Origin of the sequence: Sphingobacterium sp. UBA5670 (assembly GCF_002420705.1) — a bacterium.
GTDB lineage: Bacteria > Bacteroidota > Bacteroidia > Sphingobacteriales > Sphingobacteriaceae > Sphingobacterium.
The window spans coordinates 404,581-462,251 of record NZ_DIIM01000021.1; the positions used below are offsets into that span (position 1 = coordinate 404,581).

General features: G+C 40.1%; 44 protein-coding genes (1 of these 44 running past the window's edge). 5 read left to right on the plus strand and 39 right to left on the minus strand.

Annotation, left to right across the window (positions count from 1 at the left end; genetic code table 11):
- Window positions 1-230 precede the first annotated feature (230 nt).
- Window positions 231-2,510, minus strand: coding sequence for a catalase/peroxidase HPI (katG, locus tag B3C94_RS19815; protein WP_293906923.1), 2,280 nt, complete (start codon window positions 2,508-2,510; stop codon window positions 231-233).
- Between the two features lie 266 nt (window positions 2,511-2,776).
- On the opposite strand from katG, the gene B3C94_RS19820 reads away from it, so the two are divergent.
- The gene (locus tag B3C94_RS19820) at window positions 2,777-3,358 is read left to right on the plus strand and encodes a DUF4126 domain-containing protein (protein WP_293906925.1); all 582 of its coding nucleotides are present in this window, start codon (window positions 2,777-2,779) and stop codon (window positions 3,356-3,358) included.
- A gap of 172 nt (window positions 3,359-3,530) precedes the next feature.
- Here B3C94_RS19820 and B3C94_RS19825 read toward each other — a convergent pair whose 3' ends face one another.
- The 8 genes from B3C94_RS19825 to B3C94_RS19860 all read right to left on the minus strand — a co-directional run bounded on the left by B3C94_RS19825 (window position 3,531) and on the right by B3C94_RS19860 (window position 10,998).
- The gene (locus B3C94_RS19825) at window positions 3,531-3,980 is read right to left on the minus strand and encodes an Hsp20/alpha crystallin family protein (protein ID WP_293906927.1); all 450 of its coding nucleotides are present in this window, start codon (window positions 3,978-3,980) and stop codon (window positions 3,531-3,533) included.
- Window positions 3,981-4,059: 79 nt separating this feature from the next.
- On the minus strand, window positions 4,060-4,353 hold the full coding sequence (locus B3C94_RS19830) for a hypothetical protein (RefSeq protein WP_293906929.1): 294 nt from the start codon (window positions 4,351-4,353) through the stop codon (window positions 4,060-4,062).
- A gap of 214 nt (window positions 4,354-4,567) precedes the next feature.
- On the minus strand, window positions 4,568-4,906 hold the full coding sequence (locus tag B3C94_RS19835; protein WP_293906931.1) for a hypothetical protein: 339 nt from the start codon (window positions 4,904-4,906) through the stop codon (window positions 4,568-4,570).
- Window positions 4,907-4,917: 11 nt separating this feature from the next.
- On the minus strand, window positions 4,918-5,475 hold the full coding sequence (locus B3C94_RS19840) for an RNA polymerase sigma factor (protein WP_293906933.1): 558 nt from the start codon (window positions 5,473-5,475) through the stop codon (window positions 4,918-4,920).
- A gap of 231 nt (window positions 5,476-5,706) precedes the next feature.
- Window positions 5,707-6,690: an FAD:protein FMN transferase gene (locus B3C94_RS19845; protein WP_293906935.1), complete on the minus strand. Its 984-nt coding sequence runs from the start codon at window positions 6,688-6,690 to the stop codon at window positions 5,707-5,709.
- 85 nt (window positions 6,691-6,775) lie between these two features.
- Window positions 6,776-8,974, minus strand: a complete 2,199-nt coding sequence (locus B3C94_RS19850) for a PepSY domain-containing protein (protein ID WP_293906937.1) — start codon at window positions 8,972-8,974, stop codon at window positions 6,776-6,778.
- Between the two features lie 14 nt (window positions 8,975-8,988).
- Entirely contained in the window at window positions 8,989-9,474 is a 486-nt protein-coding gene (locus B3C94_RS19855; protein ID WP_293906939.1) for a DUF2271 domain-containing protein, read from the minus strand.
- 18 nt (window positions 9,475-9,492) lie between these two features.
- Window positions 9,493-10,998: an ankyrin repeat domain-containing protein gene (locus B3C94_RS19860; protein ID WP_293906941.1), complete on the minus strand. Its 1,506-nt coding sequence runs from the start codon at window positions 10,996-10,998 to the stop codon at window positions 9,493-9,495.
- 427 nt (window positions 10,999-11,425) lie between these two features.
- Between B3C94_RS19860 and B3C94_RS19865 the strand changes: the two genes are divergently transcribed.
- Window positions 11,426-12,370 (plus strand): alpha/beta fold hydrolase, encoded by a 945-nt coding sequence (locus B3C94_RS19865; protein ID WP_293906943.1) that lies wholly within the window; start codon window positions 11,426-11,428, stop codon window positions 12,368-12,370.
- Here B3C94_RS19865 and B3C94_RS19870 read toward each other — a convergent pair.
- The 10 genes from B3C94_RS19870 to B3C94_RS19915 form a co-directional block, all read right to left on the minus strand.
- A complete protein-coding gene (locus B3C94_RS19870) occupies window positions 12,362-13,282 on the minus strand; it encodes an acyltransferase family protein (RefSeq protein ID WP_293906945.1) in 921 nt (306 codons plus the stop codon). The two genes, B3C94_RS19865 and B3C94_RS19870, sit on opposite strands and share 9 nt — an antisense overlap.
- Window positions 13,218-13,424, minus strand: coding sequence for an acyltransferase family protein (locus B3C94_RS19875; protein ID WP_293907367.1), 207 nt, complete (start codon window positions 13,422-13,424; stop codon window positions 13,218-13,220). The genes B3C94_RS19870 and B3C94_RS19875 overlap by 65 nt, the downstream gene beginning before the upstream one ends.
- Window positions 13,425-13,491: 67 nt before the next feature.
- Window positions 13,492-14,580 (minus strand): family 43 glycosylhydrolase, encoded by a 1,089-nt coding sequence (locus B3C94_RS19880; RefSeq protein WP_293906947.1) that lies wholly within the window; start codon window positions 14,578-14,580, stop codon window positions 13,492-13,494.
- A gap of 54 nt (window positions 14,581-14,634) precedes the next feature.
- Window positions 14,635-17,109, minus strand: coding sequence for a glutaminase family protein (locus tag B3C94_RS19885; RefSeq protein WP_293906949.1), 2,475 nt, complete (start codon window positions 17,107-17,109; stop codon window positions 14,635-14,637).
- Between the two features lie 90 nt (window positions 17,110-17,199).
- Window positions 17,200-19,044 (minus strand): glycoside hydrolase family 2 protein, encoded by a 1,845-nt coding sequence (locus B3C94_RS19890; protein ID WP_293906951.1) that lies wholly within the window; start codon window positions 19,042-19,044, stop codon window positions 17,200-17,202.
- Between the two features lie 40 nt (window positions 19,045-19,084).
- Window positions 19,085-21,130 carry a beta-L-arabinofuranosidase domain-containing protein gene (locus B3C94_RS19895; RefSeq protein ID WP_293906953.1) on the minus strand — a complete coding sequence of 682 codons (2,046 nt, stop codon included), beginning with the start codon at window positions 21,128-21,130 and terminating at the stop codon, window positions 19,085-19,087.
- Between the two features lie 2 nt (window positions 21,131-21,132).
- Window positions 21,133-21,807 carry a DUF3823 domain-containing protein gene (locus tag B3C94_RS19900; RefSeq protein ID WP_293906955.1) on the minus strand — a complete coding sequence of 225 codons (675 nt, stop codon included), beginning with the start codon at window positions 21,805-21,807 and terminating at the stop codon, window positions 21,133-21,135.
- Between the two features lie 10 nt (window positions 21,808-21,817).
- Window positions 21,818-23,641, minus strand: a complete 1,824-nt coding sequence (locus B3C94_RS19905) for a RagB/SusD family nutrient uptake outer membrane protein (RefSeq protein ID WP_293906957.1) — start codon at window positions 23,639-23,641, stop codon at window positions 21,818-21,820.
- A gap of 5 nt (window positions 23,642-23,646) precedes the next feature.
- The gene (locus tag B3C94_RS19910) at window positions 23,647-26,838 is read right to left on the minus strand and encodes a SusC/RagA family TonB-linked outer membrane protein (RefSeq protein WP_293906959.1); all 3,192 of its coding nucleotides are present in this window, start codon (window positions 26,836-26,838) and stop codon (window positions 23,647-23,649) included.
- 201 nt (window positions 26,839-27,039) lie between these two features.
- Window positions 27,040-28,200 carry an aldose epimerase family protein gene (locus B3C94_RS19915; protein WP_293906961.1) on the minus strand — a complete coding sequence of 387 codons (1,161 nt, stop codon included), beginning with the start codon at window positions 28,198-28,200 and terminating at the stop codon, window positions 27,040-27,042.
- Window positions 28,201-28,373: 173 nt separating this feature from the next.
- Here B3C94_RS19915 and B3C94_RS19920 point away from each other — a divergent pair, with 173 nt between their 5' ends.
- Both B3C94_RS19920 and B3C94_RS19925 read left to right on the plus strand, forming a co-directional pair.
- Complete coding sequence (locus tag B3C94_RS19920) at window positions 28,374-31,529, plus strand: sensor histidine kinase (RefSeq protein WP_293906963.1); 3,156 nt, start codon at window positions 28,374-28,376, stop codon at window positions 31,527-31,529.
- A 2-nt stretch (window positions 31,530-31,531) separates the two neighbouring features.
- Window positions 31,532-32,311, plus strand: a complete 780-nt coding sequence (locus B3C94_RS19925) for a response regulator transcription factor (RefSeq protein ID WP_046675391.1) — start codon at window positions 31,532-31,534, stop codon at window positions 32,309-32,311.
- 52 nt (window positions 32,312-32,363) lie between these two features.
- On the opposite strand, the gene B3C94_RS19930 is transcribed toward B3C94_RS19925, so the two are convergent.
- From B3C94_RS19930 to B3C94_RS20005, 16 genes are all read right to left on the minus strand, one after another.
- Window positions 32,364-33,827, minus strand: a complete 1,464-nt coding sequence (locus B3C94_RS19930) for a glycoside hydrolase family 76 protein (protein ID WP_293906966.1) — start codon at window positions 33,825-33,827, stop codon at window positions 32,364-32,366.
- Between the two features lie 162 nt (window positions 33,828-33,989).
- On the minus strand, window positions 33,990-34,739 hold the full coding sequence (locus tag B3C94_RS19935; RefSeq protein ID WP_046675390.1) for a YoaK family protein: 750 nt from the start codon (window positions 34,737-34,739) through the stop codon (window positions 33,990-33,992).
- On the minus strand, window positions 34,723-35,223 hold the full coding sequence (locus B3C94_RS19940) for a hypothetical protein (protein ID WP_046675389.1): 501 nt from the start codon (window positions 35,221-35,223) through the stop codon (window positions 34,723-34,725). The genes B3C94_RS19935 and B3C94_RS19940 overlap by 17 nt, the downstream gene beginning before the upstream one ends.
- A complete protein-coding gene (locus tag B3C94_RS19945; protein ID WP_112376064.1) occupies window positions 35,210-35,728 on the minus strand; it encodes a hypothetical protein in 519 nt (172 codons plus the stop codon). Before B3C94_RS19945 ends, B3C94_RS19940 begins: the two co-directional genes overlap by 14 nt.
- 129 nt (window positions 35,729-35,857) lie before the next feature.
- Complete coding sequence (locus tag B3C94_RS19950) at window positions 35,858-37,288, minus strand: TolC family protein (RefSeq protein WP_293906973.1); 1,431 nt, start codon at window positions 37,286-37,288, stop codon at window positions 35,858-35,860.
- A 7-nt stretch (window positions 37,289-37,295) separates the two neighbouring features.
- A complete protein-coding gene (locus B3C94_RS19955) occupies window positions 37,296-38,657 on the minus strand; it encodes an HlyD family secretion protein (protein WP_293906975.1) in 1,362 nt (453 codons plus the stop codon).
- Window positions 38,647-39,648 carry an ABC transporter transmembrane domain-containing protein gene (locus B3C94_RS19960; protein ID WP_293906977.1) on the minus strand — a complete coding sequence of 334 codons (1,002 nt, stop codon included), beginning with the start codon at window positions 39,646-39,648 and terminating at the stop codon, window positions 38,647-38,649. Before B3C94_RS19960 ends, B3C94_RS19955 begins: the two co-directional genes overlap by 11 nt.
- Window positions 39,649-39,716: 68 nt before the next feature.
- Window positions 39,717-40,199 carry a hypothetical protein gene (locus B3C94_RS19965; protein WP_286709889.1) on the minus strand — a complete coding sequence of 161 codons (483 nt, stop codon included), beginning with the start codon at window positions 40,197-40,199 and terminating at the stop codon, window positions 39,717-39,719.
- A 124-nt stretch (window positions 40,200-40,323) separates the two neighbouring features.
- On the minus strand, window positions 40,324-41,682 hold the full coding sequence (locus B3C94_RS19970) for a HAMP domain-containing sensor histidine kinase (RefSeq protein ID WP_293906982.1): 1,359 nt from the start codon (window positions 41,680-41,682) through the stop codon (window positions 40,324-40,326).
- A gap of 10 nt (window positions 41,683-41,692) precedes the next feature.
- Window positions 41,693-42,457 carry a response regulator transcription factor gene (locus tag B3C94_RS19975; RefSeq protein ID WP_293906984.1) on the minus strand — a complete coding sequence of 255 codons (765 nt, stop codon included), beginning with the start codon at window positions 42,455-42,457 and terminating at the stop codon, window positions 41,693-41,695.
- 146 nt (window positions 42,458-42,603) lie between these two features.
- The gene (locus B3C94_RS19980; protein WP_293907000.1) at window positions 42,604-45,066 is read right to left on the minus strand and encodes a phosphocholine-specific phospholipase C; all 2,463 of its coding nucleotides are present in this window, start codon (window positions 45,064-45,066) and stop codon (window positions 42,604-42,606) included.
- Window positions 45,066-46,559, minus strand: a complete 1,494-nt coding sequence (locus B3C94_RS19985; protein ID WP_293907002.1) for a SusD/RagB family nutrient-binding outer membrane lipoprotein — start codon at window positions 46,557-46,559, stop codon at window positions 45,066-45,068. The genes B3C94_RS19980 and B3C94_RS19985 overlap by 1 nt, the downstream gene beginning before the upstream one ends.
- Before the next feature lie 12 nt (window positions 46,560-46,571).
- A complete protein-coding gene (locus tag B3C94_RS19990) occupies window positions 46,572-49,793 on the minus strand; it encodes a SusC/RagA family TonB-linked outer membrane protein (protein WP_293907004.1) in 3,222 nt (1,073 codons plus the stop codon).
- Window positions 49,794-49,907: 114 nt separating this feature from the next.
- Window positions 49,908-51,257, minus strand: coding sequence for an MATE family efflux transporter (locus tag B3C94_RS19995; RefSeq protein WP_293907006.1), 1,350 nt, complete (start codon window positions 51,255-51,257; stop codon window positions 49,908-49,910).
- A 15-nt stretch (window positions 51,258-51,272) separates the two neighbouring features.
- Window positions 51,273-52,097: a siderophore-interacting protein gene (locus B3C94_RS20000; protein WP_293907008.1), complete on the minus strand. Its 825-nt coding sequence runs from the start codon at window positions 52,095-52,097 to the stop codon at window positions 51,273-51,275.
- A 158-nt stretch (window positions 52,098-52,255) separates the two neighbouring features.
- On the minus strand, window positions 52,256-53,242 hold the full coding sequence (locus B3C94_RS20005; RefSeq protein ID WP_293907010.1) for a helix-turn-helix transcriptional regulator: 987 nt from the start codon (window positions 53,240-53,242) through the stop codon (window positions 52,256-52,258).
- A gap of 192 nt (window positions 53,243-53,434) precedes the next feature.
- On the opposite strand from B3C94_RS20005, the gene B3C94_RS20010 reads away from it, so the two are divergent.
- Window positions 53,435-53,779, plus strand: a complete 345-nt coding sequence (locus B3C94_RS20010; RefSeq protein WP_293907012.1) for a hypothetical protein — start codon at window positions 53,435-53,437, stop codon at window positions 53,777-53,779.
- A 72-nt stretch (window positions 53,780-53,851) separates the two neighbouring features.
- Here the strand turns inward: B3C94_RS20010 and B3C94_RS20015 are convergent, their stop codons facing one another.
- The 4 genes from B3C94_RS20015 to B3C94_RS20030 all read right to left on the minus strand — a co-directional run.
- Window positions 53,852-54,691, minus strand: coding sequence for a glycine betaine ABC transporter substrate-binding protein (locus B3C94_RS20015; RefSeq protein WP_293907014.1), 840 nt, complete (start codon window positions 54,689-54,691; stop codon window positions 53,852-53,854).
- Between the two features lies 1 nt (window position 54,692).
- Window positions 54,693-55,520, minus strand: coding sequence for an ABC transporter permease (locus tag B3C94_RS20020; RefSeq protein WP_293907016.1), 828 nt, complete (start codon window positions 55,518-55,520; stop codon window positions 54,693-54,695).
- A gap of 2 nt (window positions 55,521-55,522) precedes the next feature.
- Window positions 55,523-56,764: a quaternary amine ABC transporter ATP-binding protein gene (locus tag B3C94_RS20025; RefSeq protein WP_293907018.1), complete on the minus strand. Its 1,242-nt coding sequence runs from the start codon at window positions 56,762-56,764 to the stop codon at window positions 55,523-55,525.
- 465 nt (window positions 56,765-57,229) lie between these two features.
- Window positions 57,230-57,671, minus strand: partial view of a RagB/SusD family nutrient uptake outer membrane protein gene (locus B3C94_RS20030; protein ID WP_293907020.1) — the 3' portion only. It continues 1,301 nt past the right edge of the window; only the last 442 of its 1,743 coding nucleotides appear in the window; the start codon falls outside the window, past its right edge; it ends in the stop codon at window positions 57,230-57,232.

Here is a 57,671-nt window from a genome sequence, read left to right on the forward strand (position 1 = left end):
AGCACAAATCTTGAATTTTATTTCACAAAATAGGAAACACCCAAAGAAAATTCCATAATTCTATATATATTAAATTAAAATTTGGTTAAGGTGAGATTAAAATGATATTAGAGACAAAAATTGGGTATTTTCTGTCGCAGCTAAATACAAGATATTTTCTCATATAGCAAAATCGTAAGAAGCCAGCCTCGATATGAGACTGGCTTCTTGAAAGGCTTAATTTTTATTCATTAGCGATGCAAATCGAAGCGATCTAACTCCATCACTTTAGTCCATGCCTTCACAAAATCTTGTACGAATTTATCTTTTGCATCGGCACTGCCATATACTTCGGCAACAGCTCTCAGTTCAGCGTTCGAGCCAAAAACAAGATCGGCCCGTCCGGCTTCCCATTTTTTAACACCAGATTTACGATCTGATCCTTCAAAAACTTCCCGATCCTGAGAAATAGCTTTCCAAGCTTTTCCCATATCCAATAGATTGACAAAAAAATCATTCGTCAGTTGCCCAGGACGATCTGTCATCACCCCTAATTGGGATCCATCAAAATTTGCTTGAAGAGCACGAAGTCCGCCGATTAATACCGTTAATTCTGGAACAGATAGCGTAAGCGATTGTGCTTTATCAATCAATAATGATTCCGTAGACACGGTATAAGCACCTTTGCGATAGTTTCTAAATCCATCAGCAATTGGCTCAAGATAGCCCATGGATTCCACATCCGTTTGCTCCTGTGTAGCATCCATACGCCCAGGATGGAACGGTACTTTGATATCATGACCTGCTGCACCAGCTGCCTGCTCTATCGCGGCAACACCGCCCAAGACAATTAAGTCTGCCAATGAGATCTTCTTTCCGCCCTGTTGTTTTCCATTAAAATCCTGCTGAATTTGCTCCAACGCGGTAAGCACTTTCTGCAATTGCGTTGGATTATTGACTTGCCAATAGCGTTGTGGAGCCAAGCGTATCCTGGCGCCATTTGCTCCGCCTCTCATATCTGATCCACGGAAAGTAGAAGCCGAAGCCCAAGCGGTCGTTACGAGCTCTGCAGTGCTGAGCCCCGCGTTCAATAGGGCAGATTTCAATGTAATAATGTCATCAGCATCGACCAAAACATGATCGACAGCAGGAATAGGATCTTGCCACAATAATTCTTCGGCAGGAACCTCGCCCCCCAAATAACGCTCTCTTGGTCCCAAATCACGGTGTGTTAATTTAAACCAGGCACGAGAAAATGCATCAGCAAAGGCATCTTGATCTTCGTAAAATTTACGCGAGATCTTTTCATAGATTGGATCAAAACGCAACGATAAATCGGTCGTCAGCATCGTTGGTCGGCGCTTTTTATTGGGATCAAAAGGATCTGGAACATTCGAATCGGCCCCCTTGGCTACCCATTGATGCGCTCCCGCAGGACTCTTTGTTAACTCCCATTCATGTTCGAAGAGATTTTTAAAAAAGAGATTTGTCCATTCTGTCGGTTTCTGTGTCCAAATAACCTCCAAACCACTAGTGATCGCATCTGCTCCTACTCCGCTGCCATATGTACTTTTCCAACCAAGCCCTTGTTGTTCTATGCCTGCTGCTTCAGGTTCTTTTCCGACATTGTCGGCAGGGCCTGCTCCGTGAGTTTTTCCAAAAGTATGCCCACCTGCAATCAAAGCGACAGTTTCCTCATCATCCATAGCCATCCGACCAAAAGTATCCCGTATATCTTTTGCTGCAGCGATAGGATCAGGATTTCCATCTGGTCCTTCAGGATTAACATAAATCAATCCCATCTGTACCGCTGCCAACGGTTTTTCAAGATTACGGGAGTGTTGCTTACCATCTGCATTATCATCGGCAGATAATACACCGTGTGACTCCACTACGCCTTCTGAACCATGTGCATAACGAATATCACCGCCTAACCATGTTGTTTCAGAGCCCCAATATACGTCCAATTCTGGTTCAAAAGCATCCACCCGACCACCGGAATAACCAAAAGTCTTGAAGCCCATAGACTCCAAAGCGACATTACCGGTTAAGATCAATAAATCTGCCCAGGAGATATTTTTACCATATTTTTGTTTGATAGGCCACAACAGGCGACGAGCTTTATCTAAACTCACATTATCAGGCCAGCTATTCAAGGGTGCAAAACGTTGTTGCCCAGACCCAGCTCCGCCTCGACCATCACTTACCCGATAGGTACCGGCACTATGCCAAGCCATCCGGATGAATAATGGTCCATAATGACCAAAATCTGCCGGCCACCAATCCTGTGAATCGGTCATCAATGCATGCAAATCTTTTTTTACAGCTTCTAAATCCAACTGCTTAAATGCTTCTGCATAATCAAAGCCTTCGTCCATCGGATTTGACTTGCTCGCATGTTGTCTCAACAGATCTACACGAAGTCTATTTGGCCACCAATCCTGATTCTGAGTTCCCCCTCCCGCAACGGCGTTGCGCATAGTACCATTGTGAAATGGGCATTTGCTAATGTCTTTTTCGTTGTTGTCCATATGAAAAGAAAGTTTAGTTATATAATACCTTAAGTGATCAAATTGTTTGACTCCCACTTTCATAAAATTACACAAATGCGATCCCACTTTTACATCGAATGATTCGATACACTATAACCAAAATCTATATCCATAAAAGACAATTATACAAAATACTGAAAATCATCTTTTAATGAGACTCCAGAAAATAACGATTTTTGGTGTTGCTAAAACAAAAGCCATTCTTTTATTATTCTACAATTAGGTTGTATCAAAAAATATTGGCCATGAGTGAACTTTCTACATTTTTGGTGAGTGCATTTATAGGCGTGAGTCTGGCGGCAGCCACCGGCTTCCGGATTTTCATGCCCTTATTTTTATTGAGCCTTGGCTGTCGGCTGGAACTGTTCCAAGTTGGCAACGAATTGGCTTGGGCGGGCTCAACGCTTGTTTTAGCAGCAACAAGCGTAGCCATGATTTTAGAAATAGCGGGATACTACATTCCTTTTATTGACAATATATTGGACAGCCTATCCATCCCCTTAGCAACCATAGCAGGTACCTTACTTTTTGCCATACAGTTTACAGATATTTCACCGTTTGTCCGTTGGGCCATAGCAATTATAGCCGGTGGCGGTACTGCAGCAACCATCAGCACGGCCCTGGCAGGCACCCGAGCGGCCTCTTCTATCGGAACGGCAGGTTTTGGAAATTTTATGATCTCGACTATGGAAACCATCGGTTCTACTATTTTGACCATACTTGCCATATTTGTACCCTTTATGGCCATTATAGTTGTTATAGGCTTGTTCTACTTCTTTTGGCGGTTTGGCAAAGAACAACTGAATAAAAAACTTAAAAGGTCCTGATCAAGAAAATCTACTGCACTGCATGGAGATTGGCGATAAATAATACGTAAAACAAAAAAGGACAGCAAAATTCGATGCTGTCCTTTTTCAAAATTAGCTCTTGCACTGATTAAGTTTGCGCACATAAGCAACCTTTACTTTGATGTGCGCCCAGATTATAGACTGGTCTTTACTAATCAATAACAACTTCCTGGGGACGTTTTACCTTCTCAAGATCCTTCGGAAGAATAACGGTCAATACACCATCCTCGAAACTCGCATGCACATTGTCAGTAAGTACTTGTTCATTCAACTGAAATTCACGTTCAAATGGCAGTCCTTCATGCTCTTTATAAATGTAGTCGATGCCATTGTCCTGTGTGTTTTCTGTACAAAAAATCTTTAAAATCCCATCATTTATACTGACTTGGAATTGTTCTTTCTTGCGGCCAGCAGCAAAAAGCTGAACTTCATAAAATTCCGAGTTTTCTGCTATATTGGCAGGGACAAACTGTTGCCCTTCTGAACTGTGTTCACCTTCAAAAAAATGCTGTTGAAATTTTTCAAAGCGGTCCTTGAAATGCTGTCCGCAAAATTTATTATGATTTGAATACCCTCTGCTGTAATTATCTCTTTTAAACATGTCTTTAATTTTTAATGTTGAATACTAAGTGTGAATTAATGATCGCCGGATTACATCCACAGTTGCGATTTTGTAAATATTAATAAACGGGAACTATTGTTGCTCTCTTCGAACGTTGTTGTCCCTTTAAAGGCACAATCGCTACAACTGTGTTATAGTGACGCTGAACATTCGGGTACACTGGAGCCTTATCCATTTTGAATGTATGCCTATCTCTCCTGCGCATTCTTGCTGCGGCAAAGCTTCCTATTCCAAACAGAACTGTTCCAAACAATAAGAGTTTAAAGATCGTCCCAATAATTAAGGTTGCTAATCCTGCTATTGCCGTAAGCACTATCAGGCGTGGCAATATAAATCGAAGTTTATTTTTCATTTGAATACATCTTTTTTAAGGTTTCCGTTAGCACACAGTTTCATCTGCTTAACATTGACCTTCATATTTTTTAATTAACTATTACTTTAGCCGACATCCATTCTGACAGATCATCGCGTTCTGTTATTTCTTTCGGGATATTGACACAAAAAAGGCGCCTTTATAGAAGAAGACGCCCAACAACAGTTTTTACTTTAAAATTTTTATTCTTTTTTTAGAATCCGCATCGTCCGCCAAAACGACGCTTCCATTCCTCACGCAAACGCTCCCTTTCTTCTTCGGAAAGATCCTCTCCTTTTTCCATCTGACGTGGAAAATCCTTTCGAAATCTTCCACCTCCCGGTTTACCAAATCCCCTGCCAAACAGGATTCTTGACAAAACAAAGAGTCCTAGCGCCTGCCAATAGGTAATTGTTTTCAAATTGAAAATGTCAACCATTAACGTATTCCATAAATATTGTAACAACGCTACCAATAAAAAAACACCAACGATAATAGCGACAAACATAAAAGCGAATTTACCCTTCCGCTGCCTTTTTATTCTTCCATTCATAGCTTAATTCTTTAAAATTTTAATTCTTCATACAAACTGCGCAACCGTACTCTCAGATGCTTCACTGCATACCCTTTTCGACTGATGATCGTCTTTAAATTCTCATTTTCCATGACTGCAATTTCTTGAAGTGTTTTGTCTTCCAGTTCATTGAGCATAAAAACCCGACGTTGCTTTTCAGGTAATTCGTCCAATGCTTTCATCAGTTCGTCCCAAAAAATATCCTTAAATAATTTTAGCTCCGGATTATTGGAGTCATCAGCCAAAAGTAACTGACGAATAGGAAAAGTACTTTCACTATCATCATTACCTGCTATCATATCATCAAGTGATTCATTTTTCTTTTTCCGATAACTATCGGTAATCTTATTCCGTGTGACAGCATAGAGCCATGCTCCCGCATTCTCCAATTCGTCCATATTGGTCAAACGGCTAAATTGATACCACACCTCCTGTAAGATATCTTCTGCATCCTCCGTTTTCTTTACTTTTCCCTTAACAAAACGTAGCAGTTGACTTCCATAAGTCTTAACGATATCCGTAAATGATCTGGAATTTTTTTCTGCCATATGATTTTGGTATGCAATGTCCATAGCAGCATAGACGAACTAGTCGAACTTTTACTTTAAATTATTTTCATGGATCTACTTTCTTGCTGACTTCCACCGCATGAACAACATGACACATTCCTTTTTCGTCGTCTTTCGTATACGCTTTATTCGCATAAATATACTAGATAATCAGCTAATAGGCTATGCTTTCTATACACTTTATGCAATATAAAAAAGTAGTACTATGGTTTAAGACTTTCGGCGCTGCTGAATAACCTTACCTGTATCGGTAATAAAAATATAATGATATGCGGGGAAACGCTGAATCAATTTTTTCCCTTCTTTCTCGCCCAGTACCATGATTGAGGTACTGAGTGCATTTGCGATTTCCGCTGAGGGTCCATAAATCGTCACTGAAGTTAATCCCGTAGCTGGATAACCTGTCACCGGATTTATAATATGTGAATAACGTTTTCCATTAATCTCCGCATATTTCTCATAGCTGCCCGAAGTTGCTACGGCCATTTCATTCAAACGAAGAACTTTGACCATTCGATGGGGTTTGAACGGATTGTTTACGCCCACTTTCCAGGCATCGCTATTGGGTGGGCTTCCCCAAGCCGACAGATCACCAGAAGCATTAACTATACCTGCTTCAATCCCTTTTGCTTTCATTATTTCCCTGCCCCTATCTGCCGCATAGCCTTTCCCAATAGAGCCGAAACCGATCTTCATACCCGGTAACTCCAGAAAAATTGTCGAAGCCGCACTATCGAGGCGAATGTGTTGATAGCCAACTTTCTCGACAGAACTCTTAATCACTTCTTCTGCGGGCATCGAGGTCATGCTGCCATCAAATAGCCAAACTTTATCTAAGGCAACAATACTGATATCAAAAGCACCACCTGAATTTTGAGCATATTGGATTGCACGTTGTGTTAGATCAAACACTTCTCTATCCACCTTAACTGGCTTAATCCCTGCATTGCGGTTCACCGCTGCTATTTGGGTTTGCGGACGCCATTCTGAAATCAGATTTTCTATTCGATCTATTTCGGAGATGACTTCATCGATATGCTGATTTGTAATCGAGCTATCCCGATCTACCAAGCTAATTTCGAAAACAGAGCCCATAAGGGTGACTTGCCGTTTAACCAATACCTGCGAAAAACCCGAAGTAATGGATAGAAAGCAAAACATTAAAAATAGGCCACATTGTTTATTGTTCTTCATGCGATTGATCTAAAAAGGAATTATAAAGTCGATCTATACCAAAAGTAGTGCTAGTGATGGGATTTGCTATAGTACCACCAATTTACTAATAACAATCTGTTAAGATCTGTCCATTTTCTTTGTAGACCGCAATAGTTTTGCCGATATGTGCTAGGAGAAGTTCATTTAAAGTATGTTCAACGTCATGCTGCATCCGCAATGCTCCACAAAGCAATATATAACCTCCTTTATCAAGCAATTCGACAAAATACGGCGCATCCCGACGAATCAAATCCATGACATATTGTGGATTTTCCTCACGCGAGAAAGCCAGTTCAAGCTGCTGCAGATGCCCTAATTTCAGCTGTTCTTCAGCAAAATCCACATAGTGCGCAGTCATTTCATTTCGATGGCGAAAACCAGCATATAAACGTAAAGGAGTCATACTTTCATTTTCTGAAATCATGCCTATAAAAGGTGCTATCCCAGTACCATTCGCAATCAAAGCGACTGCATTAGCGGCTTTCGGAAAATGAAAACTTGGATTAACCATGACTCGTGCTTGCAGGGTTTGATTCGGTTCCAATCGATAAAGGAAGCTAGAACCAAATCCATCAGGAAACAATTTCACCACAAGCTGAACCATCCCATCTTTGTAGCCGATCGAATAAAAACGTTCACGTTGATCTTGGGCGGGATAGATTGCCAACAAATCTCCGGATTGCATTTTAACCTTACTCAAAGGTTTCAATAATAACGTAAAAGTTGTATTGGTTGATGAAACAGTAGACTTCGCTATCACTTTGAATTTTGTCAATCCGACGACTTTAGCACTATAAATAGCAGGAGCAGAAGCTAACGCGATATCAGTCTTTTCTGACCAGTGATGTATCCATGAAATAAGTTCATCAACATGCTTATCATTAACGGTATGTAACTCGGTTAGACGAGAAGCCCAGACTTGTTTTTCTAATAAATGATCAATTTCGCGCGCATAGGCACAAAAGTCGGGATAGGCTTTCGAACCAAAGCCGAGAACCGAAAATTGTACATCTTGCTTTTGTGGATGGCTGTTGAGCTTTTGTTCAAATTGAAGTGCATTGGAGGGTGCTGTTCCTAGCCCGTATGTTGAGGTAAACACAAGCAAGTGTTTTGCCGTTGGAAAGCATTGATATTGATTCATTCCGAGCAACAACGATTTTTGCCCATCCGCTAAGAGCTGTTTATGGATCTGATTGGCGAAAAACAGCGTGCTTCCATTTTCCGTTCCAAAAAGAATAACAATCTCCGCTTCTTCAGGTTTATATTTATTCTTGATTTTAGTACGCGTGCGCTTGAATGTGATTGCAAAGCCCGTGTAAATAAAGAACACAATATTCAAAGATGCGAGTCCCAATATAATGGCCCATATGATATTGGTCTTGCCCGTATGGAGGTCCAAAGAAAACTGTTCGGCCAATGCTGTAAAGGGATACTTTACTTCTTTATGCAAGCTTCCATTCAACTGATTTATGGTCAATTCCCGATCGCGAAGCTTCAGTACAAAAAACTCATCAGGATCGTCTTCCATAAACGGAAACTCCAACGTCTTCAAATCGACAAGTTTTGTATTTTGGAATATCGAAAATTTCGCTACCTCCAATTGGACATCTTCCTTCATCTTATTGGGATATTCAATTGTTTGGTTCGGCTTTTTTAAGATTTCAATACGCACCAGGAATAAATAGGTACCTGTTAGGGCCAATATCAAAATTGGTATCAAAAATAAACGTCCTGAAACAACATGAAAATACTGTGCGAAAAAGTCCCGGTTGATTTTGGCAAAGAAATGTCGAACGCCCTGTTGACGCTTGACAATCAGAACAATTCCAGAAATGGTAATAAGAAACAACAGAAATGAAACCACACCAATAATCACCCGGCCCGTCACTTTAAGAAAGAGTGAACGGTGTAACGCTGTAACCCATTGAACAAATTGGGACTTATTCAATTGAGGGCCAAGCAGACGCCCTGTATTCGGATCGATATAACCTTTCACGGTGTTGCCATCTGCGTCTATGGCGTCAATACTCACAAATTGATTGTGATCTACCGAGATCGCTATGATTTCAGGATAAACCTTGCGCAAAGTTGTTACTGACTGCGCAAGGTTTAATGTTTCAATATGTTCAACCCGATAAGGCGGAATTTTTTCGTTGACGGCGTCAATGGCCAATATTACGCCAGTTATCGATAATAAAAGTAAAAAGATAGAAGAAACAATAGCTAAGGCTAAATGTGCATACCTCCAAATAGATACCAGCATTTTTACCCCTTTTCTTATTGTACTTTATTTAACTTAACAAGTTTGATATATCCCTTGCCATTAGCTTTTTCAGTGATAGCTTCCTTTGTCAAAGCAATTTCAACATCAGCAGTATGGTATTTTTGTTCCTCTACAGCAGATTCAAAACGGAGTTTATACCCTTTGTTAAACTTCGTTTCATCAATATCCAATGTCCGCATGGCACGGTCACCGCCACCAACTGACGCACCCGTCACCGCATTTAGCTTTTCTTTGGTTTTATTTTGGAACTTGTACCATTCCTTGATTGTATTATACCATTGTTTATCAGATCCCAATACGGCGAGTGTTTTTTCGTAAGCTCCACTAGGATTAATCAGTGAAATCACCACGTAGGCTTTCTCACCTTCATAGGCATTCATTTGGATCATACACTTATATTTAGCTGCCTGTGCGAAAGAGCTTAAGGCCGCCATCGAAAATAAAAGAGTGGCTATCGTTGTTTTAACTATGTTATTCATCTTCAATTGTATCTAATTTTATTTCAAAAAGTCAAGCTGCACATTGGATTTAGACAAGAAATCGTTCTCTTTCGCCAAATCATAAGCTGTTTCATCGAATTCTGTTTTCAATTCCTTTTTTGCACCAAGCGAAACCAATGTTTTTAGTAGGGAATCGTCTTTCGCTAGGAGAGCTGCCTTATGTAGTGCAGTCGTCCCCTCTTTATCCTGTGCATTAATATCTACGCCAAGTTCGCTGGCTTTCTGGATAAGCTTCACATTCTCTTTGGCTACCGCCAGATGATACAATGTACTACCATTTTTTTGTGGAGCAACAACATCCAATCCGTTCGTCTTAAGTATAGTTAATTTTTCTTTAAACTCATCTCCTTGTGACACATTTCCCTGGCCACCTGGTCTGCCCCCCTGTGGCAATTCTTTGTAAGAATTAAACCAATAGAAAGCTAAGTTATTACCCTCCTTATCCAATACCTTGGTATCGGCTCCATTTTTAATCAATGCTGCAGCTACTTCCGGAGTTCCATTCGCTATTGCTTTAGTCAATGCAGATTCGCCTTTTTCATTTACTGCATTTACGTTCTTCGCTTTAGTAAGCAGCAGCTCGACCAATTTAGCATCCTTACCACTAGCAGCCACCATAAGCGCTGTATTTCCTTCGTTGTCCGCTTTTGCGACGTCTACACCTTTATCCAAAAAATAATTGATCACGGCCATATCTGGTCTGCGAACTAAAGCATGCAGCACTGTCGCTCCTTCTTTATTTACAGCCTTGGGATCCAATTTGAACTTTTCAACCAAATAGGTATAAACCGACAAACCATTCGATGCTTGTCTGGAACCCTGAGTCGCAAAAAATAACGCATTATTGGTTGGTTTTACGCCACGGGCGATGAATTTCTCCATTAGCTCGGTATTTCCAAGTTTAGCCGCATAATCCGTCACTGTACGGCCCGACTCGTCTTTATCTTGAATAGATAATCCTTTTTTTATGAAATAATCCGTCAATGCAAGGTCCTTGTCTGCAGACGCTGCAAGCATCATTAATGTAGCACCACCTTCATATTTTTGTTTGGGATTCACACCCGCTTTAAACAAAGCATCATAGACGGCAGTATTTGTATTTCCTGTCGAAGCTGCATAAGCAATAATTGGGTAACCATGGCTATCTTGGTAATTGACATCCGATCCTTTTGCAATTAAAAACTCGACAAGCTCCGCATTTCCACTTGACGCTGCCCAGTGTAAATAACTACGGCTGTGATGCGTCTTCTTCGTTACACTATTCCCTTCTTGTTCGATCATAAATTTGACAACATCCGTCGGAGCGCCATTTAATATCGCCATTGTGACTGGATCAAAGGATGCTGCATTAGGCTGAGAAGGGCTATTTCCTTTGCTGATTTCTTCTTTAACAATTGTCAATGTAGGTTTACCTTTCCAAAACTCGCCGTTCATTAACGAATTTGTTTGCGCTTGTGCATAAGTTGCAGCGAATAATAAAGCTGCTAAAAGTGTCTTTTTCATCCTTTTATTTGTCTTTTGAAGTTGATGAAGTAACATGGCCTATTCATTCCCTACTCAATTATTCAGCAAATTGAGCTTCAGTCATACGATAACTTGGGTCGAAATACATCGTGCAGGTTTCATCAGAATATAAGTGTAAATGCGTATATTTTAAGAACATGGAAGCTTTCCGAATTCGATTTTTTACAACAATTTCTGCATACAGACAAGCCCATTTTTAAAATAGAATAACTACTTTATTTAAATTAATTCTAAATTAATGCAAATCTAAAAAATATTCCCAAACCACAAAAATTAATCGTGCTAATTTTCATTGATCAACTGCCCTTAAAGCCTTTCGGTCTCATCCGAACAAAATCGGAAAGAAGATTGTTAAACTTGCAAATGCACTAAAATTATCTTAGTTTACTTAAAATAAAGCGGTATAATGAGCAAGGTAGCATCCAATTTTTATACAATCAGCGCGACGACTGAAAATGAACATAAAATTTTCTATCGTTTGTATGTACCCGACGACAATCAGATAGTGGCAACAATACTTCTGGTACATGGCATGCAGGAGCATAGTGGTCGGTATCAGGAATTAGCCAATTATCTAACGACACAGAATTTTGCGGTTTTAACCTACGATCAATTGGGTCATGGAAAGACAGCTCTAGATGCCGGTCAATTGGGGTATTTTAAACAGCATGGGGCTAAAGAACAACTCATTGATGACGCCATTACAATGAGTAACTTCTTACGTGAAACCTATCCGCAACTGCCTCAATTTATTTTAGGGCACTCCATGGGATCCTTTGTTACGCGTTGTGTTTTACAAAAAATTGGCAGGCAATTTAAGGGGGCCATTATCGTAGGGACAGGCCAACGTCAAAAAGGATCCACGGCCTTTCGCCTTTTACTTACTCTTCTCAATAATATTGCCCCCAAAAGAAGAAGTAAATTGATCAATCGTATTTTTGACAAACGCAATAATGCTCGATTTAAGAACGAGCCCAACCAAAATAACAGCAATTGGTTAAGCATAAATCAGGCAAACCGTATTTCATTTTTGGAAGACCTACTTTGTGGGGGATTGTTTACCAACAATGGGTTTCATACCGTTTTAGACCTTTCCTTGCAAGCGACAGATATCGAGGCTACCAAGAATATCCCAAAAAATCTACCAATTGTATTTATCAGCGGACAGGATGATCCAATTGGAGATTTTGGAATAGGCGTTGAAAAAAGTGCTGCACAGTTAAGTGCACAGGGGCAAACCGATATAACCATTAAATTATATGCAGGCATGCGGCATGAAATTCTTAATGAAGACTGTAAAATGGAGGTATTCCAGTTCATCAGTAACTGGCTTCATCGCTATTTAGTTTAGTTTCCGGCTGTAATATTTCCGAATAGGCTCATCTAAATATTTAAAGACCAATAAAGCTAAAAAAATCAACGACAGCATTCCAATTATAATAATCACAGCCATCTGCTTATTCGATGGGTGATGGAGTTCCACATAGCTCATAAAAATCCAGATAAATGGATAATGAATGATATAGAGCGGATAGGAAATATCACCCAAGAACTTGCATAACTTCTTAACACCTCCAAAAACAGGCTGCCCTCCTATCCCCAGCATGAGTAATAAAGGAAAATATAAGATAACGACAATAGGATCAATATATTTACCATAAGCTTCAGAAAATGGAATAAAAAATACGGCGGCAAGTAGACCTAGAATACTGAAAAAAGGAAGCTTGTTCGAAATAGTCCAGTTGGACCTAAAAATAAGTAGTCCCATTGAAAATGAAAACCATAAACGGATTCCCCCAGCCCAAAAATTATCTGCCCCAAAACCGACAGCTAAATAGCCGGAACGAAATGATTCGGCACATAGCGCTGCTGCACCGAGGAGCACTATTCCCCAAAGAAACTTTTTTGGAATCCGTACCAGGACCAAAGCATAGGCTATATTGGCGATATACTCCCAAAATAGTGACCATGTAGGTGGGTTTAAATGAAAAAGATTAAAATATCGTTCTGGTACAGCCGGATATGGTATCAACGTTATCCCACTGATGAACATCCCTATCTTCTGCAAGACGGAAAATGAGCCAGCCAAATTACTGAATGGGTCGTAAATAAATGCCAGTAAACCAATTAATGTACCGATTATAACCAGTGGGTGCAATCTTAGCAAACGCAAGAGAAAGAATCGTTTTAGACCAATTTTAACCAGCTTCTGATCGTAGGCATAGGCAATTACAAACCCCGATAAAACAAAAGAAGAAATCAACGGCTAAATAGCTATGTGGAATAAAACTATTGCGGTAATCTGGTTGTGCGATTTCCATAAAGTGAAACAGTACGACTGCGATTGCGGCCACCCCACGCATGGCGTCAAGAAGTTCAAAATGTTTCTTCGTTTGATGTATCATATTTTTTATCGACAGCGAAAATCAAGACCAACAAAAATCGGCGATCCACTGCTAACTATTGAAAATTCTATTTAATATTAAACGTTGGTGCTGGTTGCCCCTCAACACTGCTGGTTGCCCCTTCAATTTTGGGCCAGTCCTTATCCCAGACAATCTGATCCAAAAATAGCATCCGGCGATTTCCCCCCGTAGCCACACGAGGCTGTTTTGGATCTATACCATGATAGAGTATCCAATCTTTTCCCTTGTCATCTGTAATAATGCGCGAAGTATGGCCCGTCCCCACAAATTTATCATTTCCTTTTAACAACAGTGTTCCACTCCCCCGCTGTGTAAGATTGCGACCTTCCTGATCCACATAGGGTCCTTTCAGATTGCGAGAGCGGCCCACAAGAATATGGTAACTGCTTTTTTCTCCTTCACAACAGGAGCCTTTGGATCCGATAAAGTAATAATATCCTTTTCGTTTATAGATCACCACAGCTTCAAAATCTCCTGCAGCAACTTTAAATTTTTTATTTAAATCAGGTACCGCGGTCCCATTTTCATCGAGTTCAACACCATATGTTCCCTGCGTATTCGCATCACTAAAACTACCCCAGAACAGATAATTCTGCCCATTTTCTGTAAAAAAATAAGGGTCTATTGAATTCGGCACATCGATCTCCTTGCTATCAAAAAGTTTACCTTGATCGATAAAGGGGCCTTCCGGTCTATCTGCTAGGGCTACACCGATACCGGGGTTGGGGTCCCCCCATGTTGAATAGGCATAATATAAGATATACTTACCATTTAACCTCACCACATCTGGTGCCCAGATTCCTCCCTCGGCTTTCCAGCTCGGTTTTGAGCTGAAGGCCGTGCCAATCCAAGTCCAATGAGCAAGATCAGCCGATTGTAGAATAGACACCAAACGTTGCCCCTTTCCGTCGCCCCAATTGTCGGCTGTCCCGTACGCATAGAACATTTTGCTCTGAGGATCTCTAACGACTGTAGGATCAGCAAGTATAGGCTCAAAAACCGGATTGCTGTAGGTCTTATGCTGAGCCCTAGCATTTGTTATTTGACCCGACTGCTTCACTGAACCTGTAGCGCTTCCACAGGAGCTCAACAGGTTCAGTACGGCAACTCCCCCAATCCAATATCTTAACAACATTGCATTCAACATCTTATTATTCTATTTATATTATTTTCTATATCATAGGAAAAGCTATTTTGCTTTTCCCAATTTCTCTTCCAACATTTTGATAAAATAGCCACCAACAACGGATCTTGCTTTAAATCCAGCTCTTTTAGGACGGTCTGTATACGTCCAATCCGACATGGGAACACGGTCTGTTGTTTCGTTCATAAAACGGTAGACTGGCTTCAAAAATGCCTCAAAAGTAGGCTTATCATCTGCCATGGTCGCCGTCCAAATAATCCAATCGGTTTTGGTATAAGGCTGACGATTGTCCAGGGGAAGTCCGTATTTATTTTGTTTGCCGAGATAGTATTTAATTTCAGTTTCACGGATAGAGGGGTCAAAAATATCCATCTTAAGCAATTTATCCCAGACCATATTATACTTTTGGCTCCAGGTTCCACTTTTATCAAAAGTTAACTTATAGTGATCCCCATCTTCGGCCATCTCTTTCCATTTCATCGCCATTGCTTTTGCTTCGGTCAGATACTTTTTCGCCGTAGTCTCTTCACCAAGCATTTGGGCCAGATAACCGTAAGATGCGATACCTAAAATAGCTTTAATTGATAAGTTGGCATTATGCGCAAAATGGCCTGCAAAATCATCTGTACACAACTGATTTTCGGGGTCAAGACCTTTATCTACTAGGTAATCTACCCAGGTAGATAGCACTTTCCAATGTTTTTTGGCATAAGCTGCATTGCCTTCGACCTTGGCTAAAGCATAAGTTAATATCAGCATATTGCCTGATTCTTCCACGGGCATATCCCCACCGTAGGTTTGACCATTCGCCAAAGGATAGGTTCCAACATCATGCGCCGCAAAAGGCTTTGTCCACTTATTGCTTTCACTATAATAAAAAATGGCGTTCATTAGTGCTTTTGCCAGTTCCGGATTATAGTATAAGAAAATCGGTGCTGAAGGATAGGTTACATCAACCGTTCCTATTGACCCATTGCTGTCATTTTCTTTGGACAGTAAAAGCAGATCGCCATTGGGTGCCTTGACAAGTTTATGGGCGGCGATTGCCTGTCTATAGGCCAAGGCACATAATGCGGCATAGTCCTCACCTCCGTTGCGCAAAGCTGTACCCCATAATTCGGCATCAAATTTATCAGCAGCCTTTTTGAGAGCTGTATACTCCTTGTCAGCCAGTTCAAATTGTTTCTCAATGGAACTATTTCCACTAGTATTCCAATAAGGCCGTAAATTTTGTCCAAAATATTGGATGGAGTACAGATCATCATACCCCAACAAGATCTTATCCTGATAGCTCGATGAAACATCAAAAGTTTGCATCAGTGCCAATTGTTGACCTCCATTTTCTGAAGAGCTATTTTCACTCTTCAGAAAATTAGACCGTAATTGATGACTATTTCCGACCGCGGACTTTGTCTTTGATTTTGCACCAGCCATATAAAAATACCCCCAATCTATCCGTAGGTCGTCACCTTTCCTTCCTAGAACCTGCTGGCTTTTGCTTCCTGTCTTTACAAACTCGAGATTTCCTGAGACAAAGGAGCTGCTTGCTGCATCTTGAAGTGGAGAATTCAGTGCCCAATTTGGTGCTGCCTCCAAATAAAGTTGTACTTGGTGTTTCTTGCCATCCTTCGCATGGACCATATAGGAAAGATAATTTACGGGTCTAGCCACTAAGTCCAATTTATCCAGAAACATCGGCGCAGTAAATGTAATATTTAAATCGACGGGCCCGCAATTAAACGTGTAATGTGTCTGTGTTGCCTGCACATCGGAAGCGATCTGCTTCGCCTCATTGTCAAATTGAATGCTACCTTCTTTTTCTGTAAAGAGTCCAAAATCAAAATATCCGTTGGCTACCCTATTATAGCAATAACCCGCCAGTATATTTTTCCCTTTCTTCAATGTTTTTACGACATGTTCGGGCAGTTTGACCCGACTATTTTTACCTGTCGAATTACCTGTATTAACAACTTCAATACCGTTGACGTACAAAATAGCGTCATCGTCATGTGTAAATTCTATATATACAGATTTTCCTGTCAGATCCTCAGTCAGTTCAACTTCCCTTCTAATCCAAATTTTAGGTTCCTGCCAATCAGTCTCCACATTGGGTTCTTTGTCCTTGGTACCGAATGGTGCTGCCCCAGTCTTCCATTGCCGCACATCAAAAGAAGGTTTCATCCAGTCAGAAGCGGGTTCGCTGACAACGTAACTTCCCGTCCATGCCGCATGTTCGCCCATCCGTGCCAAAGGCAAGAGTTCCGCTTCTTCTTTACCTAAGAAGCGATAGGATTTCCCATCCACTTTAAGGACACCCAATAAGGGGAAGGATTTTCCGGTCCAATGTCGTACAACATCCGCATTTAATTCGTTGCTATAGGACCAGGCACTTGTATTGGGGTCAATTGTTACTAAAGGATAGGCAGGCGCGCGAAGCTCATTCTTAAGGACTTGTTTTTGTGCAAACGACGATACCGATTGACATACAATAGCCGTTGCAATTAGTAATTTTAATTTCATTGATTTCGTATAAAATAGGTTTAGGTTGACAGGTATACTTTCAGCGATAAATTTAGGCCGCAACTCGGGTTGCGGCCATATCGCTATCAATTATTTGGTAGGTGCATTATAAAGCGCCTGATGTGCAGCTTTCAATTCCGCTTCAGGCATTTTGACAACTTTACGATCATAGGTCATCAAACCATTTGTTTCTACTTCCACATCTGTTGTCTGTGTATAAACAGCGGCAGACAATCCCATAGGAATTAAACGTGTTAAATCATGGATCAGGCGTTTATAGCGCTCCAATAATTCCGTTTTATTTTTAAAACTTTGGTATCCCCAGTTGTCTTTCTGTTGCCAGGAATGTCCGTCTATTGGTAATCCCAGACCACCAAATTCACCCAATGCTAGCACTTGCTTAGCGCCAAATAAATTTGGATCAGGCATGGCTGCATCCGGATAATTATGGATATCCAAGATATGTCCAGTTTCCATAAAGTTACCACCACTGGCACTATTTACGAGTCTAGAAGGATCATTAGCCATTGTCCATTCCGTTATTTCTTTTGTTTTGAATTGCCCCCAAGCCTCATTAAAAGGTACCCAGATGACAATACTTGGGTAGTTGTGCAATACCTCCATAATGGTTTTCCACTCTTTTCTGTAGTAACCCTCAGATTCCTGCGAACGTACTTTATCCCTATTTCCTCCTGAAATCTTTCCTGGTTGCATATCCCAATGGTTTCCGCCAAGATCGCCGCTAGGCATGTCTTGCCAGACAAGCATACCTATACTATCACAGTATCGATACCAACGCGCCGGTTCTACTTTGATATGTTTACGGATCATATTGAATCCCATTTCCTTTGTTTTAACAACATCAAACTTCAGCGCTTCATCCGTGGGTGCTGTATGTAGACCATCTGGCCACCAGCCTTGATCCAAGGGACCGTATTGGAAGGTAAACTTATTGTTTAACATTAAACGTTGAACACCATTTTCGTCTTTCTGCATGGCTATTTTCCGCATGGCAAAATAGCTTTTCGCCTGGTCTACGATTTTTCCTTTTCGAATTAGCTGAATTTCCAAATCATAGAGCTTAGGGTTACTCGGCGACCAGGGCTCCAAATTGGGTACCGAAAGATCAAAAGATGTATTGGGTTGTCCTATTTGTTCTTTAATAAGCTTTCCGCCATCCAATGCACGCACCTTTATCTCGTCACCGGCTTGACTTCCTTCTACGGAAGCTTGAAAGGCCAAGACAGCATCATCCAATCGCGGAGTCTGTTTGGTGCTCACTATATAAGTTTGTGGAACACTTTCTAACCAAACGGTCTGCCAAATTCCCGTAACTGGTGTGTACCATATACCATTCGGCTTATTTACCTGTTTACCGCGTGGTTGAGGTCCATCATCAGTCGGATCCCATACCCGAATGGCTATTTCCTGTTTCGCTCCTTTCTTTAGGAAGCTTGTCACATCCATCGAAAATGGATCAAAACCACCTTCATGTCTTCCGACCAATTGATTATTTACATACACGTCACACTGCCAATCTACGGCACCGAAATGCAACAGGACCTTATTTTTATGGACAGACTTGTCCAATGTTATGGTATTGTTATACCATAAGGCTTTATCTTTTCCAACCTCTTTACCAACACCGGACAATGCCGATTCAATAGCAAAAGGAACAAGGATGTTGCCGTCCCATTGACGAGGAATCTCTTTAGTACCTACTGGAGTGACAGCATATTTCCATAGTCCATTTAAATTCTGCCAGTTATTGGTTCTGGTTAATTGTGGTCTAGGATATTCAGGATGTGGCTTTTGTGCCGTTACTTTCTCGCCCCAAGGGGTTAATATATGTGACCCTGCGGGTTTCCAATCCTGAGCAAAGTTCAATTGTGCTGCCATCATCAAACTGGCAAAAAATAGGGTTTTCTTCATCATAAAAAATCGTTAAGTCATTTATTTATATATCGTATTTACATTATTTCAAAGTTGGAAAAGCAGCAATGCGCAAACGTGCTGCCCCCATGGGGATCAGTTCAACTTCCTGCACCTCACCCTTTGTTTCCACAGGACTCAGGGGCAATACGCCCGTTAGTCCATTTTCATCAATTTTCCATCCATCAATACGTTTCGCTTTCACAAGAATCGAAATAGGTACTGCTTCTGCGTCGAAAGGAAATGCATCTTTAGGCCATGGCCTCTTGACTACTTTTAGTTGGTTAACAGCTTGCAATTGATTTTGTACAAGTCCGTAATTCCAATCACTTGCAGGAAGGATTTCATAGGATGGCCACTTGGATGGATCTGCAGTCTCCTGCCATTTGGAATCTCCTATTGCCGAAGCCTTACTATCTTTTTTCACATAATTCTCTTTGATTTTAAGGGCATAGGTCAATGGTCCACGCTGGATACTCACTGAATTTTTATTGGCTGTCCATGTTTTCAGATCTATGGTCATTGGTAAGGAAAGTTCGACCTTGTCGCCGTCTTTCCACTGCCGTTGAATCCGAATATATTTTGCACCAGCTTCCACAGCTTGGCTTTTACCATTAACCGTTACTTTCGCTTGTTTCGCCCAGGCTGGAATACGGAGATAGAAGGGAAAATCAACCGTTTTACCCTGTGTTCCTATTTCAAATCGTAGCGATTCTTCAAAAGGATAATTGGACTCTTGCCGGATCTGAATAGCCTGCTTGTTTCCGACGTTGATTTCAGCCTTTGATGCGGCATATAGTACTGCCGCAACACCATTATCATTCGTTGCCATATACAAATGCTCAGCATAATATGGCCAGCCCTGACTGTGATTATGCTGACAACAGCGTGAACTGAAGGGATTCATCATTAAAAATGGCCCGTTATTATCAATTCCAGGAGCATGATTATGGCTGTCGCTGATGGTCATATTTGGACTTGTAATATACCTTAAGGCCTTGAAATCTGCTGTTACGGCTGCTGGATAGGTATTGAAAGCGACTTCCTCCGCATGATCTGCCCAAAATGGGTCGCCTGTTATCCCAAGAAGGATTTCATTGGACGCCATCTGTTCGACCATACCACAGGTTTCCACCCCTTGACGGGGATCGGTATATCCTGGACGTGCATTTTCATCGGCACCGAACATACCGCCTGGAACCTGACCAAATACCTGCCTGACAAAATGAAAATTAGCGTAGGTCGCATTCAGGTCTTCACTCGATTGGCTTTTCAGATAATAGGTTGCCGGCTCTCTGAAACACTGCGCTACATTAACATTATGCCAATTCGGCAAATCATCTTTCTGGCGCCAATTGGCGGTATTCCGATGGATTTTATCCGCTAAATCCATCAGCCATTCATTCCCCTGTGTTCTATTATAGAGCCAATAAACCGAGAGCAGATTGTCACCACCCCGACTATTTTCCCAATAGTCTTTAAGAAAAAAACTATCCGGCAAATTGGCCTGCCATTTAAAATAATTGGTCATCAAGGTTAAGACACGTTGGTCACCGCTATATTCATAATAAGATTGCAGGCACCACAACATCAACATATTCCCCCAAAGATCTGGTTTGTTGTTACGCAGCATCAATGGCCCAAAGTATCCATCAGGACGCTGGCTTTTTAGTGCGGCTTCCAACCATATCTTTGACTCCGCTAGGATTGTAGGATCTTTTAAGATGTAGCCCAGATTAGCATAACCTTTTAGCCAATAAGGAACTTCTTCCCAGCCATAATCTCCTTTCCCATCCGTACTTAACCAAGCATTATTTTTTTTGGATAGCCAAGCGCTAATTTCGCCCAAATGACCTGTGAGACCATCTTTTTGCAACGCTAGGTACTTCCCTAACCAGCCTTCAGGCACTATACTGCCTACCGGCAATTTCAGCAAGGCATTTTGTCTCAGTGGAGCCCTATTGTTCACGTATTGTGTATTCTTACCTGTCAACGGCAATTGGTTTACGGAAGTTGCTATTCTTGATTGAGCCGACGTAGCTAAGCCAAACCCCAACAATAAGCTTAAAAAGCCAATTCTTTTAATCATTTTTATTTTAGTTTCTTTGGTTCACTATCGTACAGCGCCTCGGTAATCCCATTTACCCGTAACCCTACGCGCGCATACACCGCTGCACTCTTGGTCAAAATATCTTTGATATCCAGTTCCAATTCGACATGGCCGGCATTTAATCCAGTTTTTTCCATCTTATATGTATATTGGCCCAAATCCACAAATTTTGTATCATTGACCAATAAGGTGACTAAATCAATCGTTCTTGAAGCATCTATCGTTTCGATATCAAAAGATGCTTTAAGGATATTTCCTTGTGTGTTATAGGTTATATTACTCATCATGTAGTAGGGTTTCACCTGATAATCCACTGTGGTATTGCTCTTCACATCAACCAGCAACGTATCGGCGCTGCTCACCCATGGTCCATTTCCACTGGTTGTCACCAATTTGTACTTTCCATCGAAAAGTTTCGTAGAAAACGAACCATCTTGAGTTAAATAAACATTAATAGGAGACCGAAATTGATAACCATCCTGCCAGAGTTGAAGATAGACCGATTGATTGGATCCTCTCAGCCCCAAAGGTTTGGAATTATAGGTTACATGTCCGCTTAATGTGCTTTGTGGTGCATCATAATTATCTTTGCCACAAGCAAAAACACCCAAGAGTAAACACAAACCGACTATTAATTTACAAAAAAAAGTTTTCATAAGAATAATGCTATTGATAAGGATTTCGGACTAGCTTCGGATTGTTGTTAATCCAATTTTGGTCAATGAAATTATAATAGTTCTGATATTTAAAATTTCGCGGATAGAGCGTATGGCTAGATTTCTGTTTCTCGAAAACCCACTTGCCATTGTTAGGATCCCCAGGAGCATATATTTTATACGGAAATAGGGCATAGTGCACCGCATTGTAATTATCAGCACTTCCGTTCCAGATTTCATGGGCGATGCGCAAACGTTTCAAATCCCAATAACGATGATCTTCGAAAGCAAATTCAACGCGACGTTCCTGAATGATATCATTTAAAGAAATAGTCGTCAATGCTTGTATTCCCGCGCGCTCCCTGATCTTATTGATATATCCAGTCAACTCAGCTTGCGGTTTACCAAGTTCAAGCCCCGACTCTGCAGCGATCAACAGAAATTCAGCATAACGAAAACGGACAAACCAAATATCCGAACCGCGCCCGCGTGTAGAGGCATCTTTATTTTCGTCAATAAACTTCCGGATATTAAATCCAGTTTTATTGACATACATATCGTTGGAAGTCGTAGGGCCATCTTTGCTGGTAATAATTCCTCCAAATTTGGAATCAGAAGCACCGGGTATTGCGGTCATCGTCTTCCATACTCCGCCCTCTTTGTATCTAACACCCGCTTGGTAAGTGATTTTGGTACCAGCAAAATCAGCACCAGAATAAATTACAGTACCATATAGGCGTGCGTCTTTATTGGCGAATAACTCTTCTGGGTTATTGTAATAAATGTAATCTCCCGTAGCAGTCTTCGTTTTCAACGTACCATTCCGATCATTTGTATATTCAAATGCTTCCACCAAATTTAAAACAGGCGTAACAAAATTGGCATCAATATCTCCACGGACGGACGAGGCAATGTTATTGTTTGTGAAAAAATGTGTTTCACCCGGATACGCATAATCCTTCGCCCAAATAACTTCATTACTACTTGATTTTGAACTTACGGCAAGATAGAAGTTCTTTCCTTTGTCGGCATTTCCATTATAGAGCGCATAAGGGCTATTGCTGATAATATCCAATGCGGATTCATAAGCTATCTGGTAATATTTATTGGCTTCGGCTGCCGGAATCCCCACCTCATTCCCTGCTGTTTTGACATCCGGTGTTTTATAGTTATACTTCGCTATAGAAGCAGCGTACAGACTTGCTCGCGCCTTGAGTGCCAAAGCTGTCCATTTATTCGCTCTAGCTGAATTTATGGTTTTCTCTATACCGAGCATTTTAGCCGCCTCGGTACATTCGCTAATCACATAATTATAACTCTCAGCTTCTGTTGATCGAGGTGTCTGCAACTCTGCCGGATCCATACCACCCGTATAGTCATAGATCTTATCCCCCACCAAAGGCACACCTCCCAAACGCTTAATCATATTGAAGTAGGTCCAAGCACGAATAAATCTCGCCTCGCCTTCGATACTCTTTTTATTATTTTCGTCCAATGATGATTGACGAACACCTACGATAAATTGATTCAGATTGCGAATCAGTTCATAGTCATACATACGCCAAAAGTCATTCGGAAATTCCTGCATTGTATTGGGGCCACCACTTGAAAATCCGGCCTCGTCTAACATCGCAAAAGATCCATTGTCGCCAAATTGCTGTCCCCAGCTAATCCGTCCATAATAATTCGCTAGCACAGATTTTATCATATTCTGATCGGAAAAGATCTGATCGTCCGTAAAAATAGCCTGTGATTCCCGTTCCAAAAATTTATTGCAGCTTGAAAATGTACATACCAAACATACACCCAATAAAACAACTTTCTTATTTATCATCTTCATTAAAAAGTTAAGGTAACACCAACATTTATAACCCGGTTTGTTGGGTACTGAACGCCCGAATCACTTGTGATTTCCGGATCGATCTTCATATCACCCAAATTATCTATGCTAAACAGATTCTGCATCATGGTATATATCCTCAATTTCTGAATTCCTCGAGATTTCATCCATTTATCCGGCAAAGTATATCCGATCTGCAGATTTCTTAATTTCAGATAGTTGACATTAGTAAGCCAAAAGTCACTATGCCAATAATTGCTATGATCCCTATTTCCTTTAATTAACGTAGGATATTTTCCAGGGATCAAGGCACTATTTGGATCCGTAATATCACTCAACATCCACTGGTTTTCCATATAGTACTGCGGATTGTTGCCACCATCATGAAAAGGGAATACGGCCTCATAACTCGGATTAAAGGAAGCAAAAGCTGCTCCGGTGAAATCCATTGCCAAATCAAATCCCTTAAATTGGCCACCAAGATTAATTCCGTAATTGAAATAAGGAAGGCCGCCTTGTCGATATCCGATTGGCCGCTCATCCAGCTCATTGATCACTTTATCGCCATTAATATCTTCGTACTTGATATCACCCGGCCGTAATGATGAGTTACCTTTACGGTCATTGTCTACATCATAATTTGCAATTTCTTCCCAGGACTGGAATTGTCCAATGGAATGTAATCCCCAATTGAGAAAGGCATAACGGTCATAGATCGATTTCCGATATTGATCCAAAGAATTTCCAAAACGTGGTTTATATTGCTCGCCGTCAGTTTGCCGTGCAAAAGTGAAATTACCGCCTACGAAATAGTTAAATCCATTGACGCTACTCCGCCACATTAATGATCCATCTATACCTTGGTGAATATCTGAATTCAGATTTTCATAAGGTAAACTAAAGCCTACTTCATTCGGTATCAATACATCTTCTCGCTTCGCGGGCAGTCCTGTTCTTTTTCGACGGAAGAAATCTACCGAACCTGTTAATTTACCTTTTAGCGTACTAAAGTCCAAACCAACATTTAGCATATGGGCCTGAATCCAAGAAAGTGTTTTAACAGGAAGACCTCTCGCCTGAGAACCAATCACGTAATTCCCATCAATTGTTGAACCGACTATATTCTGATAGCCGTCACGGACAGGTTTCCGGAAATAATTATATCCACTTAAGTAACCAAAAGCAAAATATTCCCAGGCATCCAAATTATCATCGCCCAATACACCGTAAGATCCTCTTAATTTCACATCGTCCAATACCTTTTTCATACCTTCAGACCAAAATTTTTCGGAAGAAACACGCCAGCCTGCAGATACCGAAGGAAAAAATCCCCATCGGCTTCCCGGAGCGAATTTCCAAGAACCGTCATAGCGCGAAGAAAGCTCCAAGAGATATTTCTGATCATAATCATAATTGACCCGACCTGCAAAACCTGCTCTCGCCTGGGTATTCACGCCCGTATCATTGTAGGTGTCCATTGTCTGAAAATAGATCAAACTCAAGGCATTGGATGCTGGGCGATCGTGCACGTAAACGTCTGGATTATCCCTTTTTATGGACTCAGCAGCAAGCACAGCATTGATTCCATGTTTACCGAATCGCTTATTATAATTTAAGGTAAATTGGGTGGAGATTTCTTCCACCTGCGAAATAGATCTTTCCCGCCAAGGGTTGTCCATGCTAAAAGTGACCGGATACGTATCTGTCTTCTCATCGTAGCCATATAGTTTATAGGTAAACTCTTGATTATCCATCCATTTATTGGCCAGATAATAGCCTATTGTCCCCTTAGCAATCAAATCATTTGTGATCTTATATTCCGCATTAAAATTTAACTGCATCACCCGCCATTTTTCCTGATATGTACCCGATAGATCATAATTCAACATCGCAAAGTTGGTTTCGGCATTAGGCGATGTTTGCGTTGGATACAAAGGATTATCGTTGGCAAAAGGCCGTGCAGTAGGCAGATTGCGATATATCGCAAATAAAGCCTGCCAAGTATCGTCAGCACCGGGTACGCCCGGCTGTTTGCGTTGTTCGATCCGCCCATTCAAATTGGCCCCAATCTTTAATCGTTTTGATACATTCGCGTCAATATTCATCTGCACATTGGTACGATTAAAACCGCCGTAATTACGGATGATAGATTGCTGGTCCAGATGCCCCACACTCAGGTAATAATTAATTTTCTCCGATCCACCACTGACATTACCTGAAACATAGGTCTGTGGGCTGGTTTTGAGAATATAATCATACCAATCAAAAGGACGATATCCTTTCTCGGTACCTTGCTGCCATTTTTCAAGATCCGCCAACGTATATTGTGGATGTTCGGTTCCGAGAATAGCATCAGACTGAATATAGCTTTTGATATAAGTACTCGCATCTGCTGGCTTGGGAAAGCGGAACATGCTCTGCCAGCCATAATATGAATTGATATTAAAAGTATTATTATCGCCCCGCTTTCCCTTCTTTGTCGTTACAACAACAACACCATTGGCCGCACGTACACCATAAATAGCGGCCGATGCATCCTTCAATACCGAAACCGATTCAATATCATTGAAGTCCAAATTGTTGAATTGGCCTTCATCTTTTTGAACACCGTCGATTACATATAAAGGTGTTCCCATATTCCGAATACTGATCCCGGTGGCTGCTCCTGGCCGTCCATCTGACATACGGCTATTGACCCCTGCAATCTTACCTACCAAAGCTCCAGAAGTTGTTGTAGCAACAGATCTGGAGATATCCTGGGAAGAAATTGCGGTGATTGCACCGGTAACGGATTCTTTCTTCTGCGTACCGTAACCTACAACGACCACTTCATCAATGCGCGAATTTTCATCTTCCAAAGTGATTGCCAAGTCAGCGATTGCCATCACTTCTTTGGAAAGGTAGCCTACAGATCTTACGGTCAAAAGTTCACCGGCATTGACACCTGTCAGGTTAAAATTACCTTTGGCATCTGTTGAGACTGCAATATTGGGTTTGGATTTTAAAGCGACCGTCGCTCCCACGATCGGATTGCCCTCTTTATCCTTAACAACCCCTTTTATTGCTTTTTGCAACTCGATCCCATCAGAAGAAACTGGCATTAAATTAGCTCCCTTAGCTAAGGGGATAAAACTGCTCGCACAGCAGAGCAATGTAGCAGATATTGGCAGACATTTAAGACCCTTAAACATACCTAGATTGATTAGTTTGTATAATTGATTTGTCCAAAATTAAGGTATAATCAATCTTGCAGACTTTCGTTTTTTCTCAAAAAACTGCCTATTTGTATCAAATAAATAAAATAGACCTAAAACGTTTTAAAGTCTATTAAAAAGAGAAAGTACACCTCTTTTCAGTGGTGTACTTTCAAACCAATCATTATTAAATATGTATTATTTTACCGAAAAACGATACAGGGATTTCGTTTGATAAACTTGCCCGGGGTTTAGGACAGTTGTTGGAAAATTAGGCTGATTTGGTGCATCCGGAAAATGCTGCGGTTCAAGACAAAAAGCTGTGCGAAAGGAATCTTTTTTCCCGTTCTTCAACTGCACTTGTTCATTCATAAAATTACCGCTATAAAATTGTATTCCAGGTTCTGCAGTCAGAATATCCATAACAATACCCGATTTATCTCCAATCACATGGGCTGCTTTGTACCACTCGCCATCTTTCTCCTTGCTTAAGACAAAGTTATGATCATACCCCTTTCCAAAGCTCAGTTGCTGATCATTGGCATTAATATCTTTTCCTATTGGTTTCAAGGTTGTAAAATCAAAAGCTGTTCCCTTTACTGGTGCCAATTGCCCTGTTGGTATTAGTGTACTATCCACTGGTGTGTATTCATTAGCAAACAATTGAAGCTGATGATCCAGAATTGTACCGCTTCCCTCACCATTTAAATTAAAGTAACCATGATTGGTCAAATTGATCACTGTCTTTTTATCGGAAGTAGCACGATAGGCAATCATCAATTCATTATTATCGTTCAGCGTATAAGTCACTTCCATCTGGATATTTCCTGGAAAACCCTCGTGTCCGTCAGTTAAGGTGTAAGCAAAAGTAAGAGACGATTTATCTGATGATTTTAATGTCCAATTGGCAAAATGCACACCTTTAAAACCTCCATGCAGCGTATTAGGACCGTTATTTACCGCCAATGTATAGGTTTTATCATCCAATTTAAATTTCCCCTTGGCGATCCGATTACCAAAAGGCCCTACAATAGTACCAAAAAATGGTTCCTTGGGATTATTATAATCAGCCGCTTTAGAAAAACCCAAAACAACATCGCATAATTCACCCTTATTGTCAGGTACCCATAATCCCACTAAACGTGCACCAAAATTGGTAAAATAAGCTTGTACGCCATTTTTATTGCTCAGTTCATATAGATAAGCCTGTTTTTGATCAATAGTTCCGCTGAACTGTGCAGTATCCATGAAGGCCGATAAAGAATCTGCTTTTGAAGTTTTAGAACCCGTTGATTGCTGACAAGACACACAAAATGCCAACATTGCAGAAAGACCAAGCAAGGTCAATTTTCCTCTCATTCGTAATATTTTAAATGGTTTATAATCTTTGTTTAGATAGAACGTACGTCCTTTTCTAGATTTTTTATAATTTTAACGCTTACAATATATAAGCTAAAGTCTTAATTTTTTCAGAAATTTTAAGATTAAATTGTTTCATTTTAGCACTATTTTGTATCAATAACCAAATGATCATGATCAACCTGAAGCCTTTACGATTTCTATTTTTTTTGTTGCTCCCTTCGTTGCTACATGCGCAACCTTATTATTTCAATCATTATCAAATCAATGAAGGATTGTCAAATAATGCTGTCATTTGTAGTATGCAAGATAGTCAAGGCTTTCTTTGGTTCGGTACAAAAGATGGATTAAATCGCTTTGACGGTAACAATTTCAAACATTTTGATGCCACCCAATCTGGGAAAAACAGCTTGGGTGGTAATAATATCATCTCCTTGAAAGAGGACTTTCGAAAAAGAATTTGGATTGGAACAGATCAGGGAATCTATTGCTACGATCCCGTCGACGAGCAATTTAGATTACTGAGCAAACAATTTGAAAATGCGGACGTACCCGTCATTGTTACCGATCAACGCAAAAGGATCTGGTTTATATCCAATGGAATGCTCTATTGCCATGATTTGGTTAGTCACGCAATTCAACAATTTACAAAATCGGACCTCTATATTACGTCTATCAGCTGCACAAAAAATGGAACTGTATTTTTTGGAACTCCTGAAGGTAAGATCTTCCAGATAGGTTCTTCTGGAAAACCCGCACTCATGCTTGACTTTCAAGCAAAATATGGTCCTAAAGACTGGTTTAGTATTGAGAAAATAATGGAAAACCGCGATGGAGACTTATTGATTGGCACGTCGAAAACTGGGGTTTATAGCTACAATTTTAAAAACAAGTCCCTCAAGTCAATTCTTGGTCCGGACAAGCTGCATCAATTTCTCTATGTAAGAGATATTATACAGCCAAACGATCATGAATATTGGTTTGCAACGGAATCTGGTCTCTTCATTTACCAAATAGCGAGCGGAAATTACATCAACATTCAGAAAGAACAAGAAAACCCTTGGGGGATATCTGACAACGCCATTTATAATATCCTACAAGATAAGGATGAGGGTATTTGGCTGGGAACCTACTTTGGTGGGATTAACTATTATCACAAGAATAATAGTATAATCGAAAAATTCCTCCCACAAGATCGCCCCGGGAGCTTAAAAGGCTCTGTCGTTCGGATTATCAAAAAAGACATCAACCACGATATATGGATAGGCACCGAAAACGGAGGTCTATCTAAATTGGATCCTAAATCGGGTTATATCCAGAACTTCTCCGATAAACAGGGGAATCTGGCAAATAACAATATTCACGGTATTCTCCCTATTGGCGACAAACTATTGATTGGTACTTTCGTCAATGGTCTGGACATTTTTTCGCCAAAGCTTCAAAAAGTTATCTATCACATCGATCGTAACAGCAATGTATCAACATCCGATCTCCAAAGTAATTTTCTTTTTTATCTCTATAAAACTCGAAAAGGAGAAATCATGGCTGCATCCACACGCGGCCTATACCGCTTTGATCTAGAAAAAAAATCTTTCCACCTTATTGATAATGTCCCAGAATACATGTTTTATACAAGCATTTTGGAAGATAAAAAGGGGAATATCTGGGTCGGAACGTGGCGTGATGGACTATTCTGTTATCATCCGACCACACGTTATTTCAAACATTATACGCATCATCAGAACGATCTCAATTCCTTGCCCAACAATAGGGTCAACAGTATATTTGAGGACTCAAAAAATCAAGTTTGGATAGCTACCGAAGGTGGGATGGCTAAAAAGAAATCAAATCAGGATGGCTTTGAAAACATTGGCCTGGAAGAAGGAATGCCCAGTAATGTGACACTCGCCTTTTTAGAAGATAAACAAAATAACCTTTGGGTGAGTACTTCCAAGGGCCTGGTACGCTACCATCTTCCCAGTGGAAAAAAACGCATCTTCAACTTGGAGTCTGGCCTACCGACGATTCAGTTCAATTACAATTCATCCTTTAATGATGACAATGGAAACTTTTATTTCGGCACCATCAATGGACTGATACGTTTCAATCCCGAAAGGCTCAACCAAATCAACTACAAGAATCAAATTCCGATTTACATCACTAATTTTTACATCAACAATAGGGCGATCAATCAGTACACCGATACAAATATTCTGTCCAAATCAATTCTGTTCACGGATAAAATCAAACTGAAACACGACGAGTCATCCTTCAGTCTTGATTTTGCGGCATTACACTACCAAGCCCCCCATTCCATTCACTATAGCTACAAAATGGATGGTCTCGACGACAATTGGATAGACATTACAAGCAATCAACGGGCTTACTTCACCAAGCTAGCGCCCGGAAACTATGTTTTTACTGTAAAAGCAGAAGATCCAAATGGCAATACAATTCCCACTTTTGCTAGTCTTAAAATCACTATTCTTCCTCCGATCTGGGCAAGTATACCGGCCTTTGTTTGCTATGCTCTAATCCTTGTGGGGCTGATTATATTTGTTATTCATCATTTCAATGAAAAGATCAAACAACGCAATCGACAACATCTTTTAACCGTACAAAATCTACGCGAGCAAGAACTCTATCGCTCAAAAATCAATTTTTACACCGATGTTGCGCACGAAATACGCACACCGTTGACATTGATCAAGGCCCCCTTAGAGAAGCTTATGGATAAAGTCGATCACAATCCTATAACCGACAAGCTACTATTGACCATGCAAAACAACACGGAGAAGTTGATTGCCCTTAGCAATCAGCTATTGGATTTTAGACAGGTCGAAACGGAAGGATTCAAATTACACTTTGAATCAGAAAACATAAGCCAAACGGTCCAGGAAATTATCAACAATTTTACAGTCACACTGCAGGCGCAGGACAAGCAGATGGTATCGCACATTATGCCAGATATCATAGGTCAAGTCGATATCGACGCATTCGACAAGATATGTTACAACCTCTTGAATAATGCCCTGAAATATTCTTCATCCTATATTGAAGTGAATTTGAATATGGATAAACAGAAAAATATCTTTATATTGACCGTGAAAAACGACGGAGCTTTAATTCCTTCAGAAGAAAGGGAAAGAATTTTTGAACCATTCAATCGCTTAAAACAAAATAAGAATGTTCCTGGAAGCGGCCTAGGCTTGGCATTGACAAGGTCCTTAACGTTAAAACACCAAGGTACCCTGTTATACAGTACAAACGACCTCCAATTGAACGTATTTAGTTTGACATTGCCTTTGAATCACAATACAAACCCATAATTATGAATGCCAAATCCAATTTATTATTAGTAGATGATCATACTGAACTACTTGAATTCATTGCGGATGATCTCAATGAGGATTATCAGATAACAACGAGTTCCAATGGTAGGGAAGCGCTGGATTTATTAGCCACTGAATATTTTGATCTGATCGTCAGCGATGTGATGATGCCAGAAATGGATGGTTTTGAACTCTGTCAAAAAATTAAAGAAGATATCGCATATGCACACATTCCAGTTATACTCTTAACGGCAAAAAATAGTATTGAATCAAAAATTCAGGGTTTGGAGTATGGTGCCGACGCTTATATTGAAAAACCTTTTTCACCTGCCTTTTTAAGAGCACAAATCGCGAGTTTATTAAAGAATAGAGTTAAAGTCAAGGAATTTTTTATTAAAAATCCGATGTCGCAGATACAGCAAATCGGTCAAAATCAAAGTGAACAAGAGTTTTTGCTGAAGATTGAAGAAATCATTATGCAACATCTCGATGATCCCCAGTTTAATGTCGATCGGATGGCCGATATTCTCTGCATGAGTAGACCTACCCTCTATCGCAAAATTAATGTGGTATCGAGCCTATCGCCCAATGAACTGATTAATTTAACGCGGCTCCGAAAAGCAGCAGAACTGCTCATCCAAAAGCAGCATAAAGTCTACGAAATTTCTAATTTACTAGGCTATAGCTCCGCGACTCATTTCTCTCGTAATTTTCAGAAGCAGTTTGGACAGAGCCCTACTGAATTTCAAGACGCCCAAACTGCTTTATCTAAATCATAACGATGCAAACAATTCTATCCCAACCAAAATAAGTGCCTCATTAGGGGATCATCTATTTTGGTTGTTCAACTTGCGCAAGTGTAGCATACTGTGCCGCAAAAGTGAACATAAACATTCCCTCCAGATCATTCTTGCTTTTATCATTTGACCAACCTCCGAGCAAATCATTTGGCAAGAATCCTTCACTCAAGAAGTGCGTATAACCATAATCCAAGTTTTCCTGAAAAGACTTCACATACATCCCAGCCTTACTATAATTCGGTAATATAGTGGTATAGCCTCTTAACAAAACACCGTTAAACCAGTTATTAAAACCGTCTGTTGCATAGGTATAGTGCTCTGGAATCTGCTGCCCTAACTTTCCAAAATAAGTAAAAGTCGCATCGGCCAGTTTCTTGCCATCTTCTAAATAGCTTTTAGCTTTCGTAACACGATATAAGTCTGCTGCTCCGGAAATCATCGTTCCACTATTATAGGAAAATGCAGTTCCGACGGCTTTTCTGAGTTCGGTATTTTTTCGGTATCGCACGCCGTTGACCGTTTCATAAGTTATCGAACAATCCGGAAAACAATCACCCATCATATCCGCATAGACACCTTTTTCATTAAGAAGATTTGCTTTTTGCCAGTCATAAATCCTTTTAGCAAAACGGAGATAAAAATCGGCCTTCCGCTCTTTTTTAGCAATACGGGTTAGTTTATCTTTCTGATCGATCGAATGTGCAATAATTTGGTCTCCTTTGTTTTTATAGATTTCATACAATGTAACAAGCGGACTAATGATCGGTGCATTACTACAGGCATGCTTCGTTACATATCCTGGTCCCCATGGAATTCCGCCATGCTCTTTCCCTTTCTCATCCAAAGTACAATCCCAACCATCAAGAACATAAGCCGTAAGGTACTCCGCTTCTTGCAAATAGCGATCTTGCCCGGTCAAATGATAAGCTTCCAATAATTCCCGTACCAACCACATCTGATCATCATAGACGTTCAATACGCCCGTTACATTTGCTTTTCCTTTTTCTCGAACGCGATCGACAGCATACACTGTCCATTCTTTATGCTGCGTAAACGACGTTAGCGTAAAGGTCCCTAAATAATAGGCTGCATTTGCATGAAGCTTAGCCAATAAATCTACATAGCGGGAATAATACATTTTATAAAGCTTGCCGTTATCTACCTTCTGTTGCTTTTTCAAGCCACTCAACACAGCGTTTACAGCTTCTATGGAAGCAGAATACATCCATACACTAGCTGTTTCTTCGGATCGAACCTTCGTAAATGGGTTATAAAAACGATGCATTTTGAAATCTTCACCGGAAAAATAGACGTCCATTGATCGATCAATCAATTGGATTGCCCGTAAAAGATTCTGCTGGCTTTTATTTTGATCATGTACTGATCTTGGGGTGTGCAATTCTTGCGCATAAGCCTGTTTTACGCAGAGGGGTGATACTGACAGCGAAATTAGAGAAAGTGCCCAAAAAGGCCGGATGGAAAAGAATTTGATCATGATACGGTTTTAAATTGATTAAGTAGTCTTTCATTCGCTTCGGTAGAGCGTGATAACTGTGTATGAAGATAAGCATTTTTTGGACAAAAAAAATCGCATTTTTTGAAATGCGATTAAACTATTTGCCCTTTTGCTTAGCTAACCAAGAACTTGCTTAGTCAACTAAGCTGCCACTGGTTGACGATGACGATTCACAAATTGCTTTTTCAACAGATACAATTTGTAGTGATCGTATAAACCGATGACTAAAAGAACAAAACAAACCACGTAAAATGTTTTATTTGATAGGTAAGTGAATGAAATACCGCTCACAAGTCCGCCAACGACATACGCGCTCACGATGCTCAATAGCAAATGGAATTTGTCGACCAATGCCTTATTGCTCCGGTTAGACTCCTTGGTGAACATCGAAATCAATATGGCCAAATCTGTCGTTAGCCCGGTCAAATGTGTTGTTTTCACAACAGAATTCGATATGCTCGCAGTCAAACCGTTTTGTAGCCCCATCGCAAAGAGCAATGCACCGACAAGTATCTCAGTTTCTTTCAAAGAATCCTCATAAAATACATCAAGATATATCCCAACAAATAATATACTCAATATTTCCAATACCAAGGGAATGGAATGTGTCAAATAGGAGCTAAAACGTCCTTTACCATGAATGATGATCAGATTAGAAAGCATACTCCCTACTAGAAAAAGTAAAATCCAAAAAAGCACCACAGCACCTTGGTACCAATTCCCTTTCGCTATCTCCTGTGCAAAAACAGCATAATAACCCGTTACATTCGAGGTAAACGAGAAAAAGACAATGACAGATGCGACATTGACCATTCCTGCAGAAAACGCGGTAATTCCCCCCAGCCTAATGTTATCTTGAATCGTCCTATGGTTACTATATTTTCTCAGCATACTTTTCCTTTCCTCCTTTTTTCAGCACGATACGTGCAATTCCTTTCGTCTGCATATCCAAATTAAGATGCAGCACCAACTGGTTTTTATTCAACTTTTGGATAACGAAACTCTCTATTAGCTCGTCATTCTTACGAAGCTCAAGAATATGGCCTCGTCCCTTCAAAAACCAATTGTATTGTTTGTCCTCATGATGGGCAATAAAATTTTTATCACCCATTTTTTCAAAATGCCATAATCCATCCTGCAGGGGTGGAAGGTGCGCGATTGCAGCATCTTTTATTCCTTCATGGATAACCGCCTGTTTTTTGAATGTTGGAGACTTCTCCACTTTCTCAAAGTACCAACCCTGCTCTTCCCACTCCCCTTCTAAAAGCCGCTCAGGGTTTTCATAAAACATAACCATTGAACTAGCCCCTAAAAGCAAAAAGGACAACAAGACAAAGTTGAATTGTGCCAATATTTTTCTCTTAATAATTAACATCCCATTTCTTGTTAAAAAATAAATCCGCCAAGACATTTCTGCCGGTTTTGTTTGTCCCGGGTTTTTCTACGATCGAGACATTCTTCTGCTTACTTTTACTCAAGTGAAGCAAAGCCCGTCCGACGTCAAAAAAATGCCTTGTTCTTTTTTCAAATTCATAATCTGTGGGAACCTTGACTTCATCAATCCGAGCTCCGCGCAAATAATGTTGTAAATAATTGAGATTGTCAGAGCCGATAATATCTGTATAGATATTTAGCTTACGATTTTCATAACGATGACAGATCATCTGGCAGGCTTTCAAAAAATCTTCTGATTGCAGCTTATTAAGCTGATCTTCCAGTGTAATCCCTAATAACTCACTAATCGAAGTACTGCTCTTATTGCCATAGACCAAAATAATGTCTAGCTCTTCAGCTGACGATTGTTCTATACTATGAATCACAAAAAAGAGCGAATCAATCGTAAAATCACTTGGAATCAATACACGCGTTGCCTTTGCCATATCCAATTATTTTTATACAAAATTAACAGATCATCATGGCAAACGAATGAATCTGAAATTAACTTTCTATTAGAATTTTAGGACTTGTATTAAAATGAGATTAAAAATAAAATGTAGATTAAAATGGGATTAAAATTTAGTTCCGGCCTTGTAGTATAACTCTGCCAGTGCCTTCCGATAGTCCGTAAAAAGCTTCTCTTGCTTGATACGCATTTCAATCAGCTTGTTTTCCCTGCTATTGACAACAAACAAGGTTGATTCACCCAGCTCAAACTTATTTAATTCACCCTTAAGGAGCAATTCCTGGTTACTTATATTGATCGATTGAAGTTCAATCTGTTTACTGTAAGCATTTAAATCATTGTACTTTTTAACGACGTCATTGTAAATATTTCTTTCAGTCGCTACCTGCTCAAATCGTAGTTGATCTTGCTTAATCCGTACCTCTTTGAGCTTCCCACGTTCGGCGCGAATAAAAAGTGGAAATGCAAATTCAAAACCTAGCTTATAGTTCTGCCAATTAAAATCATACTGCGGTGGTACAAAATCATTTAAACCGCGACGGCTAGAAATGAGCGTACCCGACACATTCAATTTAGGTTTAAGCATTTCTTTTCGATAACGTTCTTCAAATAGCAGTTGCTGATTTTTACTAGCCAACTTGATCATTTCGGGATGAGCAATTTTTGCCGAATCCAGTAGTGCCTCGATCACACGATTATCCGGCAAAATAACTTGGTCTTCGAGCTTATGTGGTATGGCGTGATCGGGAAGTTCAACCGGAAATTGTTGATCATTCCACAAATGATTGGACAATACAATTTTCGCATTTTTAAGTTCTACTTCATACTTTGAAAGTTCTATCCGTCGTTCTTTTACGACGACCGAAGCTTCGATAGAATCGATTGCAGGTTTGTCCCCCAGCATAGTCTGCTCACTGATTGCGCTAAACCGCTGATCCGCTAATTTAACGCCCTCTAATAAAAGTTGGTATTGCTGGTAAGCAAAATACCAGTTCCAATAATCTGAAAGTGCCTGAAACCAAATGGCATTAATTTGCTTGATCTTTTCGCCTTCCAGATAGCTGATCATCGCCTTTGCCTGCTGTAACGTATTCCTTCGGCTATCGACGATTAAACCTTGCCCCAAAGGAATACTTAAACCGATTGCAGAGAGCCCCGCATTATTCGTTCGGAATTGTGGGTTTGTATATTCACCTACATTTCGATCATAAGCTATTTTCAGATCAGCTCCTGCTAACCAAAGTGGGATTTTCAACTCGCTATTCCACTCATTGTAATAATCCGTATGACCGAAATGCTTATTTTTAAAGCTCGAATTTAGTGTTGGATCAAACTTCCCTAACGCTTGTGTTACTTGGGCTTTTGCAGTTTCACTCAGTAGATTTACTTGTTTAACAATGGGATGATTGGCCATTAAAAGCTCTTCCATGTCATCAACTGTAAAAGTCTTCGGTGCTCCATATTCCTTTTCCTGAGCCAAAAGATGGGAATAGAAAAAAAAGCAGAACACGATAAAAATAAAATTCAATTTATTCATATAACAATTACTTTTTTTCACTTTCTTTTGGTTCTCGTTCCAAACTCGGGGGAAAACCATTCAACTGTCGCCATATCTCATACCACAAAGGAACTTTGTTTAAAATAACCCTTCCATAAGCACCTGAACCTTGGTTTAACTGGATTGGCCAAGGCTCGTCACCCTCAGGAACCGGATCGGTCGCCCGTATCAAAATCCTAAATCGACCATTCGTACTGCTCACTTTATCGATGACTGAAACTTTTCCGGCAAAGGTACCCACCGCGACAGAAGGCCATCCGGAAAATTGGATTGATGGCCAGCCATCAAATTGCAGCCTTACATCACTCTCCGGCTCAATCAATGGTACATCCATCGCGTTTACATAAAGCTCTACGGCCAGCAGTGGTTTTTTAGGTTGCAATGTCGCAACGGACTCCCCTTCCTTCATATTTTCACCGATTCCAGCTTTAAAGGTTTTTACAATAAAACCATCTTGTGGAGCCCTCACGACATATAATCCTCGTCGGACATCGATATTGGAGATCTCATTTCTCAGTTTAGCGATATCGCCCTGTACTGAGGCCTTGGAAGAAAAAGCGGAACTTAAATCAGACTGCGCTTTCGCTAATGACTCATTATACTTTGCACGGATGTTGTTTAATTCGATGCTCGCATTTGTTAGTGATTGTCTTGAATTTGATAATTTGTTATCTGCACTTACTACTTTAGCTCGATCATTTTGTAGATTTAAGCGTCTTGTTTCAATATCCGTTAACGAAAATAAGCCATCACGATACCCCTCTTCGTACCGTTTAAGCCGCTTTTCACTGGTCTCAAAAAAGCTCATGACAGCGACAAGTTCTGCACTATCTATTTTTACCACATTTTGTGCTTGAACCACCTTATTTTTAGCTGATGCAAGCTGAAAATCCAGCCCATTTTTCAATGCTTCAATCTGTGCTTGGGTAGCTTGCATCTTTTGATTAGCGGCATCTACTCCACTCCTTTTGGCATGCAATTGTTCTTCTAATCTTACAGGTAGCATGGGATCAAAATAGGATTGTGCAGTCTCCGAAAGGACCAAAATTGTGTCACCTTTCTTCACTTCCTGCCCTTCGATAACTGCCCAATACTCGATGCGGCCACCAATCTGATTTTGGATAGTCTGCGGTCTATCTTGTGGACGTAAAGCGGTAACCGTTCCTACTCCAAGAATTGTTTGCCGCCAGGGGAGAAAAAGTGCCAGTACAAAAACAATCCCAGATAACACAAGGATCCGCCCCAAAACTAAGGATCCCCGCTCTTTCAATAAGCTATCAACAGCATCATGAGAAAGATCTCTCCAAGAGAGCGTTGTTCGATTCGAATGATCCTTATTAATCAACATAAACCGCAGCGTCCTCCTCCAACGCAAGATCGGTTACAGCCGCCAGTTTGACAACTCCCGTAAGCATATCAAAAATCGTATTTAAGTTAGTCATCAGTTTTTCAATGGCATAACCAATTTGAACGATCACAACTTCAGCAGCTACAAATTGACCAAAAGTCATTTGCCGCTCGACAACAAAATAAGATCCAAGCAAGAGCATCGCTCCAAACAACAGGGTGCGAAGTAGGACAGAACCAATAAAAAAGCGCTTTAAAACCTTAAAATGATCGTTTCTCGCCCCTAAATACTTACTGACAATATAATCTGTTGTTTTTGTCACTTCGTTCATTTTCGTCTCATCAGCACGATAATGGTCAATTTGTCCGGCAACAGATTCCAAATAGGCTACCGTCTCATATTTGTATTCAGACTCTTCAATACTTGTTTTCAACCCTCTTTTATAGTATAAAACAAGTATCGTAATAACAGAAAAAATGACAATAAGGCCAAAGGCCAGAAATGCAGGATGATAAAATGATAACAAGACCACGCTAAAGAAAATTGTCACCACTGCAGCGATGATATCGATCAAAAGTTTGATAATTCCCTTTTGAATAATGATAACATCAAAAAATCGGTTGACCAACTCCACAAGATTTTTTCCAAGTAACTCTTTAGGTTTAATTCTCGGCAGGCGATAAGAAAATTCAACCGCCGATTTTAGAAAAATTTTCTGCTCTAAATACTCGACTAAGGTTAATTGTCCGATCAGTAACACTCCGCCCACAATCACGCCAAATAACACAAAAGCAATTAAGATATAGGTAGAGCTATACATCGCTCCATTGCTTAAAAAATTAAAGATTGCTGTTATCCCTATTGGAATAGTCAAACTAAAAATCCCGATGACAATTGCATAAATAAATATATAATTGATTGTTTTTCGTTCAGTATGCAATAGGTTTGCCAACCGTTGTAAAGGTGATGGTCCACCTGGTATATGCCCCATAAAAATAGATAGAAGATAAGTTAGAAATGATGATTTTCAGCTAAAACAATGGTAAAAATTCCGAGTGATCATTCTATTAGTCCGATTTCTCTTTTTCCAATATTTGATTGCTCTTTAAACGAGACCGTAGAACGAGTTTGGCGCTCAACTTTACGGAGTGCATTAGCGACATTAAAAAAATTGCGAGTTTTCTTTTTATAGGTATAATCTCGTGGTATTATGACCTCATTTACAGACTGTCCTCTGAGATAATGCTGCAAATAATGACTATTATCGGTACCCAAGATATCTGCAAAAATACTGAGCCTACGATTTTTATAGCGCTGATAAATTCCGCTACAGGCTTTTAAAAAAGATTCAGATTGAAGTGTTTCCAGTTGATCTTCCAATCCAATTCCGAGTAATTCACTCGCAGAAGTGCTGCTTTTGTTGCCATACACAAGGATGATATCAATAGAATCAGCCGTTGACTCTTCAATACTTTGACGCACAAAATGGAGTGAGTCAACTGTAAAATCACTAGGTATTAATATACGCGTTGTTTTAGCCATGCTTTTTTTTAGCAAAGTTAAAACGCACATATGGCAACGGAATGAATCTAAAATTAGCTTTCCATTAGAAAGCTCGCAACAGTATTAAAAGGAGATTAGAAATACGATCAAAATTAAAATTACATTAGAATCGAAGGTAAGTGGGTAATTCAATTTCTACAGTGGTGCCTTCACTCACAACAGAATTGACCTTCAATGTCCCACCATGCAACTTAATAATATTTCTGGCCAAAGGAAGTCCAATACCATAACCGTCAATGCCACTCGTATTGGACGCTCTAAAATAGGGATCGTAAATATGGTCCAATTCACGGGAAGGTATTCCGATACCCTTGTCTTTTATTAGAATAAAGACTTTATTATCCAATGCACCCAAAGCAATATAAGCGGTTCTATCGGATGAATACTTACAGGCATTACTGATAATATTGGATAGCGCAAGCTGTAGCAAAATTGCATTTCCATTCACCTTAAGTCGCATACTATCATCTGGTAACAGACTGAAATCTGTGATAATCTTAAATTTATCATTGATGGCCTTCACAGTCAGCTCGGCGTCCATCACGATCTGATCAATACGAACAGGGCTAAATGCGGTCGCATTATTAACAAAACCTGTACGCGCCAACAGTAAAAGTGCTTTTGTTTTCTTTTCCAAATGTTCTGCCGACTCAATGATCTTAAATAATGTTCGTTGGTACTCCTCTGTTGTTCGTTCTTTGGATAAAGCAAGATCCGCCTGTCCTATGATGGATGTCAATGGCGTATTTAGTTCATGTGATGCATTGCTGATAAAGTTCTTTTGTGTCTCGAAAGAGGTTTCTAAGCGCGTTAACATCCGATTAAATGTGAGTGCCAGGCCATGAAGCTCACCTTTATATTTATCCTCATCCAATCGCTTATAGAGATTTTCCGAACCAATCTCTTGCACCTCCTTCATCATCGTCAATATTGGCTTTAAGAACGAACGTTTCATAAAAACCGAAACAACGAATATAAAGAGAATCCCCAAAATCAGACTTATAATAAGCAGATTACGAAGGTAGGCTAAATGGTGTGTATAAAAGTAATTTTCAGCGGAAGCGCCCACAATATACTTTCGACCATTTTGCGAAAAATATTTAGTTGAATAGAATTGATTACCCGACTTGAAATTTGAGCTTCCCTTTTTATTGATTTTATCCCAAAGTTCTTGATGGAATCCCTGGCTTCTTAAAATAGCACCATTGCTATCAAATTCCACCAAAAATTCATGCTGATTATTGAGATTTTCTATAAAATCAAGGCTCCACTGATCAGTCTGGGAGGCAGATTTATTATTCAGAAATTTTTCAGCAGCAATATTTCGCCGCAGATCCAGCCGTTTATAAAAATCTGTAAAAGCAAAATTCGTAACGGAATAAAAAATAAAGCCAACAAAACAACTCACATAAATGACCAGAATTGCAATGAGATAAATAAGCTTTCGATTATAATTGTGCATTTTTAAATATTCAGTCTTCTATTTTTAGAACATATCCCATACCAATAACCGTATGGATCGCTTTTTTGCTCGTTATTTTTTCAATCTTTTTTCTCAAATAATTCACATAAACATCGACAACATTTGATCCAATATCGAAATTTATCCCCCATATTTTGTCCAAAAGCTCCGTTCGCTCAAATACCTTTTTGGGGCTCTGAATAAACAACAAGAGCAAACGATACTCGGTACTTGTCAAATTGAGTTCCTGCCCCTCACAGTAGGCTACTTTTTTATAATCATCGATACTTAGAAAACCATAACTAAATGTGTCTTTTGATGGCTGCAAATCACGTTGTGTTGCCTGTACGATAGACTGTTGTCTGCGGATCAATGAACGTATCCGAGCCTTCAATTCAATTAGCTTAAAGGGCTTGGAAAGATAGTCATCGGCACCATTATCAAGTCCGAGCACCACATTCTCCGGAGTACCAAGTGCAGTCAGCATCATAACAGGTAAATCGGTATACCCCCACTGTCTGATCTGCTTACAAATATCTAGTCCATTAGTTCCCGGCAAAAGAATGTCCAGTAGTACAAGGGAGACATCTTGCTTCGCTAAAAGCTGTTCCAGACCTTCCGAACGCCCCAGATGAATGACTCTATAGCCATCCTCGCCTAAGCCTTGTACGATCAAATCAGCAACATCCTGTTCATCTTCAACCAAAATAATTTTTTGCTCCTCCATATTCGTCATGATGTGTAGTTCGCAGTAATGAACTACGATCCAAACCATAAAAATAACGTTTTGACTCAAGAGACACAAATCCCATTTTTGCCAAAAGCCACACGAAAAGAATCTTACTATTTTTTGCAAAAGTAAAAGCGCTGTATTCATCGATCGTGAAACAGCGCTTTCGCCCTAATCATAAATTGATTCAGCTATAATTTTACTTTACCCATTAACGGGTCCGTCTTACTTGATTTACCAGTCTCTATATGTCCAGCATAGCGAAATTTGACGGCACGATCTTCTGAACTCGTTATTTCAATATCATACCAACCTTCACTCTTGCTGCAATCGATTTCAACCAAAGCGGGATCATCCTTGCGCATTGCCTTCGCATGGAAAAGATCATAGGAACAGTCTTTAAAAAGTAAATCCATATTTAGCGAAACGGATTGTACACAAAGAATAGGTTTTCCAGCGACAACTTTCGTGTACACATCAATTGTAGGAATATGTGACTTTGCGGCTTCAATCATACGATAAAACCCATTAGGGCCATGCAATGCAAATGATATGTACTCTCCTGCAATTTTATCGAATTCCCATTCATACGCTAATTGATCCCCTTCTCGTACCGTAAAATTCCAAACTTTACCTACCGGATGTCCATCATAAGCTACATAGGAAATAACCTGATAAGGCAAACCCGATCCCGCTTTAGCTGTATCGAGCCTTCTTTCCAAGGTTGAGCTGATGGAAAGCATCGTTGGTGTATGCTGTACTTTTAGCTGCAATTCATAAGGTAAAGCACAGGCATCCTTCCACCCCTGCTCTTGCATCTGCATTGCTGCATGATATTGACCTGTCGATTTGATTTCCTCCAGTTTTTGGCTGTCGATTTTCACAAAATCTGTTGGGAGCTTTTTATTCCTAGCGGAGAATATACGTTCAACATACCCGTCTCTGTCTACCGGATTAAGCCTTGTTTTGGCAATGTTATCTACAGGACGAAAAGAAGTTGTTAAGTCGCCACAGACCATTCTTCGCCATTGACTGATGTTTTCTTCCCGTACCACCTTACCCGTTTTCTTCTCCAAAAAATGTTCTAAAAATTGAAGACAGGAGCTGTGGTCAAAAACTTCGGAATTGACCCAACCGCCCTTAGACCAGGGTGAGGCTATCACCATTGGTACTCGATAGCCCAAACCAATAGGACTTTCAAAACTTACATGATTACTATTTTTCCTTTTTCGCTCCTGTTCTAGCGTAACATATTCATCCGAAGTGTCGATTTCTGACACGGCACCCTGATCTTTGTTCGTGCTCAATGGCGGAACAAAAGGAGCTACATGGTCAAAATATCCATCATTTTCGTCATAAGTTAAGATGAAAATCGTCTTTTTCCAAACCTCAGGGTCTTTGGTCAATATATCGAGGACTTCGGATACGTACCATGCCCCATACCAAGGTGAGCCCGGATGATCCGAGAAACGACAAGGTGCCACTAACCATGACACTGTAGGTAATTGGCGATCTTCAACATCTTTTCGAAACTGATAGAAAACATCTCCGGCCGGCACCTCAACTTCCTGCCGCTTTCCACCTTCTTTATAACTTAATTTATCAAGTTTGTGAAAGTTGGGATCAGCTAGATTAGTCACAAAAGCATTACGATGAATATCTTTTTCAAATTGGGATAACTTTTCAAAATTTTCAGGGGTATAATGAATGACATCTCTTTTCAAATTCTCCAATTCCGCTTTGGCTTTGTGCAGCAATTCTTCTTTTGGATTTGTTTCCAAAAATTTATGCAGCTCTTTTACCCGTTCTTTCATCCACTGATAATGTGCCAAATGATATCTTACACCATACTGTTGGTGAAACTCCAGGTTGTTATCTGTAAAATTGGCCAACCAATCTTCCTCTTCTCCTTTAAAGCCTACTGGTAAACTTAGTTCATTTTGATAAACTTTCCACGAGACCCCTGCTTTTTGCAGTCGTTCAGGATAGGTTTTCCATTTGACATCCTTGTAGTTGATTTGACCATTGTCTACATGCGCAACAGATTCGGGATTACGGGGTTCTTCGCGCACTGTACCAGTCCAAAAATACGATCGATTAGCGCTCGTTCCCGTCAATGAAGAACAAAAATGCTGGTCACAAACCGTGAATGCATCTGCAAAAGCATAATAAAAAGGAATATCTGCACGGTTATAATAACCCATCGTTAAAGGCATGGCCTTATATTCTGAATTACCAGAGCTCTTTGCTTCCAACCAATTATCCATTTTCCCGTCATGACGAGCCGCAACCATATCACGCCAGCCATGCGGAAGCGACCCCATCCAAGTCGATTTACTATTGACGATATCTAAATGGAAAGGTGCAAAATATGCACCTTCCTTATTTCCTTGTATCCATACAGGTAGACCATTCGGCAATTTCATCGCGCGGGGATCGTTAAAGCCACGTACGCCCTTCAAAGTTCCAAAACAATGGTCAAACGATCTATTTTCCTGCATCAAAAAGACAACATGTTCGGCATCCAAAAAAGTTGATCCTTTTGGAGCTTCAATCGCCAAGGCTTTTTGTAACGATTCAGGTAGCCAGTTTATCGCTACCGTACTCCCAGCCAGCATCGCTGCTTTTTTTAAAAATATCCTCCTTGAATCCATTATTTTAACCACCAAGTCTGTAAATTAATATTGTCATTTCCGCCAAATTGTGATTTGATCGCATCAGATACATTCGCAGTATTGTTATTGTACTCATCTTGAGGATACATCCAGCGATAGGCTGTTTTCACATTCGCAGATTTACGGAAACCCGGATATCCCGTGCGCAAATGATCAAAATAAGCCGAGTATCCGCCCTGATGAAATGAGCGTAGGTATTTCTGCATCAAGATACGTTCTAGCTTTTGCTCATTGGAGCTAGCTCCGTCAAGACTTACTGAATTTTGTTCAAGATATTTGGCCGCTTGTGCTTCATTTGTATAAGTTCCCAAATTTTTCGCATACTTTTCATAAAATTTGAACGATGCCTGTACTCCTTTGGTATACGTTGCATTGAGATCGCCCGTTATCCAACCTTTCAAAATGGCTTCAGCCAAAATAAACTGCATCTCCGAACAGCCCAATAAGACCAATGGTTCAGCTGTAGGATCTTGATAAAATCGTTCGTGGACTTTCGATAATTTACCTAATACGGCTTTTGCATTCACCTGTGCATAAGGAACAATCGGATCTCCGCCTTCATAAGCCGTAAAGTCATTAATCGCTTTACCCGCTTCTTTGCCTAGTCTTGTTTGTGTTGCGACAGCAAATAACCGTGGATCTTTCAGATCCTGCAACCGTTGGATAAAAGTTGAATCCATATACATTCCCGATCCATAACCGCTTGAGTTAAATTCTGGATATCGATTACCTTCTTGATTCAAAAAGACGAGCTGTCCATCTTCAGCACCGCTAACATCAGTGATCCGGGACTCATTGGTAAATATTTTCGAAAATTCTGTCGCTGCATTAAATGGGAGATCAGTCGTTTTCTTCGAAAGCGTCAATAATACTTTTAGGCGAAATGAATTGACTAGTTTGTTCCAATTGCCACTATTTCCACCATAAATAATATCCCCATTTATGGTGTTATTGTTCTTCTTCAGAATAATACTTGCTTCCTCAAGCTCCTTCAAAACCCCCACCAAAACGTCTTTCTGTGTATCGTATTTCGGTGCAAAAATTGCCGAATTTTCACCTTTTGCTGCTTCTGAATAGGGGACATCACCAAACGTTAAGGTAAGATTATAAAAATAATACGCACGGAAAAATTTTGCTAATGCCAAATAACTTTCAGCGCCAATACGTTCAGCTTCTTCGGTCATCTTGGTAATATTGCGAAGATTACCATATTGCTCAAAGCTTCCCCTTTGCCAATTATAAATTTGATTCGCATTTTCACCATCCGTTTGCACAATCATTTTCAAGGCATATAGTGGTGAGGTACCGTGCCAGGTCCGAAAAGCATCCCATTCTACCTTCGTCAATAAAGCTTGCGGGTGAGTTGTTGTCGCTTCATTTGGATTAACATTTACTTCAGTCAATTTCTGACAAGAAGTCATGATTGAAAGAGAAAATAATCCAAGAAATATATGTTTATTAAATAATTTCATCGTACTACTTTATTAAAACTTAAAATCTAGAGAAAAACCAATATATCGTGTGGAAGGATCTTGTAAGTTTCCATCGTTTCCAACGCCAAAATCAGGATCGATATAAGGTACTTTCTTCCACATAGCTAAATTATAGCCAAATAGTGATGCATTTAGTGCCGTAAGCTGTTTTAATTTAAACACTTTATTGACATCATAACCGACCGAAAGTCGACGCAGTTTTACAAATGATCGATCAAATACATTGGCAAACAGTTTACTTTCAGATTCTGTAACTCTAGCCTGGTAAGGATAATTTTGACTCCAAGCCTGCCAATCAACAGCTTTTGTATTACTTGTATACGTTCGGGTATCTGAAGTAATATTACCGTTCACGTCACGGGTAAGCTCACCTCCTGTTACGATCACCCCATCTGGCACAAAAACTGGTTTCCCTGCATCATATTGTTCCTGACGATATAAGACCGAAGAAGGATGCTTTCCACCCCACCACATTTTTTCTATCGTAGTCGAATTCATGACACCGCCGATAGATCCGTCGAAATCAAGATTTACCTGAAATCCCTTAAATTTAAACTGGTTTGCGAAACCAAATTGCCAGTCCGGTTGAAAGTAACCTAAATATTGTGGAAATGGATTTTTGGTCGGCATACCCGTATTCGGATTCAAGATAACCTTACCATCAGCCGATTTTTCCCAGACAGTACCATAGTAGCTATCTGCACGATCACCTTTTTTAAGATTACCGTATTTCGCTTGGTTATTGTAAATTTCTTCCAAACGCTGAATTGCACGAGACCAGTTTACGGTAGACGTCCACGAAAATTGATCATTTTTAATGATATTTCCTGTCAAAGAAATTTCCAATCCTTTTGTACGGTATTTATTTCCATTCACCTTGCGCGAAGTAAAAGCAGATGCTTGGGAAATACTCAAATCGATGATCTGATTTTTATCCACAACATTATAGTACGTCACATCAGCCGAAAGTCTATTTTTAAAGAAAGCCATAGAAGCACCAACTTCTAAGGAGATAGACTGCTGTGGAAGGATATCAGGGTTAATAATACCTGCAGGATATGTCACTGATGGCGTCGAACCATAGGTCACATCTTTTTTATAAGTTGCGGCAATGCTATAAGGATCCAAATCAGAAGATACCGATGCCCAGGAACTGTACAATTTAACAAAGTCAATTTGCGCTGGCAGTTTAAAATAATCGGAAATAACACTACTTAACGAAACAGATGGATAAAAGAAGGACTGATTGGCTTTCGATAATGTGGATGACCAGTCATTTCTTCCCGAAAAATTCAGATAGGTGGACTTAAATACATTTAAGTTTACGGATGCATAAGCACTTCGGATTATTTTTTCAGTTGTTGTATTTGTTGCCTTAACTGGGCCTTGGGTATTGCCTAAGTTGTAGACAAATGGTACAACTAAACCATCTGTAGTTTGATAAAGCTCACGATAATCTCTTTTGAAAGTGGAAGATCCCGCATTAACGGTTACACCAAAATTGTCAGACAACTGCTTAATATAGGTTGCTAAGACGTCCGCATCAAAATTGAGCTGCTTGCTATCCCAGTTTTTATAATCCCCATTCCGTGAATCGCCATAATTCATGTAAGACTTCGGACTTTGCATGTCCTGGAATAGATTTTTTTGTCTTGCTGCTGCACGACCTTTGATGGTAAATTCAGGTGAAATACGCCAAGTTAAAGCAGTCTGTCCAGCCAAAATATCCTGGTCGTATACCTGGTTCAGCTCATTGGCTGCAAAGTAAGGGTTGTTGTACCATGCATAGTTGTAGTTTGCTTGACGATAGCCCTCCTGTCCCGGAATATAGAGGTGATCCTTTAATTCTTGTCCATTTACATCGTTACCCATCCACAGCAAAATCGTATACATATGGTTTTTAGGCCCATATCCATACCTTGGATAATTTGGAGATTTTACTTTATTATAGGATAAGTTAAGATCTAATTGTACCTCAGGAGTAAAACGGTAAGAGGTATTCAAATTTAATCCACCTGTAGAAAGCTTGGTATTGGGCACCTGACCTTTTTGATAAGCATATTTTCCTGTTCCAAATATGCTTACCTTTTCCGAACGATACGATAATGTCGCATTATTTTCGGTAATAAGTCCAGTTCCAAGGAAATCCTCTAAATTGTTATGTGCGACCCAATCAATCGGCACTCTTTCATAACGTGACTTATCGTTATACTTGGTTCCACTCACATCACCCCACCAAGGAATCACTTCACCAGTTTGCTTATCACGAATCGGACTGTTCCATTGTGCAACCTTTATTCCGGAGTTCAATTTGGGACCCCATGTCATATCTCCATCTGAAATCCCCCCATCAGCACCATCCCAAAACTCATATTTACCGTTGGATCCACTTCCAAACTCCTTCTGTGATTCTGGAAAAACCGTAAATCCTGCAGAAAACATATTACTGGTTCCAACCGAAAACTCCAGCTTATCGCTTTTTGCACTTTTTGTTGTAATTAAGATCGCGCCATTTTTACCGCGTGATCCATATAAAGATGAAGCGGCTGTTCCTTTCAGTACATTGATATTCTCAATGTTTTGACTGGACATGTCGTAAAAATCAGATTCTACAGGAATACCATCTACGACAATAAGTGGGGTCTTACCACGCAATTGAAAAGATGGTGCCTGAAAAATCCCCGTTGGATTATTAACGATAAGACCAGATACTTGTCCCGTTAGCGCTGTACCAATATTCATTGTTTTAGACTCTTTAAGTACGTCTAATTTGACTTCTTGGGTAGCGTAACCAATTTGCTTCTTTTGTTGCTTGATACCAATTGCCGTGACAACAACCTCATCCAACTTTGAATCATCCTTTTCCAAAACCACCACAAGATCCCCATCTGTAGCAGTTATTGTAGCTGTTTTATATCCTAAAGAAGAAACACGGATTTGGTCGCCAACCTGACCTTTCAGATTGAATTTACCATTAAACTCTGTACGCGTACTCTGTTTGCTGGTTTCATTGATGATCGTGCCGCCGTCAATAGGTTTGCCGTCCTGATCCTTAACAATCCCTTTAATAATAGCTTGATCGGCAATTTCGAGCTTGGTAGTTTCATTCGCAAAGTTTGCCCATACGCTATCGACATGTGCCGCATTCAGCAATGCAATAGCTAAGGTCACCTGAGCTGTTTTCCTAAATTGAGGTAGTTTAATAGGTTTCATTATTTTGAATTTTGCCCAAAAAAATGAAACCTATATTACTAGAAGATGAGTAGTATATTAACAATGCAATCTTAAAGATTGCTTAACTTAACATTAACATCGTTCGTGCAGCAGCTATACGCCAACTTGTATATTGAGTTTCCGCATGCTCCGCCGAACCGCATAGATGACTAGAATGAAAATAATCCAATCTATCGCCGCACTCGCTACATAAATGCTGTGTACACCAAAATATTTTGGCGCAATAATTAAGATAGGAATATAAAATACAACCTGCCGCAATACACTGATAAAAGTCGCAGGCTTGGCATGATCAATGGAAGGAAACCACACCATCGCCATAAAAATAAATGGAAGAGCCAATAAAACACTCATATAAATTCTGAAATCCATTAGCTGCTGTATCGAAAAAGTAGATCCTGGTATCATGATCGATAGCACAGCAACGGGATGAAACATCACCAGCAACCAGAATGGAAGTAGAATTAGCAGTCCAGTAATGGCAAATAAGCGGTACGAATTGATACTTCTCCTATACTGACCAGCACCGTAGTTCATCCCAGTTACAGGCTGCAAAGCCCGCATAAGTCCCCATAATGGGGTGTTTAATAAAATATAAAGCCTATTGACCGCTGTAAAAAACGTAATGTCCATATCATTCCCGTAATTGGCCAATGCGTTGAAGACAACAATATTCTGGATTACAATCATGACCATCATGACAAAACCAGGCATGCCTAACGAAAACGTCTCTTTTAAAATCGACAAATCCCAAGATAAAGACCAAAATTTTGTTTTGAATGAAGCCTTTCCCCCGGCGTAATACCATACACCTAAAAATGTATAGATGATCATCGATATATTGGTTGCCCAGGCTGCTCCTGAAACACCCCAACCAAAATGTTGTATAAAAACTGGTTTAAGTAAGACATCAACAAGCAATCCTATTGCAATCATCCAGGCCGCAGTTTTCATACGACCCTCCGCACGAATGATCATATTGAGGGCCAAGCCATAAATCCAGAAAAAACTACCCAATATGGTTGCTCGAAAGTAATCGACCCCAAGGGCCAATATCTCACCTCGCCCGCCCATCATATAGACCAATCTGTCGGCTAATACATAACAAGGGAGCGTAATTATAAGAGAGAAAATAATAGTCAAAAAATGCACCGTACCAAATGACCTATGTAATTTCTCAAGTTGATCCCCACCTATCCAAATACTAATTGCTGCCCCCATACCTGTTCCGATCAGGGTACCAAAACCTTGAGCAAATTGGGCCAAAGGATAGGTTACACCCACTGCTGCCAAAGCTGTATTGTTAATCAGATGACCAACAAAAATACCATCCAGAAAATTGTTCAGTCCATACAGGACCATTGCAATCACGGCAGGCCACGACATCTGCCACATCACGCTACTTAACTTCTCATTTAAGATCAGTTGTTTCTGTTTCTCCATAACCTATCGTAAACGTTAAGCCTGGATTTCTTCACTCTCACTACGGCGATCTGTAGCAGATTTATCTTCCGCAACTCCAGCTTTCCAATACGAATAAGCATAAAGCTCCTCTCTTCCCCAACCGAGATCCTTACGCAAAAAATTGCGAATCTCCTTAACTGTCGAAAATTCAGCAGCTATATAAGCAAATTTGTCCTGTGTAGGCAAGGATCTGATCTTCACCAAATCCGCCAAAAGGCTACCTTCCTGTGGCGTATCATTATGTATCCAGATAAAATCAATAGCAGCCTTAGTCTTCAATTGCTGTATATCTTCGCTACCATGTACTTCAATCATACAGATTCCCTTTGCCGAAGGTGGCAAATCTTCTAAGATTGCACCCAAAACAGGAATTGCAGTTGCATCCCCAACAAGCAGATAGTTCACTGCAACTTCATAGAGTGGCGTCTTACCTGCTTTCATTAGAATCCCGAGCGCATCGCCAGGTTTTGCAGCCATCGCCCAAGCGGAAGCTGGCCCCTCATCACCATGGGCAACGAAATCAATCCATACCTCATTTCTATCAAGGTTGATACCGCGATGTGTGTAAGTTCGAACTGTTGGCCTGATCGCTTCATCCATCGGCTTCCACTGCCCGCGTTCATAATCAAATTCCGGAAAATAAATGCGATCTACATGCTTTGGCGGAATCAAAATCTTATTATTGACTCCGACGGTCGTATTAGCGATTTGATCTACACCATCACCAGTCAAATACACACGAATATAATGTGGTGTCAGATATTCCTTTCTACTTACAGTCAGGGCGAGCTGTATTACTTTCATTTCAGTTTTTCCCATGATTTTCTAATTACGTACCTATTTGATCATAAGATTATTATTAAGAATCTTTCTAAACAAAGGTAATTATTCGATTTTTATCAAACCAATTCATGTGCTACTAAAACTTCCGTAAAAAGGAATAAAAAGTCCGTAAAGTGTGAAAAAACTCTTCCCTATTAGAAGGCATTTTTCAGCTTACTTGGTGGGATGCCAAATTTACGTTTAAAGGCGTCCGAAAAATGGCGTTGATTTTTGTAACCAACCAAATCAGAGACTTCACCGATTGTTCGATCTTCATCTAAGATCAACTTCTTAGCATGCTCCATTTTTGCGTCATGCCAAAAACCGAAAACAGTCGTACCAAAGAGCTCCTTAAAGCCTTTTTTCAAGGTAAATTCATTGGTACCCACCAAATGTGCGAGATTGACCAATGTACTATTGCTGTCCATATTTTTTAGAAGAAACTCACGAACGGCATATATCTTATCGATGTCGGCTTTTTTTAACGAAACTGCTACAATACCCTCTTCCTGAAACTGTTCCAATTGAAGAAGCAAGAGCTCCATAATCTTTGCTTCCAGGAAAATTTTCTTAAAAATTCCCTTTCGTTGGCAATTGATTACATCGTTGATAATTTCATACATATCGTGAGTAATACGTCTATGCATATCGGTCAGCAATCCCGATTTACCACGGTCAATAGCATTCCGAAAATCTGCAAAGAATTTAGAATCTTCAGGCAAGAATCTTTTAAAAAATTCGGGCGATAAGTTTATTTCACATAACTGAAACTCCTGATTCCCCCACTCCATTTGACCACACATTGAATTTCCGTAAATAATATTATGCTGGTAGGTCTCAAAATTTACACCTAAGGGCATCATTTCGCCACTCGCCTGACTATTGCCTTTTAAGGCAAAGTGCATTTCAACTGTTTCAAAATCACTTTCAAAACGAAACCGCATCCGTTTAAATAACTGTGCATGACCGTAACCAATATGAATACCATCGAAGAAAACCTCCTTATAAAAACCTTTCCCAAATGTAGTATCTAAATGTGTTACAGATTCATAAATTCCCGTGTCGACGGAAAAGCAGGTACTTGGGTAAGTCCGCTCCAATAATAAACTGGGTGAATCAATTTCATATAGTCTAAGTGCCATTATTAACTTCCTGTAATCAGTTTCAAATAATTACCGGTCTTTTTGCTTGGGAGGTTTCTTTCAAGAAAAAACTCCTTTCGACGGACATTTTACTCCTTTATCCAGACCCTATAACAGTAGAATTGCTGTTACCTTTGGCTAAAGTATAAAATTATTTAGAATCATTCTTAATTATTTAAAAAATAATTCACCATGTATACAAATAGCAATCAGAATATACCTTCAGACGATACGGATAAAACTACAGAGAAGGTCAAAAATTTAAGCGGAGAATTTCGAAAGAGCAAACAGTTCATAGAACCAAATATGGACTGCTGTCTTATTATGAACGAGAGTATCTACAATAATATTAAAATTGCTAATCCGAGGGCGACTAAACACGATATTATCTTAGCAGCGGAAAAGGCAAAAGTGCTGGATTTTGCCTGGGAGTTTCCAAAGGGATTGGATACCTTAATTAGTACCGGTAAACCGCTATCTACCCTGCAGCAGCAGCAAATTCAGCTGGCACGTCAATTTTTAAGAACACTTTCTTAAAGTAGCGACAAAGTAGCCCATGCCATTACTTTTGGATATTGTAATGGCATAGAAAGTTAGTTCAATCGGCTGTTACCGAATCCAGCCTTCGACAAGATCCCGATGCTGTTCAACCCATTGTTTTGCAACAGCTTCTTTATTTTTACTAGCCTCCATCTCGGACAACAAATTTGCCATAGCTGTTTCATCAAAATAGATTTTAGAAAAAAACTTCGCTAACTCAGGCTGTTCGATTTTAAAAGCTTTTCGTGTAAAAATTTTAATTTGCTCTGCATCGCCCAGTGTCTTTTTAGGATCTTCCAAAAACTTTAATTTCATTTTAGCAAACATCCAATGGGGCTGCCAACCGGCTACAACAATCCAACGTTTCGCCCTGATTGCATTTTGCAATTCTGTAATCATCGCTACAGTAGAAGAATTTATCTGCCTGTAATCTAAACCATAGTCTACAATAACCTGATCTACAGCCCTTGTGATTCCAGCTCCTTTTTCAATACCAATAATTTGTCCGTTGAACTCTTCCCGATGTGTTTTCAATTCTTCAATGTTATCAATCGATACGTAATCCGGTACAACAAGTCCATTTCGCGCATGACTATAACTCGTCCCGAGCTCCTGTAGGTTGGGGAATTTGGCGACTTTGCTACCATGCGTCAACGGTAACCAGACATCTAAATACACATCGGTATCTCCATTGTTCATCGAAGCCAATATCATATCAGGAGTAGCACGCTGTATGACAACATGATAACCTTTCTCCTCCATAATAACTTTTGCGACCTCTGTCATTGCGACTCCTTCGGCCCAGCCATCGACCATACCAATATGAATAATATTTTTATTCCGTCCTGTGTTACATGACGCAAGCAACAACACCATCAGACACAATACCATACTTTTAATTTTCCTCATACTATGCTTTCTTTTTTACAAAGCCCTGCGTGATTCGATCCAAAATAATAGCGAGAATCACCACAGACAAACCACTTTCAAAACCAAGACCAATATCCAAGTTGTTAATACCCTCAAGCACTTTTTCTCCCAAGCCACCAGCAGCAATCATTCCGGCAATAACAACCATCGATAAAGACAGTAATATGGTCTGATTGATCCCTGCTAAGATTGTTTTGGTAGCCAAAGGCAACTCTACTTTAAACAAGATCTGGGTATTGGTCGCCCCAAAAGAACGTGCAGCCTCTACAATATCCTTTGGCACGGCATCAATTCCCAAGGTCGTCAAACGCACAGCTGGGGGCATCGCAAATATAATGGTGGCAAAAGCGCCCGGTACTTTACCGATACTAAAAAACAGCACTGCTGGAATTAAGTAGACAAAGGCAGGCATCGTCTGCATCAAATCAAGCAATGGACGAATGATTTTTGCAGCTAACTTATTTTTTGCAGCCCATACGCCCAAAGGAACCGAAATAACCAGCGCTGTCGCCGTCGCGACTAATACCAATGCTAAGGTTTCCATCGTGGCGACCCAAAATCCCATCAGATAAATCAATGTTAACCCTAACACTGTTGTCAATGCTACCCCTTTACCCGATTTCCACCAGGCTAATGCCGTAAACAAAGCGATCACAATAAAAAAAGGGATGGTTGTTAACACCCATTCCAATCCTAGAATGGAGGCATTACCTGTATTTTTTATCAGATTAAAAAACGGTTCTAAATGATCTGTCAGCCAATTGACGGCTACAGCTATATATTGTCCTATATCGATTACTTTATTCATTTCTACTGATTATTTGCTTTCTCTTTTAATTCAATAATTTCTTCTTCATTATATTTTGTCGCCTCGATAATCAAAGAGGTTTGTGTAACGATACCCAATAAGCGACTGTGTTCATTCACTACAGCAATGGGCGATCTAACCTCGGATATCAAGGGCAGCATTTCTTCTACGGTCACTTCCTTTGACACCGTTGGAACGTTGGTATGTATAATGGATTCCACTGTAGGTTCCTTGCGCTTGGCCGACTGAATAACTTCATTTATGTGAACAAAACCGAGAAAAGTGTCATGTGCATCGACTACCGGCAGAATTTCAATTCCAGTAGCTCTCATTTTCCGCAAAGCCCCCTCGGGACCGTCTTTTTTGAAACGCACCACAGTAGGTTTTTCAAACATCAGCGATCCCGCTGAAATAATGGATTTACGATCCACCTTCTCCACAAAGGCTTTAACATACTCGCTTGCCGGATTTGTAAGGATATCTTCCGCTGTACCAATCTGTTCAATAACGCCATCCTTCATAATGGCAATACGATCGCCTAATTTTATTGCTTCATCCAAATCATGCGTAATAAATACAATTGTTTTTTGAAGATTATCCTGGAGCTCGAGCAGCTGATCTTGCATTTCAGTTTTAATCAGGGGATCCAATGCTGAAAATGCTTCATCCATCAGTAACACTTCCGGATCATTTGCAAGTGCACGGGCTAGGCCGACACGCTGCTGCATACCGCCAGAGAGCTGAGCGGGCAGCTGTTGCTCGAATCCATTCAAACCAACGATATCAAGCGCTTTTTGGGCTTTCGATTCGCGTTTCTCCTTTTCCTCCCCCCTGAGTTCCAAACCGAAGGCAGCATTGCTCAGTACAGTGTGATGGGGCAACAACCCAAACTTCTGAAAAACCATACTCATTTCTGTTCGGCGAACCTCAAGGAGATCCTTATTATTTTTCCCCGTAATATCCTCGCCATTAATAAATACTTTGCCCGACGTCGGCTCATTCAAGCGATTGAGGCATCGAAGCAAGGTAGATTTACCGCTTCCGGATAGCCCCATGATAACGAAAAATTCACCTTCGAAAATTTCAAAATTAGCTTTGTTGATCCCAATCGTACAATCAGTCTTTGCTAAGATCTCCTTTTTCGAGAAACCTTCGTTCAGCAATTTCAGAGCTTGCTTCTTCTGTTTCCCAAAAACAAGCACCAAGTCCTCCACTTTTACTTTTATCTTTCTAGTTTTATCCATTCTTTAATTTTTTTAAACATAGGTAAACCATCCGGGCATAAGTAATCCACCAAGGTTCAACACCTACGTTGTTTTCATTGCAATAAAATATCCCTACAGTTGAGTTCGTTTGATCGAAATCCTACTATTCAGTTCAATCAACTTATTAACTAACATACTTTACTCTCGGTTCGATAAGAGCAATGATGAAAAAGAAACTAATCTTTTAAAGACGAAATGCACTAAAGCATCTCCAAAATATACTTCAACAAGTATAACGAACAACCTAGACCATGCCATTCGGCGCATCGTCCATAGCGGAATAAACTCACGCCATTCTGTCTTTTGACAGTACAAAGGTACGAAAAATAAATTAAATGACTTTTTCACATCATACTACACTGAAATACAGCGCTTAAGAACAACTCTAAAAAAAGGTCGGTCATCGAAAAATTTTCGATGACCGACCTCGTTACTTAAATTTGATTATTCGCCCCAGTTAGGATTTTGAGTAAGGTTGGGATTCAACTGTCTTTCTTGTACAGGTATTGGATATAAATAGTCTTTCTTCTCATCAAAGACCTTCTTGATATGTGCATTGATAATCACATTTCCTTTATTTCCATTTTCCAACAAGATTTCTGAACCTAATTTCAACAGCTGAATACCAGAAGCTGCAGGCTTATCACCTTCATAAATCCAAATATCATCCTTTCCATCATTATCTAAATCAAACCTACCTATGCCGGGGAAATACATACCCTTAAATTGTCTAGTAACCAGTTGTCCACTTTTCCATCTTAAAATATCGTCCCAACGGAAAGATTCCATGACCAATTCAATACGGCGTTCTCTTCTTATTTCCAGCAGTATGCCTTTCATATCGCCGTTTATATTGGGATAATCCTTTGCTAAAAATGCATCAGGA

Excerpts from the sequence above, each read along its gene's own strand:
- katG (WP_293906923.1), bottom strand. The coding sequence starts at position 2,510 with ATGGACAACAACGAAAAAGACATTAGCAAATGCCCATTTCACAATGGT.
- B3C94_RS19820 (WP_293906925.1), top strand. The coding sequence starts at position 2,777 with ATGAGTGAACTTTCTACATTTTTGGTGAGTGCATTTATAGGCGTGAGT.
- B3C94_RS19825 (WP_293906927.1), bottom strand. The coding sequence starts at position 3,980 with ATGTTTAAAAGAGATAATTACAGCAGAGGGTATTCAAATCATAATAAA.
- B3C94_RS19830 (WP_293906929.1), bottom strand. The coding sequence starts at position 4,353 with ATGAAAAATAAACTTCGATTTATATTGCCACGCCTGATAGTGCTTACG.
- B3C94_RS19835 (WP_293906931.1), bottom strand. The coding sequence starts at position 4,906 with ATGAATGGAAGAATAAAAAGGCAGCGGAAGGGTAAATTCGCTTTTATG.
- B3C94_RS19840 (WP_293906933.1), bottom strand. The coding sequence starts at position 5,475 with ATGGCAGAAAAAAATTCCAGATCATTTACGGATATCGTTAAGACTTAT.
- B3C94_RS19845 (WP_293906935.1), bottom strand. The coding sequence starts at position 6,690 with ATGAAGAACAATAAACAATGTGGCCTATTTTTAATGTTTTGCTTTCTA.
- B3C94_RS19850 (WP_293906937.1), bottom strand. The coding sequence starts at position 8,974 with ATGCTGGTATCTATTTGGAGGTATGCACATTTAGCCTTAGCTATTGTT.
- B3C94_RS19855 (WP_293906939.1), bottom strand. The coding sequence starts at position 9,474 with ATGAATAACATAGTTAAAACAACGATAGCCACTCTTTTATTTTCGATG.
- B3C94_RS19860 (WP_293906941.1), bottom strand. The coding sequence starts at position 10,998 with ATGAAAAAGACACTTTTAGCAGCTTTATTATTCGCTGCAACTTATGCA.
- B3C94_RS19865 (WP_293906943.1), top strand. The coding sequence starts at position 11,426 with ATGAGCAAGGTAGCATCCAATTTTTATACAATCAGCGCGACGACTGAA.
- B3C94_RS19875 (WP_293907367.1), bottom strand. The coding sequence starts at position 13,424 with ATGATACATCAAACGAAGAAACATTTTGAACTTCTTGACGCCATGCGT.
- B3C94_RS19880 (WP_293906947.1), bottom strand. The coding sequence starts at position 14,580 with ATGTTGTTAAGATATTGGATTGGGGGAGTTGCCGTACTGAACCTGTTG.
- B3C94_RS19885 (WP_293906949.1), bottom strand. The coding sequence starts at position 17,109 with ATGAAATTAAAATTACTAATTGCAACGGCTATTGTATGTCAATCGGTA.
- B3C94_RS19890 (WP_293906951.1), bottom strand. The coding sequence starts at position 19,044 with ATGATGAAGAAAACCCTATTTTTTGCCAGTTTGATGATGGCAGCACAA.
- B3C94_RS19895 (WP_293906953.1), bottom strand. The coding sequence starts at position 21,130 with ATGATTAAAAGAATTGGCTTTTTAAGCTTATTGTTGGGGTTTGGCTTA.
- B3C94_RS19900 (WP_293906955.1), bottom strand. The coding sequence starts at position 21,807 with ATGAAAACTTTTTTTTGTAAATTAATAGTCGGTTTGTGTTTACTCTTG.
- B3C94_RS19905 (WP_293906957.1), bottom strand. The coding sequence starts at position 23,641 with ATGATAAATAAGAAAGTTGTTTTATTGGGTGTATGTTTGGTATGTACA.
- B3C94_RS19910 (WP_293906959.1), bottom strand. The coding sequence starts at position 26,838 with ATGTTTAAGGGTCTTAAATGTCTGCCAATATCTGCTACATTGCTCTGC.
- B3C94_RS19915 (WP_293906961.1), bottom strand. The coding sequence starts at position 28,200 with ATGAGAGGAAAATTGACCTTGCTTGGTCTTTCTGCAATGTTGGCATTT.
- B3C94_RS19920 (WP_293906963.1), top strand. The coding sequence starts at position 28,374 with ATGATCAACCTGAAGCCTTTACGATTTCTATTTTTTTTGTTGCTCCCT.
- B3C94_RS19925 (WP_046675391.1), top strand. The coding sequence starts at position 31,532 with ATGAATGCCAAATCCAATTTATTATTAGTAGATGATCATACTGAACTA.
- B3C94_RS19930 (WP_293906966.1), bottom strand. The coding sequence starts at position 33,827 with ATGATCAAATTCTTTTCCATCCGGCCTTTTTGGGCACTTTCTCTAATT.
- B3C94_RS19935 (WP_046675390.1), bottom strand. The coding sequence starts at position 34,739 with ATGCTGAGAAAATATAGTAACCATAGGACGATTCAAGATAACATTAGG.
- B3C94_RS19940 (WP_046675389.1), bottom strand. The coding sequence starts at position 35,223 with ATGTTAATTATTAAGAGAAAAATATTGGCACAATTCAACTTTGTCTTG.
- B3C94_RS19945 (WP_112376064.1), bottom strand. The coding sequence starts at position 35,728 with ATGGCAAAGGCAACGCGTGTATTGATTCCAAGTGATTTTACGATTGAT.
- B3C94_RS19950 (WP_293906973.1), bottom strand. The coding sequence starts at position 37,288 with ATGAATAAATTGAATTTTATTTTTATCGTGTTCTGCTTTTTTTTCTAT.
- B3C94_RS19955 (WP_293906975.1), bottom strand. The coding sequence starts at position 38,657 with ATGTTGATTAATAAGGATCATTCGAATCGAACAACGCTCTCTTGGAGA.
- B3C94_RS19960 (WP_293906977.1), bottom strand. The coding sequence starts at position 39,648 with ATGGGGCATATACCAGGTGGACCATCACCTTTACAACGGTTGGCAAAC.
- B3C94_RS19965 (WP_286709889.1), bottom strand. The coding sequence starts at position 40,199 with ATGGCTAAAACAACGCGTATATTAATACCTAGTGATTTTACAGTTGAC.
- B3C94_RS19970 (WP_293906982.1), bottom strand. The coding sequence starts at position 41,682 with ATGCACAATTATAATCGAAAGCTTATTTATCTCATTGCAATTCTGGTC.
- B3C94_RS19975 (WP_293906984.1), bottom strand. The coding sequence starts at position 42,457 with ATGGTTTGGATCGTAGTTCATTACTGCGAACTACACATCATGACGAAT.
- B3C94_RS19980 (WP_293907000.1), bottom strand. The coding sequence starts at position 45,066 with ATGGATTCAAGGAGGATATTTTTAAAAAAAGCAGCGATGCTGGCTGGG.
- B3C94_RS19985 (WP_293907002.1), bottom strand. The coding sequence starts at position 46,559 with ATGAAATTATTTAATAAACATATATTTCTTGGATTATTTTCTCTTTCA.
- B3C94_RS19990 (WP_293907004.1), bottom strand. The coding sequence starts at position 49,793 with ATGAAACCTATTAAACTACCTCAATTTAGGAAAACAGCTCAGGTGACC.
- B3C94_RS19995 (WP_293907006.1), bottom strand. The coding sequence starts at position 51,257 with ATGGAGAAACAGAAACAACTGATCTTAAATGAGAAGTTAAGTAGCGTG.
- B3C94_RS20000 (WP_293907008.1), bottom strand. The coding sequence starts at position 52,097 with ATGGGAAAAACTGAAATGAAAGTAATACAGCTCGCCCTGACTGTAAGT.
- B3C94_RS20005 (WP_293907010.1), bottom strand. The coding sequence starts at position 53,242 with ATGGCACTTAGACTATATGAAATTGATTCACCCAGTTTATTATTGGAG.
- B3C94_RS20010 (WP_293907012.1), top strand. The coding sequence starts at position 53,435 with ATGTATACAAATAGCAATCAGAATATACCTTCAGACGATACGGATAAA.
- B3C94_RS20015 (WP_293907014.1), bottom strand. The coding sequence starts at position 54,691 with ATGAGGAAAATTAAAAGTATGGTATTGTGTCTGATGGTGTTGTTGCTT.
- B3C94_RS20020 (WP_293907016.1), bottom strand. The coding sequence starts at position 55,520 with ATGAATAAAGTAATCGATATAGGACAATATATAGCTGTAGCCGTCAAT.
- B3C94_RS20025 (WP_293907018.1), bottom strand. The coding sequence starts at position 56,764 with ATGGATAAAACTAGAAAGATAAAAGTAAAAGTGGAGGACTTGGTGCTT.